63 protein-coding genes and 5 tRNA genes (1 of these 68 running past the window's edge) are annotated in these 57,188 nt (G+C 43.4%); 7 read left to right on the forward strand and 61 right to left on the reverse strand.

The genetic code is table 11. The features are described 5' to 3' along the window. Positions 1–2 precede the first annotated feature (2 nt). The 5 genes from NT111_01245 (at position 3) to NT111_01265 (ending at position 3,986) form a co-directional block, all read left to right on the forward strand. A tRNA-Trp gene (locus NT111_01245) sits at positions 3–79 on the forward strand. Positions 80–285: 206 nt separating this feature from the next. After that, positions 286–696 carry a DUF2721 domain-containing protein gene (locus tag NT111_01250; GenBank protein ID MCX6804629.1) on the forward strand — a complete coding sequence of 137 codons (411 nt, stop codon included), beginning with the start codon at positions 286–288 and terminating at the stop codon, positions 694–696. Positions 697–772: 76 nt separating this feature from the next. Next, positions 773–1,513, forward strand: coding sequence for a sulfite exporter TauE/SafE family protein (locus NT111_01255; GenBank protein ID MCX6804630.1), 741 nt, complete (start codon positions 773–775; stop codon positions 1,511–1,513). Continuing rightward, the gene (locus NT111_01260) at positions 1,510–2,166 is read left to right on the forward strand and encodes an HAD family phosphatase (GenBank protein MCX6804631.1); all 657 of its coding nucleotides are present in this window, start codon (positions 1,510–1,512) and stop codon (positions 2,164–2,166) included. The genes NT111_01255 and NT111_01260 overlap by 4 nt, the downstream gene beginning before the upstream one ends. 137 nt (positions 2,167–2,303) lie before the next feature. Then, positions 2,304–3,986, forward strand: a complete 1,683-nt coding sequence (locus NT111_01265; GenBank protein ID MCX6804632.1) for an ATP-binding protein — start codon at positions 2,304–2,306, stop codon at positions 3,984–3,986. A 63-nt stretch (positions 3,987–4,049) separates the two neighbouring features. On the opposite strand, the gene NT111_01270 is transcribed toward NT111_01265, so the two are convergent. Beyond that, on the reverse strand, positions 4,050–4,760 hold the full coding sequence (locus NT111_01270; GenBank protein MCX6804633.1) for a hypothetical protein: 711 nt from the start codon (positions 4,758–4,760) through the stop codon (positions 4,050–4,052). Between the two features lie 62 nt (positions 4,761–4,822). On the opposite strand from NT111_01270, the gene NT111_01275 reads away from it, so the two are divergent. Continuing rightward, positions 4,823–5,665: a carotenoid biosynthesis protein gene (locus tag NT111_01275; protein MCX6804634.1), complete on the forward strand. Its 843-nt coding sequence runs from the start codon at positions 4,823–4,825 to the stop codon at positions 5,663–5,665. Between the two features lie 6 nt (positions 5,666–5,671). Here the strand turns inward: NT111_01275 and NT111_01280 are convergent, their stop codons facing one another. The 56 genes from NT111_01280 to tyrS all read right to left on the reverse strand — a co-directional run bounded on the left by NT111_01280 (position 5,672) and on the right by tyrS (position 48,065). Beyond that, positions 5,672–5,872 carry a PspC domain-containing protein gene (locus NT111_01280; GenBank protein ID MCX6804635.1) on the reverse strand — a complete coding sequence of 67 codons (201 nt, stop codon included), beginning with the start codon at positions 5,870–5,872 and terminating at the stop codon, positions 5,672–5,674. 6 nt (positions 5,873–5,878) lie between these two features. Continuing rightward, positions 5,879–5,954 (reverse strand) — tRNA-Thr (locus tag NT111_01285). 1 nt (position 5,955) lies between these two features. Beyond that, positions 5,956–6,041: transfer RNA gene (locus NT111_01290), tRNA-Tyr, on the reverse strand. Between the two features lie 9 nt (positions 6,042–6,050). Then, a tRNA-Thr gene (locus tag NT111_01295) sits at positions 6,051–6,125 on the reverse strand. Positions 6,126–6,173: 48 nt separating this feature from the next. Beyond that, on the reverse strand, positions 6,174–6,863 hold the full coding sequence (locus NT111_01300; GenBank protein ID MCX6804636.1) for a tetratricopeptide repeat protein: 690 nt from the start codon (positions 6,861–6,863) through the stop codon (positions 6,174–6,176). Beyond that, a complete protein-coding gene (locus NT111_01305; protein ID MCX6804637.1) occupies positions 6,860–7,675 on the reverse strand; it encodes an AAA family ATPase in 816 nt (271 codons plus the stop codon). Before NT111_01305 ends, NT111_01300 begins: the two co-directional genes overlap by 4 nt. Positions 7,676–7,683: 8 nt before the next feature. Further along, positions 7,684–8,376 (reverse strand): RNA pseudouridine synthase, encoded by a 693-nt coding sequence (locus NT111_01310; protein ID MCX6804638.1) that lies wholly within the window; start codon positions 8,374–8,376, stop codon positions 7,684–7,686. A 7-nt stretch (positions 8,377–8,383) separates the two neighbouring features. After that, positions 8,384–9,361: an NAD-binding protein gene (locus tag NT111_01315; protein MCX6804639.1), complete on the reverse strand. Its 978-nt coding sequence runs from the start codon at positions 9,359–9,361 to the stop codon at positions 8,384–8,386. Positions 9,362–9,462: 101 nt separating this feature from the next. After that, positions 9,463–9,879 (reverse strand): 30S ribosomal protein S9, encoded by a 417-nt coding sequence (gene rpsI, locus NT111_01320; protein ID MCX6804640.1) that lies wholly within the window; start codon positions 9,877–9,879, stop codon positions 9,463–9,465. 1 nt (position 9,880) lies between these two features. Next, positions 9,881–10,315 carry a 50S ribosomal protein L13 gene (gene rplM / locus NT111_01325; protein MCX6804641.1) on the reverse strand — a complete coding sequence of 145 codons (435 nt, stop codon included), beginning with the start codon at positions 10,313–10,315 and terminating at the stop codon, positions 9,881–9,883. Further along, a complete protein-coding gene (gene rplQ, locus NT111_01330; protein ID MCX6804642.1) occupies positions 10,312–10,830 on the reverse strand; it encodes a 50S ribosomal protein L17 in 519 nt (172 codons plus the stop codon). The genes rplM and rplQ overlap by 4 nt, the downstream gene beginning before the upstream one ends. Before the next feature lie 20 nt (positions 10,831–10,850). Next, positions 10,851–11,795 carry a DNA-directed RNA polymerase subunit alpha gene (locus NT111_01335; GenBank protein MCX6804643.1) on the reverse strand — a complete coding sequence of 315 codons (945 nt, stop codon included), beginning with the start codon at positions 11,793–11,795 and terminating at the stop codon, positions 10,851–10,853. Between the two features lie 12 nt (positions 11,796–11,807). Beyond that, on the reverse strand, positions 11,808–12,422 hold the full coding sequence (rpsD, locus tag NT111_01340) for a 30S ribosomal protein S4 (GenBank protein ID MCX6804644.1): 615 nt from the start codon (positions 12,420–12,422) through the stop codon (positions 11,808–11,810). A 1-nt stretch (position 12,423) separates the two neighbouring features. After that, entirely contained in the window at positions 12,424–12,816 is a 393-nt protein-coding gene (gene rpsK / locus NT111_01345) for a 30S ribosomal protein S11 (GenBank protein MCX6804645.1), read from the reverse strand. Positions 12,817–12,829: 13 nt separating this feature from the next. Next, positions 12,830–13,216: a 30S ribosomal protein S13 gene (gene rpsM / locus NT111_01350; GenBank protein ID MCX6804646.1), complete on the reverse strand. Its 387-nt coding sequence runs from the start codon at positions 13,214–13,216 to the stop codon at positions 12,830–12,832. A gap of 2 nt (positions 13,217–13,218) precedes the next feature. Further along, a complete protein-coding gene (gene rpmJ, locus NT111_01355) occupies positions 13,219–13,332 on the reverse strand; it encodes a 50S ribosomal protein L36 (GenBank protein ID MCX6804647.1) in 114 nt (37 codons plus the stop codon). Between the two features lie 9 nt (positions 13,333–13,341). Beyond that, complete coding sequence (gene infA / locus NT111_01360) at positions 13,342–13,563, reverse strand: translation initiation factor IF-1 (GenBank protein ID MCX6804648.1); 222 nt, start codon at positions 13,561–13,563, stop codon at positions 13,342–13,344. Positions 13,564–13,666: 103 nt separating this feature from the next. Next, entirely contained in the window at positions 13,667–14,983 is a 1,317-nt protein-coding gene (secY, locus tag NT111_01365; GenBank protein MCX6804649.1) for a preprotein translocase subunit SecY, read from the reverse strand. Between the two features lie 17 nt (positions 14,984–15,000). Further along, positions 15,001–15,480 (reverse strand): 50S ribosomal protein L15, encoded by a 480-nt coding sequence (gene rplO, locus NT111_01370; GenBank protein MCX6804650.1) that lies wholly within the window; start codon positions 15,478–15,480, stop codon positions 15,001–15,003. After that, positions 15,480–15,974, reverse strand: coding sequence for a 30S ribosomal protein S5 (gene rpsE, locus NT111_01375; GenBank protein MCX6804651.1), 495 nt, complete (start codon positions 15,972–15,974; stop codon positions 15,480–15,482). The genes rplO and rpsE overlap by 1 nt, the downstream gene beginning before the upstream one ends. Beyond that, positions 15,975–16,310 carry a 50S ribosomal protein L18 gene (gene rplR / locus NT111_01380; GenBank protein ID MCX6804652.1) on the reverse strand — a complete coding sequence of 112 codons (336 nt, stop codon included), beginning with the start codon at positions 16,308–16,310 and terminating at the stop codon, positions 15,975–15,977. Continuing rightward, positions 16,307–16,855, reverse strand: a complete 549-nt coding sequence (rplF, locus tag NT111_01385) for a 50S ribosomal protein L6 (GenBank protein ID MCX6804653.1) — start codon at positions 16,853–16,855, stop codon at positions 16,307–16,309. Before rplF ends, rplR begins: the two co-directional genes overlap by 4 nt. 1 nt (position 16,856) lies before the next feature. After that, positions 16,857–17,243 carry a 30S ribosomal protein S8 gene (gene rpsH / locus NT111_01390; GenBank protein ID MCX6804654.1) on the reverse strand — a complete coding sequence of 129 codons (387 nt, stop codon included), beginning with the start codon at positions 17,241–17,243 and terminating at the stop codon, positions 16,857–16,859. Between the two features lie 11 nt (positions 17,244–17,254). Then, positions 17,255–17,524, reverse strand: a complete 270-nt coding sequence (gene rpsN, locus NT111_01395; protein ID MCX6804655.1) for a 30S ribosomal protein S14 — start codon at positions 17,522–17,524, stop codon at positions 17,255–17,257. After that, positions 17,524–18,072: a 50S ribosomal protein L5 gene (rplE, locus tag NT111_01400; GenBank protein ID MCX6804656.1), complete on the reverse strand. Its 549-nt coding sequence runs from the start codon at positions 18,070–18,072 to the stop codon at positions 17,524–17,526. Before rplE ends, rpsN begins: the two co-directional genes overlap by 1 nt. Before the next feature lie 2 nt (positions 18,073–18,074). Further along, positions 18,075–18,434, reverse strand: a complete 360-nt coding sequence (rplX, locus tag NT111_01405) for a 50S ribosomal protein L24 (protein ID MCX6804657.1) — start codon at positions 18,432–18,434, stop codon at positions 18,075–18,077. Then, positions 18,434–18,802 carry a 50S ribosomal protein L14 gene (rplN, locus tag NT111_01410; GenBank protein ID MCX6804658.1) on the reverse strand — a complete coding sequence of 123 codons (369 nt, stop codon included), beginning with the start codon at positions 18,800–18,802 and terminating at the stop codon, positions 18,434–18,436. Before rplN ends, rplX begins: the two co-directional genes overlap by 1 nt. Next, positions 18,799–19,062, reverse strand: coding sequence for a 30S ribosomal protein S17 (gene rpsQ / locus NT111_01415; GenBank protein ID MCX6804659.1), 264 nt, complete (start codon positions 19,060–19,062; stop codon positions 18,799–18,801). The genes rplN and rpsQ overlap by 4 nt, the downstream gene beginning before the upstream one ends. Further along, positions 19,059–19,268 carry a 50S ribosomal protein L29 gene (gene rpmC, locus NT111_01420; GenBank protein ID MCX6804660.1) on the reverse strand — a complete coding sequence of 70 codons (210 nt, stop codon included), beginning with the start codon at positions 19,266–19,268 and terminating at the stop codon, positions 19,059–19,061. The genes rpsQ and rpmC overlap by 4 nt, the downstream gene beginning before the upstream one ends. Then, positions 19,258–19,689: a 50S ribosomal protein L16 gene (gene rplP / locus NT111_01425; protein ID MCX6804661.1), complete on the reverse strand. Its 432-nt coding sequence runs from the start codon at positions 19,687–19,689 to the stop codon at positions 19,258–19,260. Before rplP ends, rpmC begins: the two co-directional genes overlap by 11 nt. Positions 19,690–19,700: 11 nt before the next feature. Further along, positions 19,701–20,318, reverse strand: coding sequence for a 30S ribosomal protein S3 (gene rpsC, locus NT111_01430; protein MCX6804662.1), 618 nt, complete (start codon positions 20,316–20,318; stop codon positions 19,701–19,703). Beyond that, positions 20,318–20,749: a 50S ribosomal protein L22 gene (gene rplV, locus NT111_01435; GenBank protein ID MCX6804663.1), complete on the reverse strand. Its 432-nt coding sequence runs from the start codon at positions 20,747–20,749 to the stop codon at positions 20,318–20,320. Before rplV ends, rpsC begins: the two co-directional genes overlap by 1 nt. A 9-nt stretch (positions 20,750–20,758) precedes the next feature. After that, positions 20,759–21,040 carry a 30S ribosomal protein S19 gene (gene rpsS / locus NT111_01440; GenBank protein ID MCX6804664.1) on the reverse strand — a complete coding sequence of 94 codons (282 nt, stop codon included), beginning with the start codon at positions 21,038–21,040 and terminating at the stop codon, positions 20,759–20,761. Continuing rightward, positions 21,041–21,871 (reverse strand): 50S ribosomal protein L2, encoded by an 831-nt coding sequence (gene rplB, locus NT111_01445; protein ID MCX6804665.1) that lies wholly within the window; start codon positions 21,869–21,871, stop codon positions 21,041–21,043. It abuts the gene before it with no gap. Next, positions 21,871–22,164 carry a 50S ribosomal protein L23 gene (rplW, locus tag NT111_01450; protein ID MCX6804666.1) on the reverse strand — a complete coding sequence of 98 codons (294 nt, stop codon included), beginning with the start codon at positions 22,162–22,164 and terminating at the stop codon, positions 21,871–21,873. The genes rplB and rplW overlap by 1 nt, the downstream gene beginning before the upstream one ends. Beyond that, on the reverse strand, positions 22,161–22,868 hold the full coding sequence (gene rplD / locus NT111_01455; GenBank protein MCX6804667.1) for a 50S ribosomal protein L4: 708 nt from the start codon (positions 22,866–22,868) through the stop codon (positions 22,161–22,163). Before rplD ends, rplW begins: the two co-directional genes overlap by 4 nt. After that, on the reverse strand, positions 22,868–23,509 hold the full coding sequence (gene rplC / locus NT111_01460) for a 50S ribosomal protein L3 (GenBank protein MCX6804668.1): 642 nt from the start codon (positions 23,507–23,509) through the stop codon (positions 22,868–22,870). Before rplC ends, rplD begins: the two co-directional genes overlap by 1 nt. Before the next feature lie 232 nt (positions 23,510–23,741). Beyond that, positions 23,742–24,059 carry a hypothetical protein gene (locus tag NT111_01465; GenBank protein MCX6804669.1) on the reverse strand — a complete coding sequence of 106 codons (318 nt, stop codon included), beginning with the start codon at positions 24,057–24,059 and terminating at the stop codon, positions 23,742–23,744. Positions 24,060–24,158: 99 nt separating this feature from the next. Continuing rightward, positions 24,159–25,802 carry an ATP-binding cassette domain-containing protein gene (locus NT111_01470; protein MCX6804670.1) on the reverse strand — a complete coding sequence of 548 codons (1,644 nt, stop codon included), beginning with the start codon at positions 25,800–25,802 and terminating at the stop codon, positions 24,159–24,161. 77 nt (positions 25,803–25,879) lie between these two features. After that, on the reverse strand, positions 25,880–26,200 hold the full coding sequence (gene rpsJ, locus NT111_01475) for a 30S ribosomal protein S10 (protein ID MCX6804671.1): 321 nt from the start codon (positions 26,198–26,200) through the stop codon (positions 25,880–25,882). A gap of 36 nt (positions 26,201–26,236) precedes the next feature. Then, a complete protein-coding gene (gene tuf / locus NT111_01480; GenBank protein MCX6804672.1) occupies positions 26,237–27,421 on the reverse strand; it encodes an elongation factor Tu in 1,185 nt (394 codons plus the stop codon). A 152-nt stretch (positions 27,422–27,573) separates the two neighbouring features. Further along, positions 27,574–29,691: an elongation factor G gene (gene fusA, locus NT111_01485; GenBank protein MCX6804673.1), complete on the reverse strand. Its 2,118-nt coding sequence runs from the start codon at positions 29,689–29,691 to the stop codon at positions 27,574–27,576. A gap of 465 nt (positions 29,692–30,156) precedes the next feature. Then, positions 30,157–30,633 (reverse strand): 30S ribosomal protein S7, encoded by a 477-nt coding sequence (gene rpsG / locus NT111_01490; GenBank protein MCX6804674.1) that lies wholly within the window; start codon positions 30,631–30,633, stop codon positions 30,157–30,159. Between the two features lie 3 nt (positions 30,634–30,636). Then, positions 30,637–31,062, reverse strand: coding sequence for a 30S ribosomal protein S12 (gene rpsL / locus NT111_01495; protein ID MCX6804675.1), 426 nt, complete (start codon positions 31,060–31,062; stop codon positions 30,637–30,639). A 41-nt stretch (positions 31,063–31,103) separates the two neighbouring features. Further along, on the reverse strand, positions 31,104–34,916 hold the full coding sequence (gene rpoC / locus NT111_01500) for a DNA-directed RNA polymerase subunit beta' (GenBank protein MCX6804676.1): 3,813 nt from the start codon (positions 34,914–34,916) through the stop codon (positions 31,104–31,106). A 4-nt stretch (positions 34,917–34,920) separates the two neighbouring features. Beyond that, complete coding sequence (locus tag NT111_01505) at positions 34,921–38,424, reverse strand: DNA-directed RNA polymerase subunit beta (protein MCX6804677.1); 3,504 nt, start codon at positions 38,422–38,424, stop codon at positions 34,921–34,923. Between the two features lie 190 nt (positions 38,425–38,614). Beyond that, on the reverse strand, positions 38,615–39,205 hold the full coding sequence (clpP, locus tag NT111_01510) for an ATP-dependent Clp endopeptidase proteolytic subunit ClpP (GenBank protein MCX6804678.1): 591 nt from the start codon (positions 39,203–39,205) through the stop codon (positions 38,615–38,617). Positions 39,206–39,224: 19 nt separating this feature from the next. Next, on the reverse strand, positions 39,225–40,502 hold the full coding sequence (gene tig, locus NT111_01515; GenBank protein MCX6804679.1) for a trigger factor: 1,278 nt from the start codon (positions 40,500–40,502) through the stop codon (positions 39,225–39,227). 112 nt (positions 40,503–40,614) lie between these two features. After that, on the reverse strand, positions 40,615–41,007 hold the full coding sequence (locus NT111_01520) for a cupin domain-containing protein (GenBank protein MCX6804680.1): 393 nt from the start codon (positions 41,005–41,007) through the stop codon (positions 40,615–40,617). A 178-nt stretch (positions 41,008–41,185) separates the two neighbouring features. Next, a complete protein-coding gene (locus tag NT111_01525; GenBank protein ID MCX6804681.1) occupies positions 41,186–42,079 on the reverse strand; it encodes a DMT family transporter in 894 nt (297 codons plus the stop codon). Between the two features lie 174 nt (positions 42,080–42,253). Further along, complete coding sequence (locus NT111_01530) at positions 42,254–43,096, reverse strand: aldo/keto reductase (GenBank protein MCX6804682.1); 843 nt, start codon at positions 43,094–43,096, stop codon at positions 42,254–42,256. A gap of 254 nt (positions 43,097–43,350) precedes the next feature. Further along, positions 43,351–43,437: transfer RNA gene (locus NT111_01535), tRNA-Leu, on the reverse strand. Beyond that, positions 43,438–43,971 carry an RsmD family RNA methyltransferase gene (locus NT111_01540; GenBank protein MCX6804683.1) on the reverse strand — a complete coding sequence of 178 codons (534 nt, stop codon included), beginning with the start codon at positions 43,969–43,971 and terminating at the stop codon, positions 43,438–43,440. After that, positions 43,952–44,701 carry a zinc dependent phospholipase C family protein gene (locus NT111_01545; protein MCX6804684.1) on the reverse strand — a complete coding sequence of 250 codons (750 nt, stop codon included), beginning with the start codon at positions 44,699–44,701 and terminating at the stop codon, positions 43,952–43,954. Before NT111_01545 ends, NT111_01540 begins: the two co-directional genes overlap by 20 nt. Positions 44,702–44,818: 117 nt before the next feature. Next, positions 44,819–46,852 carry an ATP-dependent DNA helicase RecG gene (gene recG, locus NT111_01550; GenBank protein ID MCX6804685.1) on the reverse strand — a complete coding sequence of 678 codons (2,034 nt, stop codon included), beginning with the start codon at positions 46,850–46,852 and terminating at the stop codon, positions 44,819–44,821. Positions 46,853–46,886: 34 nt separating this feature from the next. Continuing rightward, positions 46,887–48,065, reverse strand: coding sequence for a tyrosine--tRNA ligase (gene tyrS, locus NT111_01555; protein ID MCX6804686.1), 1,179 nt, complete (start codon positions 48,063–48,065; stop codon positions 46,887–46,889). A gap of 194 nt (positions 48,066–48,259) precedes the next feature. On the opposite strand from tyrS, the gene NT111_01560 reads away from it, so the two are divergent. After that, positions 48,260–51,118, forward strand: coding sequence for a transglycosylase domain-containing protein (locus tag NT111_01560; protein ID MCX6804687.1), 2,859 nt, complete (start codon positions 48,260–48,262; stop codon positions 51,116–51,118). Positions 51,119–51,149: 31 nt separating this feature from the next. Here NT111_01560 and NT111_01565 read toward each other — a convergent pair whose 3' ends face one another. The 4 genes in view from NT111_01565 to nusA are tightly spaced (at most 48 nt apart) and all read right to left on the reverse strand, a layout consistent with a single transcriptional unit that may run on beyond the window. Further along, complete coding sequence (locus NT111_01565) at positions 51,150–52,154, reverse strand: PIN domain nuclease (protein ID MCX6804688.1); 1,005 nt, start codon at positions 52,152–52,154, stop codon at positions 51,150–51,152. Between the two features lie 13 nt (positions 52,155–52,167). After that, positions 52,168–53,496: a DNA repair protein RadA gene (gene radA / locus NT111_01570; GenBank protein MCX6804689.1), complete on the reverse strand. Its 1,329-nt coding sequence runs from the start codon at positions 53,494–53,496 to the stop codon at positions 52,168–52,170. Positions 53,497–53,544: 48 nt separating this feature from the next. Next, a complete protein-coding gene (locus NT111_01575) occupies positions 53,545–56,013 on the reverse strand; it encodes an ATP-dependent Clp protease ATP-binding subunit (protein ID MCX6804690.1) in 2,469 nt (822 codons plus the stop codon). A gap of 41 nt (positions 56,014–56,054) precedes the next feature. Continuing rightward, positions 56,055–57,188: the 3' portion of a transcription termination factor NusA gene (gene nusA / locus NT111_01580; GenBank protein MCX6804691.1), read on the reverse strand. The gene runs 60 nt beyond the window's last position; the window shows 1,134 of its 1,194 coding nt (coding positions 61–1,194); the start codon falls outside the window, past its right edge — the gene reads right to left on this strand; it ends in the stop codon at positions 56,055–56,057.

The raw sequence follows: 57,188 nt of genomic DNA on the forward strand, positions 1-57,188 counted from the left end.
ATAGGGGTGTAGCTCAGATGGCTAGAGCGTCGGTCTCCAAAACCGAAGGCCGCGGGTTCGATTCCTGCCACCCCTGCCAAGAAAAGTAGCAAAATATATTTGGTTAATTTTCTTGGCTTTGGATAGCTAGGGTCGATACACAGGTTTCGGCGTAGCGAAGTTTGGCCGCAGAAATGTATTTCGAGCTCAAACAAGCGTAGAAGGCGTAGCCGCTTTCCTGCCACCCCTGCAAAAGAACTTATGCTTAAAGAAGACTTCAAGATAAATTTTTGATATAATCCAAGAATGGAAATCAATCTTACAGTTCCGGCTCTACTTTTTCCTGCTTTAGCCATACTTATGCTCGGTTATGTAAATAGGTATGTGTCACTTGCAGGAGTTATACGAAGCTTTAAAAAAGATTACGATTCTAAATACATTCATACTAATCTTTTAGAACAACTAAAGATTTTAAAAAAACGAATTGAACTTTTGAAATATGTGCTACTGTCAGCTATGATCGCACTTATTCTCGCCTGTTTATCAATGTTTTTTATTTTTATAAACATGCAAGATGCCGGCAAGATTGTTCTTGGTTTATCGCTACTAGTAATGATAATGAGTATACTAATATCAATATCTGAAACTTCTCTATCGAATAAATCTTTGATTATAGAGATAGATGATATAGTTATGAAAGAAAAGAACAAAAGTTAGTAGTTTTAATCTGAGCCACTAAGCTCTGCCAATGCACTAATATTTAAAATACCAAGTAACCTAAGCAAGGATTAATATGACATATTTCTGGATTTACCCACTTCTATTCCTCAGCTCAATGGTTAACATTATCGTGCCGATAAGCGGTTCTGCGGTAGTAACTCCACTTTTGTCAGTTCCTTTTGGTGCAAAAGAAGCGATTGCACTAGCTTCGTTTTTATTCGTAATAACCGGACTTTTTAGAATCTTCCTTTTCCGGAAACATTTAAAAATTAACCACATTAAAAATATACTGCCCTTATCTATTATTGGTGCAGCAATTGGAGCACTTACATTTGTTAGGCTTGATAATCTTGCAATAACTTTGTTGATCATTGGGTTTTTATTAATCTTCTTAGTACGCAAAATACACAATATAAATAGGAAAGGGCCTTTGCCGGCTCCAAAAAAGATTACAGGGCATGCTGTAGGTTTTATTTCTGGTTTAGTTCAGGGTGCGGGCGTAACAGGTGGTGTTGACCTGCGTAATGGCTTTTTACTCTCGCACAACTTAACTCTGCAAGAATTGAATGGTACGACCGCAGTAGTTGGCACTACCAACTTTACAGTCGCAACACTTCTTCGACTTTATACCCATCAAATTAGCTTCCCTGACCTTACAAAAGTACTGTGGATTTTGCCACTCATGTTTGTCGCCATGTTGATTGGCAGAAAACTTACTTTTCATATTGGAGTTAAGCAACAAAATTATTTGGCTGTATTTATACTTGTCTTCGCAATTTTTATGATGCTAATTAGCTTGTTTAGGATTATATGAAAACTGCAGTTATTTTTGATATGGATGGTGTGCTTATTGATTCTGTTGGGATGAATTGGCAGTCATACAATGCTGTACTTAAAGCAGATTACAATGTTGTAGTTGAACCTAATGATATCCATAAATATGTAGGCCGCACTCTTAAAGATCAGCTGGCAATGTTAAATGCGGACTATAAAATCAATATTGATGGAGATTCTTTTACAGCAAAAACTAATGAAATAAAAAAAGAATTGCTTAAATCATTACAACCTATGCCAGGTGTAAAAGTACTCTTAGACGATTTAAGAAAGAATAATGTTCCTATGGCTGTCGGCACAAGTGCACCGCTTGAAGTAACAGAGGATAAACTAAGAACCACTGGACTACTGGAATATTTTGATGTAATAGTAACCTCAGACCATGTAAGCAAGCACAAGCCAGAGCCAGATGTCTATTTGGAGTGCGCCAAGCAGCTAGGTATTGAGCCTAAGTATTGCGTCGTTATCGAAGATGCGCCTGCAGGTATTGAATCTGCCCACGCAGCAAATATGAAGTGTCTGGCAATCATAACGCCTTATGTTGATCTGGAGCAGTTGCGCATTGCAGACCTGACAGTGGAGTCGCTGGAAACAGTAAATTCAGAAAATTTAGCTGCCTTAGTTAGATCTTAGTTACGCTATATGATTTAAGGCAATCTATCCTCTGCCACTAGGCCTTACCAGTATGCGCCTGACAAATACTAATTCATATATGTCATGCCGCGGCCTGTGCTGATACGCCAAAGATAAATTAATGTATAATAATGCTTATGAATGAAAAAACCTCCCAGCAGACCGGCCTAATTAGTGAAGATAGAATACTACAGGCAAAAATAACCTCACCTCTTGTTATAATTGCTAGTCTTCTTATGCTAGTAAGCTACTATTACGGCTTCGCTTACTCGAAAAGTCCCCTGCTGGTAATATCGACTTCAATTGTACTAATTATTTTTGCACTGACAAACTACATTCCCCAATTAAAATTCTCCAAAAACCATCTACCATACCTCATAATCTACCATCTTGCACTTGCGTTTGTGATGATTTTTATTATGCCAACAGTTGGATACTTTTTAGTACTGTGGGTACTACTTGGCTATCTTTCCTATTACTATTACCAGCTCAAAGGCCTCATTGTCAGCTTGCTATTTCTAGCGATTACCCTTGCTCTTGGAATGTTCATCCAGGGCAATGTTAATTTGCAAAACATAGTTATTTATATGCAGTGGCTTGTCCTCATAGGCGGCGTATCTCTAATTCTGAGCCGAATAATACTTGGGACCAAAGAAGTACGCAATGATTTGGCTCAAAAAACCACTCGTGCAGAATATGGGCACCAGAGGCTATTGGCACTAATAAATAGCATGACAGAAGCTGTGCTGTCGGTTGATCATAAGGGCGAAATTAACACCTATAACTCTGCTGCACTTGAATTACTCGACACCAACTCAGATATCACTGGTAGGAATATTTCTGATATTTTGAAGCTGAGTGACCCAGACCACGCCGATATAGACATACTTGATGTCGCCAACACCGTAAAATACATTCTTAAAAAATCAGATCTTTATTTAGAGCTTGGCTCGAAAAACAGAATTGCCCTAGAGATAAGCATCAGTAGAAGTTCTCAAAATACTCATGGCTCTGATAAAAATGGCTACATTTTTATAATTCGTGACATAACCCGGCAAAAAAAGATTGATGAAGAAAAAGATGATTTTATTTCAGTCGTGAGTCACGAGCTAAGAACTCCATTAGCAGTGGCCGAAGCCAACACGGCCATGGCCCAGCTAGCTGCTAAAAAGCCAACTCTTAAACCACAGCAAATATTAGAATCCCTGGATAAAGCTCATCGCCAAATTATGTTTCTATCAGAAATGGTAAATGATCTATCGACCCTATCTAAGGCCGATAGAAAAGATGAAGAAATGGCTATTGAGACATTTAGTATTGCAGATGTATTATCTGAACTAGAGCTAGCCTACAAGCCTTTGGCAGAAAAAAAGAAGCTAGGCTACACTACTAAAGTCGAAGACGGGCTGCCGAATATAACAACCTCAAGACTATATATTAAAGAAATACTCCAAAACCTCATCAGTAACGCCATAAAATACACTGAGACTGGATCAATAAATATTGCAGTCAAAAAAAATACTGATAAAAAAATAAGTATTGCCGTAAAAGACACAGGTCTTGGCATTTCTCTTGCCGACCAAGAAAATGTATTTGATAAGTTCTGGCGCTCAGAAGATGTCTTGACCCGTAGTACAGGAGGAACTGGTTTAGGGCTCTATATTGCGAGCCGTCTTGCAAAAAGAATAAATTCCCAGATAGAGCTCACCAGCAAAACAGGTTCTGGCTCAACATTCCAGTTAATTCTTGCTCCAGTGGCCAGCCAGGAAGTTGATACCTCTACTGTAGTAACTAACGAAGTAGACAACCTACTGTCGTAATTACGAAACTTTAATACCATAAATAACAGCCCTACCCTACTATTTAGCTGCTGTAATTACCTTCTAGGTTTTTTTACTAAAGGCCAAAGGGGCCAATATAATAAATAGGCTCGCCACTACCAAGCTAAAGGCTATAAACATCGCTCTAGGAATCGCCACGGTGGGCTGAGCTAGAAACGGCTGAACTACATAGATACCACCAACCAAAAAAAGTACTGCCGAAATAGATGCCAACCGTACTTTCTGACTATTACTTTTAACGCTACCAATTCTACTTAAAAATGCTATGGCTACTAGTATAAAGCTTAGGTACTGTAGTGCGGTGGCTGCCTGGTAGCCAAAGCTAAATTGATAGATAAGGCTCCAAGACCCAGTAGTAGACTGAGCCAGAGTCACTGGGTAGGCTAGGTTTTCGGTGATAGAAAAGTATGTACCAAGGCCGATAAACAGCAGGTCTATGGCAATCACGACAAAGCCTAGAGCCTTATTTTTTGGCAAGATCAGCCTTACGACTGCAAGCCACATAAAAAACAAAGCAACGAATTGTAAGATATCTGCCAATATAGTCGAGTAAGTCAGCAGCGTAGAATTATCAGAGATTAGGGGTGGGAATCCGTAGGCTATAAAGCAGAGGCTAAAAAAAACTCCTACCATACCAAAGTACAGATCAAGGGTGCTTTTATTTTTTTTATATAAATATATACCCCTCACCGCAATAAATAACATAAGCGGTAGGCCTAGGTACCAGTGAATGCCGTTGGTAGGAATATGCATTTGATATTATTATACCAATATTTTTGTGTATTCACTATTACCGCTTGTGCTATATTGGTAATATGAACAAAAATAAGCAAGCTAAATCATCAATTAATCAAAAAGATAAATACAGTACTCTTAGGTGGTTGATACTCGGCTTAGTTTTAGTCGCTGAATTTATAACCATCAAGAATGGCCTAATAGCATTGGTAGTCTATATTTTGCCCACTATTTTTATTTTTATGCACGGTAGTAGATTTCTAGGTCGAAAAAATATTATTATATTCTTTGTAACGATATTTATAATTAGTTACATAACTGAATATCTTGGCGTAAGTACCGGTAAGATATTCGGTGACTACTACTATAATTTACTTAACAATGGCCCTTTGGTGGGTGGAGTTCCGCCTCTTTTAATGCTTACATATTTTGCTATTACCTACTCTACCTATTGGGTGATTCGTATATTGCTCGGTGACTTTGGGGTGATTAAGGGCGTTAGAATTATATGGCTCAGTCTGCTTGGTGGCCTAATAGCCACACTGACAGACCTTGCGGCAGACCCAGTTAATTCAACTGTAAACCAAGTATATATATGGACAAGAGGCGGCATATTTTTTGGCGTCCCCTACCTTAATTTTCTAGGCTGGCTGGCAGAAATAAGTATATTTTTTGTAATAATATCTTGTATCTTTGCCTACCTAACTAAATCTCCAAAGCTAAAACGCAGCCCCAGCAAGAACTTTCAGCTTCAAGCAGTTACGCTGTTTGCTTTGCCTGCCATACCAATTATACTAAGACCCCTATGGGGCGAACAACCTGCCGATATTCGAGCTGCCATGTCGCTAATAGCACTCTTTGGGCTAGGTAGTATCATACTTGTTACAACAGCAAAAATTTACTGGGGTACAAAAAAAGCCTAATGAGGCTTATTTGTCGGGGATAATAACTGAAGCAATAATAAAGTAGATTATAAATCCGGGGATAATACCCGACATCACGATAACAATAAGTACGATTATCCTAAGTAAAGACTTGTCTAGGCTGAAATACTCGGCTATACCGCCTACTAAACCGAGTAGTTTTTTATCTTTTGATAATTTTAGATGTTTGTTTTGGGGTTTTTTCATAATTACTGGAGCCGACGGTGGGACTCGAACCCGCAACCTGCTGTTTACAAAACAGCTGCTCTGCCAATTGAGCTACGTCGGCATGGTGCCGGGTGAGGGATTCGAACCCCCGAAGGCATAAGCCAGCTGATTTACAGTCAGCCCCCGTTGACCGCTTGGGTAACCCGGCATATTTATATGGAGCCACCCGCGGGATTTGAACCCGCGACCCCTTCCTTACCATGGAAGTGCTCTACCCCTGAGCTAGGGTGGCTTATTTTTACTCTTTTACAGATATAAAAACAGATTATAGTCTAACAGCTTACTGGAGTTTCTTCAAGGCTGGGTTAGTACTTATTGCTTGTTTTGCCCTAATGTTATTTGGCTCCAGGCTTAATATGCCCTTAAACATCTGGTCGGCGAGCTTAGGCTTATTTTCATGAATATAACCCTCGGCGAGTAATAGCATGATAGGTATACTATCGGCCTCTATCTCTAATGCCCGCTCTAGTGTTTTAATCTGCTTATCATATACCCCTAGCACCCTATAGGTCCTAGCCAGTGCTACTAGCCTGGCCGGGGTCTCTTCCATGGATATCGATTTTTCTAGAGCTCGCGCTGAACGCTTGAAGCGTCTGCTCTTGAAAAGCATCATCGAGAGATTATAGTAGCTAGCTGAGTTAGGATAATTATCGGCAACTATTTGGAAGCACTCGATAGCATCTTCGACCTGGCCAAAGTGCGAATATATAAAGCCTAGTCGGCTGTAAGCTAGACTGTTTTTATGATCTACCTTTAAAACCTTCAGATAGGCCTTCTCAGCTGCTAAAAAGTTTTTTTCTGCATAGAACCTACCGGCTATCTCTAGCAAGCTCTCGAGCCTCGTATCGTGGCTAACTGGGAGTATAGCAAGACTATCCACCGCAGAATCTATTAGGCGAATACGGTACTTACTTAATAGCAAGAAAGTGAGTATAAATAGTAATATGAAAATTAATACTTCAAAAATCATTCAAACTCCATTGCCAAAGATTCTATAATAAACTTTGGGTTGCCATTATTGTACAGATGAGACTGTGCAAAAATCAAGCTATTAGATTGTTTTAGCCAAGCTGGGGATGGGCTGGATCTGTATAATTTGAGCGCAATAGCAGAAACCAGCGACCGCAAATCGGCCTTACCTTCTAGGCTAGCCGCTATAATTAGCCGGCCAACGGTATCAGTACTAATAAATTTATCGGCAATCTCGCTAATACTAGCTATAGACTTGTAGCCATCTTGACTAGCCGCTATTAGCTTGGCCGGGAACGGGCCAATAGCTTCAGCGGCCCAGATTGGTACCTCTAATGAGCTAAGAAGTGGTTCTATCTCTTTTGCGATCGGTGGGTAAAAAGATATTTTCTGTAGCCTAGAGAGAATTGTGCTAGGCAGGGCATCGGCCGAATCAGAGACAAAAATTATCAGGGTGGCAGCGGGTGGCTCTTCTACTAATAGAAGTAGCGAATTAGCAGCTTCTGGAGATAATAGCTCGGCATGATCTATGATCAATACTCGGTAATTAACATGCTCAGGCTTTGATTTATTTATAAAGTCACTAGCTGGCCTTACTTGATCGATAGATATTTTCTTATCATCAATCGGGGAGATCGTCATTATCCAACGAGCTAAGTCGCCTTGCGAGACATCTGGCCCTATTTTTTTTACAGCAAAATACTTTGCTGAAGATGTCTTGCCAAGGCCAGCAGGGCCGAGAAATAGGTAGCCATGCTTGGTGTCTAGCTCAGCCATGTCTAACTGTCTTGCTGTAGACTTGTTGAGTACCATGGCTGGCATTACAGGCCCTCGAGAAAGTTACTGAGATCACTGGGCATATCTGCAATAAAAGATGTCTTGGTGTCTTGGCCTGGGATAATTAGGCTGAGTTTCTGAGCATGCAAAAATTGCCTGGTTAGGCCAGCGGGCATGGACTTGCCTCCATAGAGCTTATCCCCTACCACAGAATGTCCCAAATGTGCTAGTTGGACTCTAATTTGATGGGTTCTGCCGGTGTGAATATCAAACTCCACATAGCTATACAGTGGGTACTCGCTAACTACTCGGTATTCAGAAATTGACATCTTACCTGTCGGATGTACGGCCATTATATTTGGCGATTTAGTAGATCTGCGGATTGGTAATTCTATTCTTGCACGAGGATGCTTGAGATGCCCCCATACTAAGCACATATACTGCTTGTCTACTTTTCGATTAGCAAATTGAGATTGTAAAAATTCTAGCGTATCAGCATCCTTGGCCATAATTACTACGCCGGAGGTATCCTTATCTAACCTATGAACTATACCTCCCCTGAGTTCATCATTGTTAGCCAGCTTAGCCGAAAATATCTTCTGAACAGAATTGCTCTGATCTAAAGCGTTCTTGGGGTGCATAGTTAAGCCAGCCGGTTTATTGATGACTATAACTTTGTCATCTTCGTATATAATCTCTATATCCCCTATACGGGGAGAGTTGTTTTTATTCTGCATGTAGCTATTATACGATCTTTTTCAGAGAATGTAGCTGATTTTGGGTTCCCATTACGACCAATTTATCACCTGGGTAGAGAACCTCTCTTCCAGTAGGGTGAACTTGGCTAGAACCATTGGCACCGTTGAGCGCTAGTACACTAATCCCCTCGGCGTGCTTTATGATATTTTCAAGCCGGTGCCCATTTGCTCCCGAGCTAGGCGGGATTGTTATCTCCTGGACCTGTAGGTCAGCGCTTTTATTGGTAGAGAGGATGTCTAGGATATCTACCACATGAGGCCTCATTAGCATTGTAGCCATGTGGAAACCGCCAATTTGGTTGGGCATTGCGACTCTATCTGCGCCAGCTCTGACTATTCTGGCGACATTTTCCCCACGATTAGCCCTAGCCACTATATATAAGCCGGGGTTGATCTGCCGAGCTGTTAATGAAACAAATAGGTTGCTGGAGTCATCGCCAAGCGAGGCCACTACCCCAATAGCCCGATCTATCTTGGCCTTATACAGATCCTTTTCTTTAGTGGGGTCGCCAACGAAGGCAGTATAGCCAAGGGCTATGGCCTCTTTAACTCGATCTTCATTTTTATCAATTGCTACAAAAGTTTGCTTTTCATTGGCCAGCTCTCTAGCTACCTGGCTACCCACTCTTCCTAGCCCACATACAATATAGTGATCTTTAATATTCATTAGTTTTGCCTTTACTTTACGGCGCTTTAATCCATCGCCTAGTCCTATAATATACTCGCCAAATAGCTTAAGCAAATATGCTAGTAACACCAAGCTGGCAAGAACCAATAATAAAACCGTTATTCTGGATGGCCATGAGTACATATCGAAGTTGTCATGATGAGTTAGGCTTACATATACTGATCTGTAAATAGCCTCTTGAAGGGTTATACGCTCGAAATATGACAGGCCCAAAGAGGCTAGAATTATAAATAATAAAACTACTAGCACTAATACTACTATTTGTTTGCGCCTCATATTACCATTATAAGACTTATGCTTTAATAAGTCATCGGCTTATTGAAGTAATTATTGCCTAAAGAAAAACACCCGCTATTCTTTGGCGGGTGTTTACGGTACTACCTCTTACTAAATTGAGGTGCTTTACGAGCTTTACGCAGACCAGGCTTCTTTCGTTCCTTCTTGCGTGGATCTCTCGTCAGAAAACCACTTTTCTTGAGGCTAGTTCTGAAATCCTCACTAATCTCGATAAGTGCGCGAGCAACCCCGAGTCGTATAGCATCGGATTGGCCTCTTAAGCCCCCTCCGACGACCTTAACCTCAATATCGTGGTCCTTATCTTTCGATACCAGCACAAGCGGTGCGATTATGTTATGGATGAAGGTCTCGTTGTCGGAAAAATACTGCTGTGCTGTTTTACCATTAATAGTAACTAAGCCCTTGCCCTTAAATACCTTAACAACTGCTACGGCCTGCTTTCGCCTACCAATAGCTCGGTAATAATGCTTTTTAGTTGTACTAGTTTGTTCTGCCATGTTAGGCCTCCAACTTAATTAATTCGGGTTTCTGTGCTTCGTGATTATGGTCGCCAGACTTATACACCTTAAGATTTTTTAGCATCTGGGTACGAAGCTTGTTTTTAGGGAGCATTCCGGCTACTGAGTGCTCTATCACTCTGCTTGGGTGCTTTTCTAGCATTTCTTTAAGGCTAGTTTCGGTTAGCCCACCAGGAAAGCCGCTATGGCGATAGTAGAACTTGTCTGTGAGCTTATTCCCCGTGACCTTGATCTTGGCGCAATTAGTAATAATAACTATATCGCCTGTGATGATATTCGGGCTGTAGCTTGGCTTCAATTTGCCCATAAGCATTTCTGCCACCTTAGTGCTCAAACGACCCAGAGTAAGCCCTGTGGCATCGATTTGGTACCACTTTTGGTCTACATCGGCTGGTTTGGCTGAAAATGTTTTCATTTGCTAGCTCCTTTTACTGCTGCTGGCTTAGCGCTAGGCTTAGCGCTAGGCTTAGGCTTAGGCTTAGGCTTAGGCTTAGTGTTACTCTTGGTTGTGACTGAACTGCTAGGTTTTTTCGGCTTTTCTAATACCTCTACTAATTTAGGGCTATAATCTTCATCTAGGATAAGCTCTATTACGGCCATGCTGGCGCCATCGCCTAGGCGCCTTCCTACCTTTACAACTCTAGTATAGCCACTGTTTCTACCCTGGAACCCTTTAACTAAGTCAGTGTTGAGCTTCTCGCCTGCAACTGGGTTTATAGTGGTTCTAAGGATCTGGCGATAGTTGTGCAAGTCTTGCTTTTTGGCTTTTGTAACCAACTTATCAAAAAGTCTGGCTAGCTCTTTAGCTTTAATTTCGGTGGTCTCTAGCTTTTCGTATAATATTAGAGAGTCGATTAAGCCGCGCATTAACGCTCGCCGTGGGGCGGCTGCTCTTGAGTGCTTCTTTCCGATGTAACTATGTCGATGCATTATATTCCTTTAATTGCCCTTTACTCGCCTACTGGCTCTTGGCCAACGCCAAGTTCATTTAGTTTCTCTATCACTTCTTCCTGTGCTTTTACTCCAAAGCCTTTAAGGTCCTTAAGATCTGATGGAGTGAACTCCATCAGATCCTTGATCGTCTTGATATCGTTATTGAGGAGTGCATTAGCAGTTCGTGGGCTGAAATTAACTTCATCTATTCCAATTTGAGCCATATCGGCTTCAGCACGCTCTACAGCCGTCATTATTCCGCCGCTTCCAACTGAGACTACATCATGACCTGCAAGGACTTGGAAGTGGCCAACAAGGACCTCTGCAGCTTGCATAACTGCTTCCTTGGGGGTAATAGTGCCGTCAGTTTCGACTTCAAGGATTAATTTGTCTAGATTAGTCATCTGACCTACTCGAGTATTTTCAACATTATAGCGCACCCGCCTGATAGGAGTATATATTGCGTCAATCGCGATCATCCCGACTGGGAGTTTTTCGGCATTTCTGCTCTCCACGGTAACATAGCCTCGTCCTTGTTCTACCTTAAGTTCCATTTCTAGCTTGGCCTTGGCGTTATCTAGATGAGCGATGACTAGATCTGGATTAGTCACTTCGACATCATTATTGACCTTGATATCGCCAGCCTTGACGATCCCACCAGACTTTTTGAGGGTAAGCATAACTGGCTCTTCATTAGGATTTTTAAATCTGACCTGCTTTAAGTTTAGGATTATCTCAATCATGTCCTCACGAACGCCCGAAATAGTGGAGAATTCATGGCTAGCGCCTTCGATTTTGACTGCTGTAACAGCGCTCCCGGCTAGGCTCGAGAGTAATACTCGGCGTATTGAGTTGCCTAGAGTCATGCCATAGCCTGGGTAGAGCGGTTCTAATGCAAACTCGGCTGAATTTAGGGCTGTTTTGTCTTCTTTAAGTTCTGGTAGGTTGATATCGTATAACATAGCTCTCCTTATTTATCGTGAATAATATTCGATTATTAATTGCTCTTGGATCTCTTGGTCTTGTTCCTCTCGCAGCGGCATCCCTATGACTTTGGCGCTGAACTTCTTCGGTTCGAAGCTGAGCCAGCTAGGCAAAGTCTGGTTAGGATCAATACTGTCTTTGAGGGCAACAAAATAAGTGGTCTTGAGGCTGGCATCACGGATTGTGATCTCATCGGAGGGTGAAACCATTATGGAAGGAATGTCTACTCGCTTGCCATTTAACAAAACATGGCCATGGCTAACAATTTGGCGGGCGGCAGGCCTAGATGGGGCAACCCCGAGTCTGTAAATGACATTGTCCAGGCGTCTTTCTAGTAATTGAAGTAGGTTTTCACCTGTAACCCCTGGCATCTTCTCGGCCTTGCCGATATAGCGCCTAAACTGCTTCTCTAAGATTCCGTAGAATCGCTTAACTTTTTGTTTCTCCCTGAGCTGTAGTGAATAATCGCTTGGCTTGGGTCTTCTGGATTGACCATGCTGGCCAGGACCATAGTTACGCCGTGTAAGGGCCTTGACTGCCTTGGGATGAGTATGGGCGCCTTCTCGTCGAGCTATTTTAACAGCTGGGGTTAGATTTCGTGCCATACTATACTCTCCTGGCCTTTCGGGGTCTACAGCCATTATGCGGGATACCAGTATCGTCCTTTATAGACGATACGCTTATTCCAGAACCCTGCAGAGCTCGTATAGCTGACTCTCGGCCACTGCCAATTCCCTTAATAATTACATCAACACTACTCATGCCAAAATCCTTACATGCTCCCACGGCTTTCTCGGCGGCTATCTGGGCTGCATAAGGAGTACTTTTACGAGAGCCCTTGAAGCCAGCAGAACCAGATGAACCCCAGCTAACAACTGCACCTTTTTCATCAGAGATGGTTATTATGGTGTTATTAAAGCTAGAGTGGATATGCACCACACCCTTAGGTATGTTGCGCTTCTGCTTCTTTTTTCTAGTTTTAGTTACTGGTTTGCTCATTATTTACATCCCTTTAAGTTTTAGCTGCTGATTTTTTTCTACCGCTTCCGACAGTTACTTTTCTACCTCGCTTGGTTCGGGCATTAGTTTTAGTGCGCTGTCCTCTAGAGGGCAGGCCGGCGCTATGCCTGAGGCCTCGATAGGCTTTGATTTCCTTGAGTCTTTTGATATTTCCGGTAACCACGCGTGATAGGTCGGCTTCTACTGTGAGGTTCTTATCGATATACTCGCGTATTTTGGTCTGGTCGGCCTCAGTCATATCTTTTACTCTGACATTGGGATCGATATTAAGATCAGCCAGCATCTTCTGGCTAGTCTTAAGTCCTATTCCGTAGACATATGTCAAAGCCACTTCTAATCTCTTTTCCGATGGTATATTTGTACCTGCTATACGCGCCATGGCTAACCTTGCCTCTGCTTATGCTTAGGGTTCTCACAAATTACTCGTACTACTCCTTTGCGAACGACGACTTTGCATTTGGCACATATTTTCTTAACTCCGGCTCTAACTTTCAAGACATTCTCCTATTTATGACGAAAAGTAATTCGCCCTTTTGATAAATCATATGGTGTCATTTCGATAGTCACCTTATCACCTGGCAAAATCTTAATGTAATGCATGCGCATTTTGCCAGAAATATGTGCCAAAATTACATGCCCATTTTCAAGTTCTACTTTGAAATGAGCATTAGGGAGCGCCTCGATGACGCTACCCTCAACTTCGATTACTTCCTTTGTGTTTGCCATAGATTAAAGTTACAAGATGTAATTATAGAGGAGATCAGCCCATCTGTAAAGCCTTTTATAGGATAAGTTAGAAATTGCAGTGTACCCTTAACTTTAATTAAGTCTAATACTTATCATAACTTGCCATCAAGGCCAGAGACTTGGCCTGCTTGACGGTTTCTATGATGACAGCCACGATGATGAGAAGGCTTGTACCGCCTATTGTAATGGCATCTGAGGTCTTAAATAGGCTCTGCATGATAAATGGCAGTATCGCCACAAACCCAAGGCCCAGAGAGCCCGTAAAGGTGATGCGCGTTATGATTGTCTTAAGGTACTTAGATGTTTCCTCGCCGGGCCTTACGCCTGGTATAAAGCCACCCTGCTTCTGAAGATTCTCGGCAATTTCATCGGGCTTAAATATTATAGCTGTATAGAAATAGGTAAAGGCTACGACCAAGACAAAGTATGTGGCAGAGTACACAAAGCTACTGGGGGAGAATATCTTTGTAATATTCTGGGCGAGGGAAGCTAACCATTGAGAGCTTGCATTGGTAAATAGCTGGCCTACAAATGTCGGGATTGATAAAAATGCTAAAGCGAATATGATTGGTATCACGCCAGCCGTAATAACTCTTAGCGGAAGATGAGTATCGACTCCTCGGTAGGCTTGGGCATTAGACATTCTTCGGGCGTAGGAGATTGGTATATTGCGCTGGCCTTCATTGAGATAGACTATAAACACCACGGTGGCGATAGCCACTAAGCCAATCATCACTGTACTAAATATTTTTCCTGGATCTGTCTGCACCAGCGCTGTCTGAGTAGCTAGGGTTGCCGGCAAACCAGAAACGATACCAAAGAGTATTATCATAGATATTCCGTTACCAATACCGCGCTCAGTTATTATTTCTCCGAGCCACATCAGTATCATTGAGCCTGCCACTATTGTAGATACCATCAGCACCCACTGGGATGCAGTTGGATTACCGATGAGGTCTATACCTGTGGATTGGGTTGATAAATTACGAACTAAAAATATCATTGCCACACCTTGAACGATGGCTAATGGTAAGGTCAGTAGCCTAGTGTAATGATTGATTTTATTACGCCCAGCCTCCCCCTCCTTAGAAAGTGCTTCTAGCTTGGGAACAACCTGAGTTAGCAATTGAATAATTATTGAGGCATTAATATAAGGCCCTAAGCCCATAAGGAGAATAGAGAACCTAGATAGAGCCCCACCGGAAAATAGGTTGACAAACCCTAGTAGTGAATTAGACTGGAATATTCGAGTCAGAAAGGATTGCAACTTAACGCTGTCGGGCACTGGTACGGGTAACTGGGAGAGCAAACTATAAACAACCATAATAGCAAGGACAACAAGCACGCGATTACGCAAAGCCGGGTTCTTGTAAAGCTGTCTTAAAGTTTCTTTATTCATCAACCCCCTCCTTTTAACTATTTATTGAACTCTTTTTTCCTTTTGGTAATCATTTTGGGTTTAGCGGTTAGTATTACCTTGCCGCCTGCTGACTCGATAGCACTAATGGCTGAAGCTGAGGCCTTCTCAACACTTATCGTTGTGGCTATCTTAATTGTACCATTGCCTAATAGCTTTACGGGCGAGTTAACTCTCCTAATTAGCCCGGCTGACCTAAGTATGTTTGCATCAACTACCTTTTTACCAAGATTCTGGATGTCCGATAAGTTAACCACCTGAAACTCTATTCTGTTTAAGGGCGTAAAGCCTCGCGCTTTAGGTAGCCTCTGAGCTAATTTAGTCTGCCCGCCTTCAAAGCCTGGCTTGAATTTACTACCAGCTCTGGCGTTTTGGCCTTTTGTGCCACGGCCCGCTGTCTTGCCTTGCCCGCCGCTAATGCCTCGGCCTAATCGCTTGATAGATTTATCTTTGGTGGTTTTAAGTTCGTGAACTTTCATTATTTAGACTCCTTAGCTAGTCGCACCTTTGCTTTTAGCTGAGATAAGGCCTCGACTGTTGCATACGAATTATTGATCTTATTAGTGGAGCCTAGGGACTTTGTGAGTACATCCTTTATGCCTGCTGCTTCTAGTACGGCCCTTACTGCGCCTCCTGCAATTACTCCAGTTCCTGGGTGGGCTGGCTTTAATAGTACCACTGCGCCGCCAAATGTAACCTGAACTTCATGCGGAATAGTTGCTCCGTCTAGTTCAAAATCGATCATGTCTTTCTTGGCTCTAGCCACGGCCTTCATAATTGATGTTGGGGCGTCAGTACCTTTACCTACACCAACCCCGACACGGCCTTTGTTATTACCAACTACTGCAGTGGCTCTAAACCTAAAGCGGCGTCCGCCTTTTACTACTCTAGTAACTCTATCCAGGGCGATAATTCGCTCATCAAATTCAGGTACTTCTTGCTTGCCCATTCGGTTATTAAAATTATTATTCATCTAGAACTCCAATCCTTCTTTTCTTGCAGACTCGGCAAATGTCTTAACTCTGCCATGGTATATTTTACCGCCGCGGTCAAACACCACCGACTTTATTTTTGACTTGATACCAAGAATTGCTATCTGCTGGCCTAGCCATTCAGCCTTCTGATTCATACTCTTAGATGCTATGTCTTTATTAGATTCTGTAGATAGTGACGCCAGTGTCTTAGATGAGACATCATCGATCAGCTGAGCCCTCATGTGTTTTAGCGACACAGCCAAACAAAGCCTAGGGCGTTCTGCTGTACCGGATATCTTAGCCCGAACTCTGCGAGTTGCTTTAATATTTTTCATTCTGAACCTCCCTTAGCGGCAGTCTTTCCGGCTTTTCGCCTAACATGCTCGTTAATATACCTTATGCCTTTGCCCTTATAGGGCTCGGGCTTTTTGAATATTCTAATATTTGCTGCTGCTGCACCAACCTGTTGTTTGTCGTAACCAGCAACTGTTATTATATTTTGGTTTACAGTAACTGTAACGCCTTCTGGTGCAGTAAATATCACCGGATGCGAGAACCCAAGGCTCATTTCGAGATCTTTTCCATTCATCTTGGCTCTATAGCCTACTCCATTGATTTCTAGCTCCTTCGTGAAGCCCTCGGATACTCCAATTATCATATTGGCAATTAGAGTTCGCTGCAGTCCGAATTGCTTTTGAGTATCGGCGTTAATCTCTTTTTGAGTAACGATGATTTTATCGTCCTTGATTTCCACGGCCAGACCTTTGAGTATCTTGGTGGATAGTTCTCCCTTCGGGCCCTTAATGCTAACTAACTTAGCATCGACACTAACATCTACTCCGCTAACCATATCTATGGGCTGCTTACCTATTCTACTCATCTTAGTAGACCTTACAGATTAATTCGCCGCCAATGCCTTTTTTGCGGGCATCTCTACCAGTCATTATACCCACTGGTGTAGAAACAATTACTATTCCTCGGCCAGTTCTGACTACCGGGATCTCTGAGGCTTTTGCATAAATGCGTCTACCTGGTTTGCTAACTCGAACGAGGCTCTCGGGCTGGGTTGGGCCATTTAGCTCGATACTTAGTTGCTTGAAGCCCCCTTGGCTTATAACTGAAACTTTACCGATGTAGCCATTGCCCTTAAGTATGCCTGCAATTGCTGCTTTGAGTTTAGAATGAGGAATAATTACCTCTTGTTTATTGGACATGATTCCATTTCGTATTCTGGTAAGCATGTCTGCGATTGGGTCTGTTGTCATCATAATATAATCTCCTACCAACTCGACTTAGTTATACCTGGAATTTGCCCCTTAGAGGCATACTCTCGGAAGGTTAATCTGCTCAGCCCAAATTTGCGAATATACCCTCGCGATCGGCCAGTAATTTCACAGCGATTGCGCTGACGGATAGGGTTAGAGTTTCGTGGTAACTTAGCCAACCCGTCTAGGTCTCCATCCGCCCGTAGTTGAGCGCGCTTATCAGCAAATTTAATTGCTAGTTTCTCTCTTTTTAATTCTCTCTGGATCAGTGCTTTTCGGGCCATTATTTCGCTCCTTTCTCGAACGGCATGCCAAACTTTTCAAGCAATGCTCTACTTGCCTTAACATTATTTCCGCTAATTACTATTGTTATCTGAAGGCCGTGTATGGACGAGGCATCCTCATAGGCTATCTCTGGGAACACAGTCTGATCATTGATACCGATACTATAGTTACCGCTACTATCAAAGGCCTTGGCACTAACACCGTGGAAGTCCCTGGTGCGCGGTAAAACTACAGCAATAAGTCTATCTAGGAAGCTATACATCCGCTCTCCCCTTAGGGTAACCTTGGCGCCAATTAGCATCCCCTCTCTTAGCTTAAAACTGGCAATACTGTGTTGGGCCTTAGTAATTAAAGGCTTTTGGCCAGTTATCTTGGCTAAAGTAGCGACCACCATATCTAATTGCTTAGAATCAGCGACTGCCTTACCGACGCCACTATTAATTACAATTTTCTGTAATTTAGGGATCTCATGGACATTCGCTATTTTTAGATCGCTCATGAGCTCAGTTATTACTGTTTTATTGTATTTGGTCTGTAATCTATTCATGATTATTCCTTCTTACCTTTAGCTGTAGAGCTCTTAGAGTCCTTACTTGCCTTCGGGTTACTAAATTTAGAGACCTTAAATATTCTCTGCTTTTTGCCATTTTCAGTCATCTTATAGCCAACTCTAGCTGGTTTGCCTGAAGCCGGATCTAGCACCATCACCTTGGATACATCGATTGGCTTAGTGACCTCAACAATTCCGCCCTTAGGGTTACTTTGGCTCGGCTTAACATGTCTCTTAGATATATTAACCCCCTGAACCACTACTTGCTTAGTGGCCGGTTTAGCCAAGACGACTTCTCCGGTCTTGCCCTTATCACGACCAGCTATCACTATGACTTTATCTTTTCGAATTATTTTCATTATAGTACCTCCGGAGCTAATGAAACTATTTTCATATAACCCTTTTCCCGCAGCTCACGGGTAACCGGGCCAAATATTCGGGTGCCCCTGGGTTGGTCATTAGTATCAATAATTACTGCTGCATTTTCGTCAAATTTAACATTACTACCATCTTTTCTACTAACTTGCCTTTTGGTTCTCACCACCACTGCCCTTATAACTTCTTTCTTCTTAACGGTACCGTTTGGGGTAGCTACCTTAACACTAGCTACTATGACATCGCCAACTCTAGCATAGCGTCTTTTACTTCCACCCAAAACCTTGATACACATTATTTCTTTTGCACCAGTATTATCGGCCACTTTTAGCCTTGTTTCTGACTGTATCATTGGGAAATCTCCGTCTTTACAATGGCTTTCTGAATAACTCTAGAAAGTGCAAAATGCTTGTTCTTGCTAATTGGTCGGGTCTCAATAATTTCCACAGTGTCTCCGAGTAGTGCCTTGCTAGTCTCATCATGAGCCTGGAATCGAGTAGTTACGAGATACGACTTCTTGTACAAAGGGTGAGCCTTGCGGCGCTCTACTGCCACAACAATTGTTTTGTCCATTTTGGTTGATACAACCTTGCCCTGTAGTGTTCGACTCATGATTTATCTCCTTGTGAGGCCTTTTCTTGTTCGCCTATTATTGTTAGTATTCTCGCTATTGTTCGTTTTAGTGTGACTATCTGCTTAACATTTTTTACTTCCTTGGTTCTGTAATCTACATTAAGTTGTACTAGCTTAGATCTGGACTCTACTAGGTCCTTCAGTAACTCTTTATTAGATTTATTTCTTAGTTCTTTAGCTTTCATCTGATTCTCCTGCATGGGCTTTTACCATAAATTTAGTCTTAATAGGCAGTTTGTAGGCAGCGAGTCGCATAGCTTCCTTGGCGACTTCTTCGGTAACTCCGTCCATTTCGAACAAAATTTTACCCGCCTGGACCTTGGCCACATAGTGGTCAAGTGCTCCTTTACCAGATCCCATCCTAACTTCAGCAGGCTTCTTAGTGACCGGTGTATGGGGGAAAATTCTGATCCATATTTTACCGCCGCGCTTAATGTGCCTGGTCATGGCACGACGCGCAGATTCTATTTGCCTTGAAGTTATTCGCTCGTTAGCAAGAGCTTTTAAGCCAAAGCTGCCAAAGCTAATTTCGGTGCCTCGGCTAGCAACGCCTTTATTACGCCCTTTCTGGGCCTTTCGATATTTAGTTTTGCGTGGCATTAACATCTTACTACTCCTTAACCTTTATAAATCCATACTTTTACACCAATCACACCAAAAGTCGTCTTGGCTTCGGCGGCAGCGTAATCAATATCGGCCTTAATTGTATGAAGTGGGATGCTACCGACTGCGGATGTCTCTCGACGAGCCATTTCGGCACCATTTAGCCTCCCTGAAACACTAACCTTTGCACCTAAAGCACCAGACCTAACAGAAGCTTCGGTGGTACTCTTGATGATCCTTCTAAAAGGTAGCCTGCGCTCAAGCTGAGAAGCCACATTTTCAGCGACCAACTGAGCATTGAGTTCGGGATTTTTCACTTCCTCAATGTTAATCTTAAAAGAGCCATCAATAAGCTTGGCGAGGTCCTTTTTGAGGGCATCAATACCAGCTCCGCTTCGGCCTATAACTACTCCTGGCTTAGCAGTGTGAACAGTTATCGTGAGCTCATTATTGGATCTTTCAATTTCCACCTTGGCCACCGAGGCCCTAAAGCCTAGCTTCAAAGAAATAAGCTTTCGGATCCTGATGTCCTGGGCGACTAAAGTTGCGAAATTACGATTATCGAACCACTTAGACTGCCAGTTCTTAGTATATATTAACCTGAACCCTACTGGATTTATCTTTTGTCCCATTACCTTAATCCTCGCTTCTTGTTAGTAATTTTCGTGGTAACTTTAGGCTTTCCTGATTTCTGCTCAGTCTTTTCAGATGGCTTAGCGTCTGACCCTGCCTCGCCGCTGTCCAGGATGATCCTAAGATGAGCCATTTGGTGCTCTATTTTGCCATAAGCACCTTTCGCTCTTGGTCTGCCTCGCTTTAGCTTAGGGCCCTGGTCAACTCTTATTTCAGATATAACCAAGGTAGATGCGCTAAGACTGTAATTGTTCTCAGCACTAGCGATAGCGCTCTTTATGCCGGCTGCAATCATACGAGCCGACTTTTGTGGCATATTAAGCAAGAGCTCCTGTGCCCCTGTGGCACTTTGGCCTCTTACCATATCAGCGCCCAGACGAAGCTTTTGAGCTGATATCCTTAGATACTTAATGTTTGCTGCTACTTTCATGATTACTCCTTAAGACTTCCCTTCGGCTTTAGCTAGTTTACCGCCATGACCACGGAATTTTCGGGTAGGGGAAAACTCTCCTAGCTTATGGCCAACCATGTTTTCCGTAACTAGCACTGGGACATGTATCTTGCCGTTATGCACGGCGATAGTTTTGCCGACCATCTCTGGACTAATAGCACTAGACCTAGACCAAGTCTTGATAATAGTCTTGTCATTTACTTCCAGTACCATGACCTTACGAAGTAATTTAGGGTCGATAAAAGGACCTTTTTTGCTTGAACGACTCATCTATTTCCTTCCTTTCCCGCGACCACGAATAATCATGGCGCTAGTTGATTTACGGCGTCTAGTCTTAAGCCCCATAGCAACTTTACCCCATGGGGTTCTCGGAATTCGACCTGGGCCACTTAAGCCCTCTCCACCACCCATTGGATGATCTGATGGGTTCATAGCCTTACCGCGAACAGAAGGCCTCCAACCCATTCGGCGCTTTCTTCCGGCACTACCAATAGTAATGTTCTGATGATCAGCATTACCAATCTGGCCAACTGTCGCCATACAATTAGTGTGGATTAGTCGGACCTCTCCTGAAGGCAACTTGATTTGAGCCCAATCACCTTCACGAGCCGCCAACTGAGCGCGAGCACCAGCGCTTCTGGCTAGCTGTCCACCTCGGCCAGGCTGCATCTCAATATTGCATATTACCGAACCAATTGGGATGTCTTTGAGCTTGAGGCGATTACCGGACTTTATTTCGGCATCTGGGCCAGAAGCAATTGAGCTTCCAACAACCATATTTGCAGTAGCCAATACATAGGCCTTACTACCATTGTCGAGTCTCACTAAGGCTATATTAGCTGATCTGTTAGGATCATACTCGAGGGCGATAATAACTGCCTTCTGAGCAGAGGCGAATACAAAATCCACCAATCTGTAAGCACGCTTAGCTCCACCGCCGCGGTGGCGAGTGGTTATTTTGCCTTGATTATTGCGGCCGGCTTTCTTTATCATAGGCACAGTTAGGGACTTTTCGGGCTTCTTCTTGGTTAGCTCCGAAAAGTCAGCAACGCTCATATTCCTACGGGCTGCTGTATTTGGCTTGAGTGTTCTAACTCCCATTACTTCTTTTCCTCTCCTGCGACATCAAATACTGAAATCTTCTGACCTTTTTTAATAGTTACATATGCTCTCTTGTTATCTTTGCGTCTACCCACAACCCCTTTAAATTTCTTTACTTTACCTTTTATTATTGCAATTCTCACCTGAATAACATCAACCTTAAATTGCTCCTTTACGGCCTTTGCAACAAGAGGCTTGTTGGCAGAAGGGCTAACATCGAACATATAAGTGCTAGTAGCTGCTAACTGCATACTCTTTTCGCTAATTACTGGCTTAAGTGTAATAAGTGTCATTTTGTATCTCCTGAGGTTTTGACCTTGGCTGCAGGCTTAGCTGCTGTGCTTAAGGAAGGCTTTGCCTTACGGCTCGATGCCTTAGTAGAGCCCAGCCATAATTCTAGCTCTTTTAGGCCATCGGAATCAATCAGTATGGCGTCTGCATCGAGTACTGCGGCAACATTCAATTGCTTTACAGATATAAGTTTTATGCCTGGGATATTGCGGGCCGAAGATATAAACTTGCTATCGAGCTTGGCGGCAGCAATGAGTATTGAGCCTTCTGCTCCAACCTTATCTATCATTTCTACTACTTTACTAGTTTTGTAATCGCTAACCCAAAATGACTCAATCACTTTGATATTCTCAACTTTCAGGCTTAAGGCTTGCTTAAGGCTAGATCGAATCATGCTCTTAGGCATATTCTTGGAATAGTTTTCGTTACCTGTGGGGCCAAAGGCAACGCCACCATGTCTCCATATCGGATTTCGGCTAGACCCAAATCTAGCCCTTCCTGTACCCTTTTGCTTCCAGGGTTTGCGACCTCCACCAGAAACCTCGCCACGAGATAGGACCTTGGCGTTATTGGTTCGGATATTAGCGTAGAATCGGTTGTATGCAATCTTAAGCTGATCTGGGTTTGCTTCCACTCCAAAAATGGCCACAGGAAGGTCCACTTCAGTCTTTTTTACGCCTACCTTGCTGTAGCTAATTGCCTTCATTATTTGATACCCCTAATCATAACAAGACCTCGTCTAGGCCCAGGCACACTGCCTACGATTGCTATCAGGTTCTTTTCTGCATTTATAATTGCTATCTTTTGATTCTTGATGGTTACCTTTTCATGGCCCATTTGACCGGCCATTTTGGTGCCCTTAAAAACATGCTGAGGATACCCCGAGCCTATAGACCCAGGGGCGCGGTAGTTATGACTACCGTGAGTCTTCGGTCCGCGGTGAAAATTATGCCGCTTGATGGTGCCGGCGAAACCCTTTCCCTTGGAGATACCCGAAACCACTACCTTGTCGCCTACCTCGAAGATACCGACTGTCAGCGTATCACCCACCTTAAGTTGACTAGGGGCCTGCTCTACTTCACTTACAACACCATCGGGCTGCTCGGTTCGAAATTCTTTTATGGTAGTAGGCCTTGAGCCAGAAGCCTTTACCTGGCCAGCTTGGGTCTTAGATAACTTTTCAGATTCCCCAAAGCCAATTTGAACCGCATTATAGCCATCTGATTCGATAGATTTTAGTCTGGTTATGACACAAGGGCCAGCTTCAAGAACAGTTACGCCACTGCGTACACCGTTTGCATCAAATATTTGCGTCATTCCAACTTTTTTAGCGAGTAATGCTTTCATAATTCCTTGGCTATTAAATAATAAAACCTGAGTAAACAGGCTGGTTTCCTTAGGCTTTTTAGCCGTCAAGACCTTGTCGCTTCTCAGTACTCTTAACTACTAGAACTGTTTGATAGTTAAAACTCAGGTGTCATTGTATCAGATAGGGGCCAGGTATGTCAACTATAAAAGGCACCTCCCAAAAAGGTACCTTTTACGATTCTACTAACTAGAATAGGCTGCCCGAAATTATCTACTTGATGAGCTTGATTCCGCCGATTAGTGGCAGTGGCTTCATTTCGTTATTGACGACATTTATAATACCCATAATCGCCAGTACCAGTATTAGTAAACCTACAGCCGGTGCAGCCACCCATCCCAGAAAAGGAATTACCCATAAAATATTGGTTAGTACCATCGCAATGAATAAAACCAAACCTTGGTTGGCGTGGTATTTTACAAATTTACTGTTTCCGCCCGCGAATAGAGGAATCACTACAAGGATTCCTACATAAGCTAAGACGCCCATTATTTTGTCATTTTCATTACTTGTTTTTTTATCTTCTGGCATAATTACCTCCGTTATAAAATTGTTTTATTTATTATTTTTTTAGAATATTACTAAGCTAATTGTAACCCCGCACGGGCGGCTTGGCAAGCTACAATAAATCTATATATTGATGATACTTCCGCCGAGCTTGTCGCGGAAATAATTGTCGTGGCTTACATAGAGTATTGCCCCGCTATAAGCGAGTAGAGCGCTCTCTAGCTCCTCAATACTCGGCAGGTCAAGATGATTGGTAGGCTCATCTAGTATCAGCATGTTTGGCTCTGGGGCAAGCATTTTAATAATCTGAAATCGGGCCTTTTGTCCTCCAGATAATTGCTTGAGTTTGAGATTAAGATCAGCTCGAGGATCAAATAGATACTGCGCGGCGATTTGCATTATTTTTTCCTGATTAACAGGGATACTATTTTCTATATAAACCGACTCTATGGCTTCCGAGAGAGTAGAGTCTAATAGTTTATTATCTATCTCCTGTTCATAATAACCTATTCTGAGAGCTTTTTCCGGCTCGATAGATCCTTTGAATATTTTTAGCTTAGAGGGCTTACCGTTAGTGATATCAAGAATAAGTTTGATAAGACTGGATTTACCGGCTCCATTTCTACCTCTTATTTCAGCCCTATCACCGCTATTTAAGCCAAACGAAACTGCCTCAAACAGAGGCTTGCTATAGCCTACACTTAAGTCGTGTACTGATAGAAGGTTCATAAAGCCTGAATCCGAACTATCCGTAGTGATAGATATATTCTTGGTCTTGTACTTGTCATAACGATCTGTGACTTTTTTTGACATCCCTTCTACGGACTGCTGATCAATCCAGAATGACGGCTTGACCATAACCTTTTGCAGTTCGTCTATTTGGCGCTGAAAGCGTCGAGCCATAGGAATAAAGGGGTTAGGAGTTTTACTGGAGCCTGCTTTCTTACGATTTGCCTCTTGGAGCTGCTTTTTTAGGTTCTCCATAGTGCTGAGCTGTACTTCATAATTGTTCATACCCGCCACTGTAGCTAAACTATTCTGCTTAAGGTATGCATCATAGTTGCCAATAAAAACTACTGCCTGGTTGTCTTTAATCTCGACTATGGTATCAACGGTAGCTAGTACATCTCTATCGTGGCTGACCAGCACTACGGCACCTTTGGCAGAACCTAGCCAGGTTATAAATTCAGCTTTTGCAATGTAATCCATGTGGTTAGTTGGTTCGTCTATAAGGGCCAAATCGACCTTACTCTCAGCGATCTTCACTAGCTCTACAAATCGTTTTTGGCCACCTGACAAATTTTTAATAGAGGCTCTGGCCATAGTCTCATCTACTTGATATCTAGAAAGAGCCTGTAGCACCCTATCTTCTCCTCTGTAGTAATCTAGCTGCATGAAACGATCAAGAGCGTCGCTATATTGATCAAGCTGGTCGTTACTTGGTTCAGTAATATCAGGATAAGCATCCATAATCCTTTTACAGCGAAGGTAATCTGGGAGTTCACTTAATATGTAATCAACTACTGAAACATCTTCGAGGTGAGAGTGCTCTTGCCTGCTAGTGGCGATAATCAGCCCTTTTTTTCTCCAGACAGTGCCTACGAACTCCTCGTCCTCACCATTTATTAGCCCTAGAAGGGTTGTTTTACCTACCCCATTTCTGCCTATAATGGCTATTTTCTGGTCAGCCTGCAATGTAAGGCTAAGGTTCTTAAGAAGTAGCTTGGAGCCGGCTGTTTTTTCCTCGATATCTATATTTATAATCATGGTTTATCCATTATCCCGATGGCATTAAATCAAAAAACCCCTTTGTTAAGAGGTTTTTTGATTATTACTCCGCCAGTTTACATCTTTATTTCGATATTAACACCATTGGGTAAGCTGAGGTTAGTTAAGCTATCAATAGTTTTTGCATTATGGTCATAAATTTCTATTAATCGCTTGTGGGTTCTCATTTCGAATTGTTCGCGAGCATCCTTAAAGACATGTGGGCTTGAAAGTACAGTGTACTTATCCTTTTTAGTCGGGAGTGGAATCGGGCCAGCTACGCTAGCGCCAGTACGAATTGCGCTATCGATAATTTGCTTTGCAGACTGGTCGATAATCTTATTATCATAGGCTTTTAATTTAATCCTAATTCGTTGCTTTTCTGGTTTTTCTGTCATGTCTTATAAGGTACTTTCTGCTCTCTTTGGGGGAGATTACTTATTGATCTTAGTTACTACACCAGCGCCTACTGTCTTACCGCCTTCACGAATAGCAAACCTTAGGCCATCGTTCATGGCTATCGGGGCAAGCAATTTTACTTTTACGCTGATATTATCCCCGGGCATTACCATTTCGGTACCTTCTGGGAGCTCTACCTCGCCTGTTACATCCGTAGTTCGGAAGTAAAACTGTGGCTTATAGCCCTTGAAAAATGGGGTGTGGCGTCCGCCTTCGTCTTTCTTTAGCACATATATTTCGGCATCAAATTCGGTGTGAGGAGTAACAGAACCCGGCTTTGCAAGTACTTGCCCACGCTCAATGTCATCGCGCTCAACGCCTCTTAGCAAGATACCAACATTGTCTCCAGCTTGGCCTTCATCGAGCATCTTTTTAAACATCTCTACTCCTGTCACGACAGTTTTGGTGGTATCTTTTATACCTACTATCTCAACTTCTTCATTGATGTTTACTCTTCCCTGCTCGATGCGACCGGTGGCAACTGTGCCTCGCCCTTTAATCGAGAATACATCTTCGATAGGCATCAAAAATGGCTTGTCTAGTTCTCTTACTGGCTCAGGGATATAGTCGTCCATAGCCTTGACTAACTCCATTATGGCATCCTCGTTAGCTGAATCACCTTCTAGAGCCTTAAGTGCCGAACCCTTAATTATTGGGGCATCTTTGTCGTATTCATACTTTTCTAGAAGCTCACGAATTTCCAGCTCCACTAGTTCGGCTAATTCTGGGTCAGCCATATCCATTTTATTCATAAATACTAGTATTTTTGGTACGCCTACCTGTCGGGCTAATAGTACATGCTCTCTTGTTTGAGGCATTGGGCCGTCTGCAGCAGAAACCACTAGAATAGCTCCGTCGATCTGAGCAGCTCCCGTGATCATATTCTTGATATAATCAGCATGTCCAGGCATGTCTACATGGGCATAGTGACGCTTTTCGGTCTCATACTCTTCATGGGAAGTTGCAATCGTAATGCCTCGCTCCCGCTCTTCTGGAGCATTGTCGATTGTTGCATAATCGACTGGCTGATTAACATCACTGGGCAGCTTTTTCGATAGTACTGTGGTTATTGCTGCTGTTAGGGTAGTCTTTCCATGATCCACGTGGCCCATAGTGCCGACATTTACATGTGGTTTGTCTCTGTTATATTTCTCTGCCATTGATACTCCTCGTTAATATATTAATTGCTTGATTGTTTGGTTTTTTGACAATAAGAAAATTGCCATATTGTTTGACCCCTTTATTATAGGGAGAAAAAGCCTTTTTGTAAAGAGTTAATTTATAGTTTTAGTAAGGCTTATATTTGGCCAGACTAGCTGCGGCTCTCGCCAGCTTCCCTGGAAGCGGTGTATTTGCCCTTTAGCTCTTCGGCTACATGGTTAGGAACCTCAGCGTAATGATCGAACTCCATTGCATAAGAGGCTCGACCCTGGGTCATGCTTCTTAAGCTAGTAGCATACCCAAACATCTCCGCTAGCGGCACAAAAGACCTGATAACCTTTGCCCCACTACGATCTTCCATAGTATCAACTCGGCCACGCTTCGAATTAATATCCCCTATAACATCCCCCATGAATTCATCCGGGGTAGTAACTTCAACACGCATAGTTGGCTCCATGATTACTGGGTCGGCCTTCTTAACTCCTTCTTGAAGGGCCATAGATGCAGCTATTTTGAAGGCTATTTCTGATGAATCTACATCATGGTAACTCCCATCGTATAGCTTGCAGTGCAAATCAACTACAGGGTACCCGGCAATAACTCCATTACGCATTGCTTCCTTAACACCAGCCTCTACAGGGGCAATATACTCTCGAGGCACAGCCCCGCCGACAATAGCATTCTCAAATTCAAATGTCTGAGATTTATCGCTATCCTCGGTGTGTACTAGTGGGCTTAGCTCGAGGTAGACATGGCCGTATTGGCCTCTACCGCCAGATTGACGGATAAATTTATGCTCTATCTGAGTTGTGCCTTTAATAGTCTCCCTAAAAGCAACCTGGGGTCGTCCAACATTTGCCTCTACCTTAAATTCGCGCTTCATTCTATCCACCAATACCTCTAAGTGCAGTTCGCCCATTCCGGCTATAATAGTCTGCCCAGAATCTTCATCGGTACTGACTCTAAAGGTAGGATCTTCTTCGGCGAGACGGCTCAGCGCTATGCCCATCTTCTCCTGGTCGGCTTTAGTTTTAGGTTCGATAGCAATATTAATTACTGGGGCTGGGAAATCAATTGATTCAAGAAGTACTTGGGCCGACTCATCGCAAAGTGTGTTACCAGTTACGGTGTTCTTAAGGCCAACTGCAGCGGCTATATCCCCTGCGTGAACCTCCGAGACCTCTTCTCTATTATTGGCGTGCATACGGACAATTCGCCCGATACGCTCTTTTTCGCCTGTACTAACATTATAAATGTAGCTACCTGATTTGAGTACTCCAGTATAAACTCTAAAGAAACAAAGCTTCCCGACAAATGGATCAGTCGCTATTTTAAATGCCAAGCCAGCAAAAGGAGCCTCATCGCTCACTTCCAGGAGTCTTTCCTCACCAGTTTTATTATCTACTGCAAGAGGCGCAGTGACATCTAGGGGGCTGGGGAGATAATCTACAATTAAATCAAGCAGCTTTTCGACGATTACACCGCGTCCATCGCCACCAGCCACCAAGAAAAAGTCTCCCCTAAGGACAGACTTTCGAATTACTTGTTTGATCTCTACTTCGGTAAGCTCGGTGCCGTCAAGATATTTCTCCATAATTGTATCATCAGCCTCTACGGCTGCTTCAATAAGGTGGCGTCTATAATTTCTGGCTTTCTCCATCATGTCGTCAGGTATCTCAACTTCTTTGAGTTCCTTATCGGTATAATCTGAGTATTGGTAGGCCTTCATCTCGATAACATCTACGATTCCATTGATTTCCTGCTCAAAGCCAATAGGCAAATGAACCGGATATGCGTGCTTGCTAAGTCGCTCGTGAATAGACTCTAAGCTCTTGTAAAAATCGCCGCCAGTTTGGTTAATCTTATTTATAAAGCAAATCCTAGGGACTCCATATTTATCAGCCTGCCGCCATACGGTTTCGGACTGAGGTTCGACGCCCATTTTGCCATCAAACATCACACAAGCTCCATCAAGAACCCTGAGTGATCTTTCGACCTCTACTGTGAAGTCGATGTGTCCAGGGGTGTCGATGATATTAATTCGTTTGTCCTTCCAGAAGCAAGTTGTGGCCGCCGAAGTAATAGTTATGCCGCGCTCACGCTCTTGTTCCATCCAGTCCATAGTAGCCTCACCTTGGTGAACTTCACCAATCTTGTGGACAACTCCAGTCCGGTATAGTATTCCTTCGGTTACGGTTGTCTTGCCTGCATCAATGTGGGCGATAGTCCCGACATTTCGGGTATTTTCTAATGTAAATTCTCGAGCCATGGGAATAAAATTATCCTTTCTTTACCCTAATTAAATAATGCCGAATATTCGGCATAATCGGATATTATCTTAACCTATATAGCCGACATTAACAAGGATATTATGGTGTAACAATTTGCCAACAACATTTTAGGGCACAAAAAATATCTAAGGGTATTCCGCCACAAGCTTGCCAGCAAAGCAACTGGCATATAGAGTGTATAGTAACAGTTTTAGATATATTACAAAAAGTGAGTCAGGAGGGTAACTCATTTTTTGCCAAGGTGGCAGAAGTCGAATATTCTGGTTGATACAGACGACGCTCTGGCTCAAATACAGAGCCTCAATCTTTCGTACATGGCAAATACCTCGGCAAGCAATGTAAATTTGCCCAATTAATAATAAATACCCCGGGCAGAGTTATAAAGCGGGGTATCTATTATCCTATTTTGGTCAGAGCGCTTGAGCTGGAACTAAAAGACTTAGCTAGTACCTTGCGAAGTGAGCAAAGGCTTTGTTTGCTTCAGCCATCTGGTGAGTATCTTGCTTCTTCTTAACTGCATCACCTTCGTTGTTATAGGCCGCGACTAGTTCTGTGGCTAGTTTCTTATCAAAACTACTTCCTTTTTTCTTTCGGGCTGAATCTAGCATCCAGACCATTGCATAATGAACTTTGCGATCTCCCTTAACTTCGATAGGGACTTGATAGTTTGCTCCACCAATACGCTTAGATTTAACCTGCACTTGGGGGCTGACATTTTTGATTGCACCTTCGAACACTTCTAAGGGGTCTTTTTTGGTCTTTGCAGCTGCCTGGCTGATAGCTCCATAGACAAGATTCTCGGCTAACCTCTTTTTACCATCTAGCATGACCTTATTGATCATCTTGGTAACTAGAACGCTATTATACACGCGGTCTGCTGGTAGTATTCTCTTGAGTGATTTTGTGACTTTTCTTGGCATAACTTAATCCTTCTTGCTTCCGCTGGCCTTTTTAGTGCCATATTTACTTCGGCCTTGCTTGCGATCGCTGACACCACCTGTGTCTAAATGTCCTCGAACTATATGATAGCGAACACCACCAAGATCCTTAACCCGTCCTCCCCTAACCAAAACTACGGAATGCTCCTGAAGATTGTGACCTTCACCTGGTATGTAGGCAGTGACTTCCATTCCGTTAGTGAGCCTTACTCGAGCAACCTTACGCAGGGCGGAGTTTGGCTTACGAGGTGTTTGAGTATAAACCTTAACACAGACGCCCCGCTTGAAGGGTGAGTTATTCAATGCTGACTGATTTTTAAGAGCGTTAAAGGTCCGGCCCAAGGCTGGAGATTTAGTCTTGGTTGTTTTGCGCGAACGCGGTTTTCTAATGAGTTGATTGATTGTAGGCATAATTTGTAACTTCAATACTTTAACAGATAAGAATTACCTGGTCAAGCATTGCCCCCTTCCTTGCCCCTAAAGCCTGTTCCTACCGGGATTAACCGCCCGATAATAACATTCTCTTTTAGACCTCTTAAGTTATCGGACTTACCTCGCATCGCAGCTCCAATAAGAACCCTAGTGGTTTCTTGGAATGAAGCGGCAGATAGCCAACTATCAGCCCCAGTCGAAATTTTAGTAATTGGCATTAGAAGTAGCTCATAAGTTGCAGGCTTCTTGCCCTTCTTGGACACCTTAAGGTTCTCTACCTTTAGGGATGTCTGGGAAACAACATCACCTGAAATGAAGCTTGTAGCATTTGGCTCCTCGATCATTACTCTGCTAAACATCTGGCGAATTATAACTTCGATATGCTTAGCAGCGATTGTCTGGCCCTGGCTAAGATAGATAGCCTGAACTTCATCGATGATGTATCGCTGGACTGCTTCTTCGCCACGCAATTTAAGCATATCCTGAAGGTTTATCGGTCCTTCTGTTAACCTCTGCCCAACTTCTACGCGGCCGCCATTCTTGACTTCTAGGGCGACATATTCACCAACAGTGTGCTCTCGAAGCCCAGCACCTAGATGCGTTAAAAGTATCTTGTCGTTATCGATCTTTACCTCGCCACTGCCGCCAGCCTTAATAGTACGCTTTCCGTCCTTACTCTCCGCAAGTACTTGGCTTCGCTCCACCATATCACCAGCTTTGACCTTGACAATCATTTCACCAAATTTATACTCAGTTACTTTTTGGTCGTCGGGTATGATTATGATGTTTTGCTTGTTGCCAGCTTTTCTAATTTGTATTGTTCCCTCGACATCTGCCAGTATAGCCTGCCCTTTGGGGCTTCTTACTTCAAATATCTCTTCAACTCTAGGTAGACCCTGAGTGATGTCTTCGGTGGCGATACCTCCTGCGTGCATAGTTCGCATAGTAAGCTGGGTGCCGGGCTCTCCGATACTTTGAGCAGCTATAATACCAACTGCCTCGCCGTGCCTTATAGGCTTTCCAGAGCCTAAATCTAGGCCGTAGCACTGAGCACAGACACCCCACAAGCTCTTGCACTTAAGAACTGATCTGATCTTAACAGTATCGATCCCAAGATCGTTAATCTTTTTGGCTACATCCGGCAGGATTAGATCGCCCTTTTTAATTAGTGTTTTGCCTGTTGCTGGGTCGACAATCTTTTCATGGATATTTCTTCCCGCTAACCATGCTCCAATGCCCTCTTCACCAGCTGCTTCAGCCTCAGCCCTGGTGATTAGATAGCCTTCCTTATCTCCACAATCATCTTCAGATATTACAATATCTTGGCTTACATCTACTAGGCGTCGGGTTAGGTAGCCAGATTCAGCAGTCCTAAGGGCTGTGTCGGTAAGGCCCTTGCGAGCTCCATGAGTGCTAATAAAGTACTCAAGCACAGACAAACCATCTTTGTAGTTAGATCTAATTGGCAGCTCGATAGTTCGTCCAGACGGGTTGAGCATCAAACCAAGCATTCCGGCCATTTGATTAACCTGCGCCATTGTTGTGCGTGCCCCAGATTCCATGTCTAGCGTAAGGGTGGATTCACTGCTTGTAAGAGTATCTACTAAGGATTTCTCTACCGCGACTCCTACTTCCTTCCAGGCAATGATTGTTTTCTGATAGCGCTCTTCATCTGTAATTAGACCTTGGTTGTACTGGCTAGCGTAACCAACTACCTTGGCCTCTCCTTCGCTGATAATACCAGCTCGGTCCTCTGGTACGACAAGATCATCCATCCCGATAGAAATTCCTGATAATGTGGCGTACTTAAAGCCTAGATCCTTCACATCGTCAGATAAATCTGCCGTGGCGTTTACTCCGAAGACATCAAATACCTCGGCCATTACTTTTTTAAGCTTAGATTTGGTCATTGGGTCGTTCTGGTAGCTCATACCCTCAGGGAGTACCTCATTAAATAGCAGCCTACCAGCCGTAGTATCAATGATTTGATACTCATCCTTATTTATTTCATGCGCTATCCTTACTTTAATATTAGCTCGTAAATCTACGATACCCTCTTGATGTGCTAGGACGGCTGCGTCGGAGTTTTCAAAAATCTTGCCTTCGCCCTTAGAACCAGCCTTAGAAGAAGTCATAAAGTAACAGCCCAGCACGATGTCTTTGCTTGGATTGACTACTGGCTCACCAGAAGATGGCTTGAGTAGATTATGGCGCGAGAGCATGATATCTCGTGCTTCAGCCTGGGCTGCATCACCTAGAGGAACATGAACTGCCATTTGATCTCCATCGAAATCAGCATTAAAGGCCGCACACACCATTGGGTGGAGCTGGATAGCCTTACCTTCGATTAAAGTTGGCTTAAAAGCCTGGATGCCTAATCTGTGAAGAGTGGGTGCTCGATTAAGAAGCACATACTTACCGGCGATTACATCGTCGAGTGTGTCCCATACTTCAGTGCGTGCTCTTTCAATCATTCTCGATGCGCTCTTAACATTATGTGCATAGCCTCGATCGATTAACTGGCCTATCACAAAAGGCTTGAATAGTTCTAGGGCCATCATCTTGGGGATACCGCATTGATCTAGCTTTAAGTGGGGCCCGATTACAATTACGGATCGGCCAGAATAGTCCACTCGTTTGCCAAGAAGGTTTTGACGGAATCTTCCCTGTTTTCCCTTAAGTAAATCAGTTAGGCTTTTGAGTTTTTTGCGACTGCCGGCTGCCGATACTGCTCTATCTCGCCTAGCATTGTTGTCTATTAGGGCATCGACTGCCTCCTGAAGCATACGCTTCTCATTGCGGCAAATTACTTCTGGAGCTTGTAGCCTATAGAGCTTCTTGAGTCGATTATTTCGATTTATGACTCTTCGATAAAGATCATTAAGATCTGATGCGGCAAATCGGCCACCATCAAGCTGTACCATAGGTCTAAGGTCTGGGGGGATAACTGGCAGCTGACTTGTTATCAGCCACTCTGGCCGAAGTTGAGCCTGCATCATGCCTTCGACTAGCTTAAGTCGTTTTAGGGCTTTTTTCTTCTTTTGACCAATTGTGTTTTCAGATTCGTCTTTGAGGCTCTTTGTGAGTTTCTTTAGATCTACTTCAGCCAGTAACTGCTGAACTGCCTCTGCACCAATACCAGCCTTAAAGACATGCCCAAATTTTTGATTTAATTCTCTGTAACGGCCTTCTGGCAATAGTTCGCTCTTGGCTAGATTGGTAAGGTCAGATTTAGCGGTGGTATAAGAGTTGTCTAGCTCGGCAAGCTCATTGATAACTTCGTCGCTGAGAACTTCCTTATCGGGGTTCTTTATCTCATATTTCGTTAAAATAGCCTTGCGTCTACTCTTGAAATCTACATCCAGCTCCTTAAGGGACTCAGACTTGGCCTTTTCATCCACATCGGTTACTACAAAGTTAGCGAAATAAACAACCCTCTCTAGGTCTCTAACCCCAATATTTAGAATTAAGCTAATCGGGCTTGGAGTCCCCCTCAAGAACCAAATATGCGTGACGGGTACGGCTAAAGTGATATGCCCCATGCGCTCTCGTCTCACAATACTTCTTGTTACCAATACACCGCACTTGTCGCAGGCAATGCCTTTGTAGCGAATGCCTTTGTACTTACCGCAGTAACATTGCCAGTCTTTTGTTGGTCCAAAAATCTTTTCGCAGAATAAGCCATCTTTCTCTGGTTTTTGAGTCCTGTAGTTAATGGTTTCTGGCTTAGTTACTTCTCCGTGAGACCAATCTAGGATTGTCTCTGGCGATGCAACTGAAAGTCGGATTCCATCAAAATCCAAAATCATTTGTTCGTTTGCGCTAATATTCATTGGTCTAGCCTTCCTTCTCGGTTAATTTGGTATCATTATCAGCTAGGGCTTCAAAATCATCCTCGGATCCATCAGAGGCGAGGTTCACTATCGCTTCGCCCTCGGCGGCTTTATCGCCCTCCATGAGTACGGTTGAGCCAAGCTCATCAGCTTCAATTTCAAGGCCTTTCTCTAGTAGCTCTTCGGCTGGCATAACCTGTGATGTCTTGGGTTTCTCTAGTTCAACATCTAATCCCAAGCTCTGCAGCTCCTTAACTAACACATTGAATGATTCAGGTATTCTTGGCCCCTTTATCTCATCATTCTTAATTATTGATTCATAGGCTTTACTTCTGCCAATTACATCATCAGATTTTATAGTAAGTATTTCCTGGAGTGTATTGGCTGCGCCGTATGCTTCAAGAGCCCAAACTTCCATCTCTCCGAATCTCTGTCCACCCATTTGAGCTTTACCGCCAAGTGGTTGCTGGGTAACCATAGCGTATGGCCCAGTTGATCTTGCATGGATCTTATCATCAACCATATGCTGAAGTTTCAGCATATACTTATAGCCAATTGTAGTGGTTTCTGCGAATGGCTCACCGGTATAGCCATGGAATAGCTGAGCTTTGCCATCTTCAGGTAGGCCTGCCTTCTTAAGCTCTGCTTTGATTTGGTCTACCTTAACTCCGTCAAACACAGGGGAGGCAACTCGGTAGCCTAGTGCCTGAGCCGCCCATCCTAGGTGAGTTTCTAGTATCTGGCCAATATTCATACGAGCACCTACACCTAGTGGGTTTAGAATAATGTCTACTGGTGTGCCATCGTCTAGATAGGGCATGTCTTCAATAGGTAATATCTTACTAATTACGCCCTTATTACCGTGCCGTCCAGCCATCTTATCGCCAACTGATATTTTTCTAAGCTGTGCAACAGCTACATATATTTGGCTAATTACACCAGCTGGGAGGTCATCCCCGGCCTCTCTACTAAGTATCTTCACCTCGACTACTTTTCCTGCAGTACCATTTGGCAACCTCAAGCTAGTGTCCTTTACATCTCTAGCTTTTTCGCCAAATATGGCCCTAAGAAGCCGCTCTTCACTGGATAAATCGGTCTCCCCCTTAGGTGTTATCTTACCTACTAGGATATCGCCGGCCTCTACTTCAGCTCCTATTCGTACCACACCTTCATCGTCAAGGTCCTTAAGGCTGTCTTCAGATACATTTGGGATATCCCTAGTTATAACTTCGGCACCTAGCTTCGTGTCTCGGACATCTACTTGGTGGGTTTCAATATGTATTGAAGTATACCTATCATCTTGAACGAGTCTTTGGGAGACTATAATGGCATCTTCGTAGTTTAAGCCTTCAAATGGCATAAATGCCACCAATACATTCTGCCCTAGAGCTAACTCACCTTCTTTAGTACTCATTCCATCTGCTAGGATATCGTCTCTCTTGACCATCTGGCCTGAGGAAACCACAGTGCGCTGATGCATTGACGACCCTTGGTTAGATCGAACGAAATTGATCAGCTTGTAAGATTTCCTGCCTGCTTTCTTGTACTTGACGACTATTTCTTTGGCATCAGCTGAAAGTACTTCGCCATCTTCTTGGGCTAAAATTACTTGCCCAGAGTCCTCTGCAACCCTTCCCTCTACACCAGTTCCGACAATCGGGGCTTCTGGCTTAATAAGAGCTACTGCTTGGCGCTGCATGTTCGCACCCATTAGAGTTCTTTTGGCATTATCGTGCTCGAGGAATGGGATTAAGGCAGCTGATACCCCAACTACTTGGTTAGAGCTGATATCCATGTAATCGACATTATTGGCATCTTCTTCATCGGCCTCACCACCAACACCCCTTACTGGTACGCGGGGCTGGACAAAGTAGCCCTTATCGTCGGTTGGCGTCTGCGCCTGGGCTATCACAGCCTTCTCTTCATCAGTAGCATCAAGGTATACGATTTCAGATGTAGCGCGTGCTTTTATTCTGACGGCACTTGTGCCGGATTTTTCTATTGCCTTAGCCAGAGTAGCAGTTATTTTATCGCCTGCCTTAACAATCACCTTGCCACCCTCAGAAATAGTCCTGGAGGAAAATTCTCCTACTGAATCCTTAACGGCAACTTCATTTATAACTTTGAAGTATGGAGTCTCGATGAATCCATACTCGTTTACTTGGGCGTATGTGGCCAAAGTGCTTACCAGCCCAATATTTGGCCCTTCTGGGGTTTCGATAGGACAAATTCGTCCGTAGTGAGTTCTGTGTACATCACGAACTTCGAATCCAGCACGCTCACGACTCAATCCACCAGGGCCCATTGCGTTTAGTCGTCGCTTGTGGACGATCTCGGCTAATGGGTTGATCTGATCCATGAACTGACTCAATTGGTGACTAGCAAAGAACTCTTTAACGCTAGCCACAATCGGGCGCACATTGATTAACTGTCCAGGGATAATAGTCTCTGGATCGGCAATACTCATTCGATCTTTTACTATTCTCTCCATTCGCAGCAGGCCGACTCGGAAACGACCCTGAATTAGTTCCCCTACCATCTTTAGTCGGCGATTCCCTAGGTGGTCGATATCTTCTGAAGGCATATTACTATTGCTAAGCTTGATTATCTCGGTGATAATCCCGATAAGGTCTTCTTTTCTAAGTACTCTTCCGTCAGGGTTATTCTTAACATTAACGCCGAATCTTTTATTGAGCTTGTAGCGCCCTACTTTGCTAAGATCGTAGCGCTTAAAATCAAAAAACATACTATCCAGTAAAGCCTTGGAATTTTCAACTGTTGCTAGATCGCCAGGCCTAATCCTACGATATACCTCCATAAGTGCCTCTGCTGTAGTGCTAGTTGGGTCCTTGGAAAGTGTCTCTTCGATCAGCTTTACTTCCCCGCTATCAGCATCCTTAAATATCTCCTTAATCTCGGTATCTGTGCCAAACCCAAATGCTCTAAGAAGTGTAGTAACTGGAAGCTTACGCTTTCGGTCTATCTTGACACTCATAACACCATTTTGAGCAGTTTCTATTTCTAGCCATGCGCCACGATATGGGATAATTTTGGCCGAAAAATAATCAGCAGTGCCATCGCGCGTGAAGAATACACCTGGGCTGCGTAGCAACTGGCTCACGACAACTCGCTCTACGCCATTGATGATGAAGGTGCCACGAGCAGTCATAATTGGGTAGTCGCCTAAGAAAATCTCTTGGATTTTTACTTCACCTGTTTCCTTGATTATCAATTCTATAGTTGCTTTAAGTGATGCCTCATAGCTGAGGTTCTTCTCTTTAGCGAGCTCTTCGGTAACTTTGGCTTGGTCGAACTTATAACTTTTAAAGTTTAGCTCATACTTTTTGCCAGTAAAGTCCTCTATTGGCGAGATTTCTTCAAACAGTTCTTTAAGGCCTTCTTCAAAGAACCAATTGTAGGAATCCAGCTGAATCTTTATAAGATCAGGTAGTTTTAGTGGTGTGGTCTGACTGTTAAGGTAAATTCTAGCACTGGCTGACTTTGCCATATATTGTAGTGTCTCCTCTTGCATTACTTAATTTGTTAATAAGATGAAGAAGAGGTTTTTCTAAACAGATAAAAAACCGATATATTCCGAATCCCACCGAAATTTACCCGTTATAAAAGTTTAAGCGTCCTCTATAAAGATAAATACTAGACTAATATTGGATGCTAGTCAATAGTTTTAAGGTGTTAAATTACTTCTTTTCGACGACCTTATCGACTATGCCGTAGCTTTTGGCTTCGTTGGCATCCATCCAGAAATCACGATCGCTGTCGTTGGTTATTTTAGACACTTTCTGGCCTGTTTTTTCAGATAGAATTATATTTAGCTTTTCGCGGATTTTAATGATCTCTTTGGCTGTTATTTCGATATCCGAAGCAGTACCCTGGAAACCACCCGAGGGCTGATGGATCATTATTCTAGAGTTGGGCAGCGAAAACCTCTTGCCTTTTTGCCCGCAAGCCATCAGAAATGCCCCCATACTTGCGGCCATACCAACACAAATTGTACTAACATCCGGATTTATCAATTCCATGGTATCAAATATTGCCATTCCAGCAGTAACACTCCCTCCGGGCGAATTAATATACAATTTGATATCTGCATGCTTATCCTCGCTCTCAAGAAACAAAAGCTGAGCGATGACTAAGTTAGCTACAGTGTCATCTACCTCTGTTCCCAGGAATATTATCCTCTCTTTTAGCAAGCGAGAATATATATCATAGGCGCGCTCGCCCATACTGGTCTTCTCTATGACTGTGGGGATTAGTATCTGTCCGTTCATATAGCTATTTTAGCACGAATTAGCTACTTGCGAACTCTACGAGCTTAGCAATCGCCTTTTGGGTAAGTAGGTGATTGCGCAAATCATCCTGAAAATGACCGTGAGTGAGTTCTTCTTGAATTTTAGGGTCGCTTTTGTACTGTTCGGTCATTTTTGAAAGCTCTTGTTCTAGTTCAATCTGGCTAACCTTGATGCCATAGGTACCTATAACATCTCTCAATAAAAGCGCTGCCGTGACTCGCTTAGTGGCTTCGTCTGTAACCTCTTTTTTAAGATCATCCTCGGTTCGCTTTTGCATTTCAGCGTATTTTTTACGATTTAATCCAGAATTATGGAGGTTTTTATCCATCTCGCTCTCTAGTTGCTCTGCTTGCTGGGCAATTAGTTGCTCTGGAGCCTCAAATTTAGCCTTGGTCAGAAGTGCGTCGAGGATAGCGTTTTCATAATCTTTATCTGCCTGTTCCTGATATTGCTCTTGCAGAACTTTTTCGATGTCTAGCCTAAGAGCTTTAACATCAGTCTTGTTGCCCACTAGCTTGGCAAATTCGTCATCTAGCTTTGGCAGCTCAACAGACTGAATGCTGTTAATTTTGATACTAAACTCTACCTTAGCCCCCTTCAAATCCTCAGAATGATAGTCTTTCGGGAAGGTTATCTCGAAAGTCTTCTCTTCATCCTCTTTTAATCCTATTAGGTTTTCTTCAAAGCCTGGTATAAAAGTGCCTTGGCCCAAAATCAGAGTGTGGTTTTTGGCAGCTGCACCTTCGACTGGCTTACCCTTTCTTACCCCTTCAAAGTCAAATTTAACTTCATCTCCATTTTGAGCTGGTTTACCAGTGGCAACTCTTTTAGCCATCTGCTGGCGCAGGTTTTCAATGGCCTCATCGACTTTTGCTTTATCAACTTTGAGTGCTGGCTTTTTAACTCTTAGCTTGGAGTAGTCATATTCAATTTTAGGCATTATAGGAAATTCAGCAGAGAACTCAAGTTCGCTATAAGGAACGAACTTCTTCAGATCAATACTTGGAGATCCAAGGCTCTCTATCTTTTTCTCACGCATTTGATTCTTGTAGGCGTTATCTATTACTTCTTCAAGCACTTCGGCTTGGACTCGTGCTTCACCGAGTTCACGAATTACGATGTTATCGGGTGCATGGCCAGGCCTAAAACCGTCGACCTTAAGGTCTTTTTTGAGGCGCTTTAATACTACCTGCTTATAAGGGTCAATGAATTGCCCATCGACCGTAATGGTCAATGTCATTGTGCTGCCGGACTTTTTATGTGTAGATTTGATCATAACGCTGACAAGTATATCAGATTGAAATAATATTTTCTAGTACCAAAATAGTATGGTTTTTTACTGATGTAGGTTTGGTTTACTCTACCGCAGAAGACTAGAAAGGGTAATACTAATCTACCCTGATGTGGTCTTCTTTTGTCCATCCCGGTACAGAATATAGTTCTACTAGCGATTTTCCATCACTGGTTGCCCAATGAGTTTTTCCTGGTGTAACCACAAACTTATCACCTTGTTTTAGTTGTATTGCTTCATCTTCTACATGAAGCACCATGCTTCCTGTTATTACAGTGTATCGCTGGGTCATTTTTAAATGTTTATGAGGCTTGCTTTTAATAATTATTTCTATGGCAGTATCGTATTCGGGATGCTCGCTAACAGGCTCTACTTCACATACAAAATGCAAACCTCGACCATCCAAGTCGTAACTGTCTTTTGTGGGATATTTTTCTTGGAGTAGAGCCAGGATACGCTTTGTACGTTCATTAATAGTTTCATTATTCATACTTACATCATATCAGACAAATAAAAAATGACCCCAGTAATGAGGTCATAATTCATAGGCTTGGTAGTCCAAGCACATTTGAATTGGAATGTACTGCTTGTGGAGCTGTCTCGGTGGCTGCACTTCAATAGGTGCGGGCTAGTAATTACTTAGACATGCGGGTTATTACAGAAAATTACTATAATGTGCCTTTTTTTGAGTTGTAATCTCTAATGTATGGAATCGCTGATGCAATAATTATTGCTGATGCACCCAGCATTATTGTTGTGCTAAGTTTTTCGTTAAAGAGTATAATTCCAAAAACTAGTCCGAATACTATTTCTAACAATCCCAAAATGCCTGCCGCGCCAGCATCAATAAGTTTCATCCCACTAACAAGTGACCATGAAGCAATTACTGATGCTATCGCAAATAATACTAGATAAACCCACTCAATATGGAGTCCTATCTTCGGTATAGACTCTTTTAGTAAAAATGCCATGATGAAATTCGCAAAAATAGATGTAATCCATAAAATCAACGTAGACTGCGTAGCATTATATTTCTGTTTTTTAGCACAAATCATTGTAAGAGCCACAGAAACACCACTAATAATCGCAAAACCTAGTGCTAATCTGTTAAATCCTGTTGATTTTGGAGAAAAGATTAACATTAATCCTAAAAATCCTAATAAAGCTGCTATTGCTTTATCTTTTGTAAAACGTTCATTTGAAAATAACCAACCAAAGAAGAATAGGCCAATAACCATACAGGCATAGCTCACCGTAAGACTGATTCCGACACCTGCTTGTTGGATAGCGTAATAGAGAGGTCCCCATGTGAATAATGATCCTATAAACATTCCTGTTATTGATTTCCAGTTTTGATTAATCTTTAATGGTTCAAGACGATTTCTAAAAATAGCTATAGGTAGCAAAGTTAGAACAACCAATATACTACGAAGTGCAGACGCCGTATAACCATCAAAAAAGCTACCCATAAGTTTTGTCCATATCCCATAGCTGGCATAAAAAACTGAGGAAAGTACTACTAAGCTTGCACCCACGGGTGCTTTAGATTTGTTTTTCACCATAAATACATCATATCAGACAAATAAAAAATGACCCCAGTAATGAGGTCATAATTCATAGGCTTGGTAGCCCAAGTACATTCGAATTGGAAGCTTAAACTGCCAGAGCTTTCTAGGTGTACGCAGCTTAGCAGGAATGTATCAAGTTTGGTCTAATCTACCGCACGAGACTAGAGCCTACATGTCTAGAAAGTGCGTGAATGCTCCCTGCTTGGTCATGTGTACTTGCTTCAATTCTTTAAGTGCCGATGGCTCCAGGGTTACTTCCAAAGCATCCTTAATCTGTTGCCAGTGTTCCGCGGTACTTGCTCGTGTAGTGAAAGAAATACCTTCGTAGCTATTTAGGTAGGCAATTAAAACTTGGTGGGGAGTTAGCTTTGTAGCCATGGCAATCTCTTGGAGCAGCCTGTAGCTGTCTTGCTCTTCCTTGATATTTACAAGCGGTCGATATGCTTGAATTGGTACTTTGTGCTTTAAGCAAAAATCATAGACACCAGTAGTCAGGATATCGCTATCATTTATGGAGAAGCTGAGCTGATTTAGTGCAATTGGAATATCAGAATTATCGATGGCTATTTGCAGGGATTTGACTCCAAAGTTACTTACGCCCACCTGCTTAATCAAGCCATCTTTATATAGTTGATTGCTTGCTTTAAAAAAGTCAGCTAGTTCAAAATCAGGATTCGGTGCGTGGCAGACAAAGTAATCAAGGTATTCAACGCCAAGTCGCCCGAGGCTATCGTGGCAGCCTTCAATAACCTCGTCATACGATAGCTTGAGTCTGTTCTGCTTGGTTAGTATTTGAATACTCTCTCTTGGTAAGTCTGCTATAGCTTGGCCAACGAGTTCTTCGCACTTTCCACCTGCATAGTTTTGGGCCGTATCAATAAGCGAAACACCTGACTCTATAGCTGTTTTGATGACCCTTATGTCGCCTGCATCGTCGTTGTTTGGGTCAGGGTCTTTCGTTCCACCCATTAGCCAAGTCCCGAGTGCAAGTTTAGGAAGTTGTGATTGCATGTCCTGAGTATACCAAACACCAACCAGAACTTAAAACCAATAACACCTTAGAACTTAAGTAAAAAACCCCTGCTATCTCTAACAGAGGCTGCTTATGGTAGCGGGAAGAGAGTAGCGGGCTAGCAATCTTCTAACTGTGTTGCTCGACCAAAATCTAAGCAAGCTTAATTCTGGTGCTGCGCTCCTCGTTCAACGAACCTTAGGTTTCTCATCCATACCAAAGTAAAAACCCTGATTTCTCAGGGTTTTTACTTTGGTACCGGGAAGAGGACTCGAACCTCCACGGGTGTTACCCCACCAGTTCCTAAGACTGGCGTGTCTACCAATTCCACCATCCCGGCTTACTGTTTTTGTAAATATGTTATTTTGGTGTCACCATACAGCTTTTGAGCCAATTGGAAGTACTCATTAGGTATGTCGTATTTTACTTTGCTTGATGTACTTATCACCAAAATGCCGCCTAATTGTACCAGATTTGATATGCCTTTGACCAGAGCAATATCAAACTCTATGTATGGTGGGTCAAAAAAGACTACATCGTATACCTCTTTGCAATTCGAAGCGAAACTTCTTACTGATTTTTTGACTATAATCGTACGGGATTCTACTCCAAGAGACTTAGCATTGCGATGGAGTACTTTGAAAACTCGCAAGGAATGGTCTACGAAGGTTGCTTCGCTGGCCCCTAAGCTTAAAGCCTCAAAACCTAGGGTGCCGCCACCAGCAAATAAATCTAAGACTTTGCAGTCTGTCACCTCGATAGAGTTAAATATCGCCGATCTAACTTTCCCAGTCACTGCCCTTGTCACTCCTTGAGGCGGTAACTCGATAGATCTGCTCTGAAACTCCCCAGAGCTAATCTTTGCTTGTATCATTCGCCTCTAAATAGGCTGCTAGCCAGGCTGCAGCGATAAGCTGTGGGATACGAACTACCAATGTAGCCTTGATAGTCTTTGCCAGCTTGGCACTCCAACCCTTTTGCAGGTACTGATCATATATATTGTGCTTTGAGATCGATAAACTCTCATGAAGTACGACCGACTTAATGCCTTCTTTTTTAATACTTCTTAGGAGGGCTTGGTCGAAACTAACTTTAATGGGGGTAAAGAATATGGCGCTACTGATACCCGCCTCAAATGCCACATGGCTACTTAGTAGGCCCTTATGCCCATACACCTTCCAGCGTCGACGATATTTCTTCCCCTCATACTCTTCTAGTATAAATTTATGGCTGAGGTGGTGCGCTGGCGTCAAGCTGTCGGTCAGATAATGAGCCATAAACCCAGCCTCAAAAGAAGCCTTTGCCATATCCCCCTTCTTTAAAGCATCAACCAAATTACGATAGTTAATCTCTATCCAATCCGGCAGGTGCCCTATTTTGTTAACAGGGTCCCAGAGATGGTCTGTTTTGTACTTGCCTTTAAATTTAAGGCCATCAGGACCACCAGAACCTTCAAATTTAAGCAGTAACGATCTTGGAGGAAATTTATCGGGATCCAGCTTGCCCTTAATAAGGCTATAAGCAGTACGATCGAACTTCTGATGCGTGCCGATAGAATTAAGCATCTTGCCTCTAGTGAGATGACTAAAAAAACCTGAGTTCATTTGATAAGACTTCCTTCCAGGACAATAGTCATGATGACTGGTAAGTTATTTTGTAGCATATATTTACGAGTGTCCCTTGTTTAGCAATTCTTTTGGAGAATTAGGCCCTAAGCTCAACTAGTCGAGTGAGGTTATGCTCTTTAATCTATTAATCTTCTCGCCAAGTTGGGGGTATTTTAACAGATTATGCTTACTTATAAAAGCCTGGGCCGAAGACTTGACCTCCGAAACCAGATCTAGGTCGAATATGTCAGCCATCCTGAGGTCCAGAAGTCCATGCTGGGCAGTACCATATATTTCTCCTGGACCTCGAGACTCTAGATCTATCTGGGCTAACCTGAACCCATCGCTAGTTTTTTCTAGCGCTTTTAGGCGCTTAATGGCATTAGGGCTCTCGGAAGATGTAAATAGATAGCAATGAGACTGCTGCTGACCCCGGCCTACTCGCCCCCTGAGTTGATGAAGAGCTGCCAGACCAAATCTTTCTGCCCCTTCTATTAGCATTATAGTTGCGTTGGGCACATCGACACCAACCTCAATAACAGATGTGGCTACCAACATGTCTAGCTTGCCGGCTTTGAATTGATCCATAATAGCTACCTTTTCGCCTGACTTCAGCTTGCCGTGCACCAAGCCGATTCGTCGGTGCCTGAATACAGTATTCTGAAGCGTCCGGAACTCACCTTCGACGCTCTTTACCCCTAGTTTATCCGAGTCACTTACTAGCGGGCAAACAACATAAACTTGTTGGCCCTGGCCGATTAACGAATCGATATGCGCATAGACATGCACTCTGTCGATCTCCTTGACCAACTTTGTAGTTATTGGTTTTCTACCAGGAGGCAGCTGATCTATTATTGATACATCAAGATCGCCATAGACAACTAGTGCCAAGCTTCTGGGAATCGGTGTTGCTGTCATTGTTAGAACATGGGGCATATATTCCGCCTTAGCTTTAAGAGTGGTGCGCTGATTTACCCCGAAGCGATGTTGCTCATCTACTACAACCAGGCCCAAGTTCTTATACTCTACATCCTTACCGATCAATGAATGCGTTCCAATAACGCAGTCGACTTCACCTGAACTAATCTTGCTTAGTACCTCATTGCGCTGTGATTTATTCATGTCTGATATTAATAAACCAACCTTTACCCCCAGCCTGGAAAGGAGTTTTTCAGCGCTCTGGAAGTGCTGACGGGCCAATATCTCTGTAGGGACCATTATCGCAGCCTGGTAGCCAGCCTTAATAGTCATAACTGAGGCCATCAGGGCAACTAAAGTTTTGCCACTTCCGACATCACCTTCGAGCAGTCTATTCATGGGTTTTTGGAGGCTGATATCTTTTAGGATAGTATGTGCCGACTTCTTTTGGGCATTGGTCAATTCGAAGTCTAAAAGTCCGACGAACTGCCTAGCGACCTCAGTACTATAATTTATCTTAACCGCCGGTGATGTCTTGATATTATTTTTAATAATTAATCCAGTTAGGACCAATTCAAAAATTTCCTCAAAGCTGATTCGTCTTTTGGCAATCTTTAATGCCTGCTCGTTAGGCGCTAAATGTAGTAACCGTATAGCCTCAGATATGGGTATAAGCTGGTGCTGGCTAATAATTGGGGCTGGCAATACATCCTTCAGCTCACTTGCTGATTCAAGACACTGAAGCATTAGCTTTCTTATTATTCCTGAATTAAGCTGTTTAGTCTCTGGATAAATAGGGACGATGTCTTCTCGGCCTGCGTTGATGGGGCCAGCCTCGAAGGTTGGGGACTGAAGACTAATGTAGCCGTTCTTGTACTCATAGTTCCCTCTAAACCTATGGACACTATTAGGCTTGAGGGCCTGGCCAATATAGGGCTGGTTAAACCAAATCGCCTTAACTGTCCCAGTATCGTCGCTTAATATAGCTTCCGTAATCGATAATCTGCTATGGCGCTGACTGCGCCTCATTGCGACCTTTTCAACACTAGCCTCAAAGCTGACCAGCCCTGGCCTGATGTTTTTAATCTTATCCACAGCCTGATAAGAATCCCACTTCCTAGGGTAGTAGTTCAGTAGATCCTTCACAGTATTTAAGCCGGCCGCCCGAAGGGCAGCTTCCAGTACTGGCCCAACCCCCTTGAGCCTTGTTAGCGAACTATCTAATGTCATAGATTATATTCTAGCATGAAGAAAAAACGATAAACTACTTCTTTATCTTGATATTAGCATACCTGCGTTTACCGAACTGCACCGTGCAGTCAGACTTGATGGTTATCTCCAAATCCTTAACCTGAAGGCTATCGAGCTTAATACCCCCCTGCATAATTACTCGCCGAGCTTCCGACTTACTGACCTTGAAAGCCTTAGCGATAACATCCAGGATGGGTGCCTCTGAGGTAGAGTATGTTGGTATAGCCTGGGGCTTATCCCCATCCCTGAACTGCGAGTTCCAGCTCTTTTCGGCACTCAAGGCTGAATTTCTGCCATTGTATCTTGCGACAATCTCACGGGCCAGACTGGCTTTAGTGTCTCTAGGGTTAGCCCCTAACGACATGTCCTTCTCGATTTGGGTAATTATATCCATGGGGAGATCAGTTGCCATCTTGAAATACACCGGGATAAGTTCATCGCGGATTGACATTACTTTGCCATACATATCTAGTGGATCATCATCTATATATATGCAATTACCCCACGAGGTGCTCATTTTGCGCCCGTCCATACCTTCTAGGATATGAAATGTCATGACGCTTTGCGGATCTAGCCCATATGCTTTTTGGACTGTCCGCCCAGCTAGCATATTAAAAAGCTGGTCGGTGCCCCCAACTTCTAGATCAGTGCGCATTTCCACGCTATCGTAGCCCTGGAGCAGGGCATACAAAGTTTCGTGCAGACCAACAGGCTTATTAGACTTGATGCGTTTTGCGAAATTCTCACGCTCGGTCATCTGCTGGATGGTAAACAAGCTAGTAAGCTTGAAAAACTCCTCTAAGTGCATCTTATTGAACCAATCCCCATTCTGGAACACTTCAACCTTGTCCATATCAAGTATCTTAGACAACTGGGCGTGGTATGATTTGAAGTTGTTCGTCACCTCCTCATTGGTGAGCATCTTTCGCTCAGATTCCTTATCGGAAGTATCGCCAATTTGGGCTGTAAAAGTACCTGCCACAAAAGTTATTATATGGCCTAATTCCTGGAATTGTCTGAGCTTCCAAAGTGGAACGGCGCGACCAATATGAATACGGCTGCCAGTAGGGTCTATGCCTAGCTTAATTCTTAGTTTAGTTTTTGATTTAAGTTTTTTTTCGAGCTCACTGCGTACGATCAGGTCTTCAACATTTCGAGTTAGTAAATCGTTTATTATGTCTTTAGATTTCATATTATTCCTTGAATATTAATTAATAAAAAATAATTTGCGGGCTCTAAGCGGTAGAGCCATTTGAATAATATGAGTGTAGGTTACTAAATAGTATGGTTTGCATATCTGTCACATTATACCAATAATAGCGTTTTAATGTAATGATGATTAAGACCAATTATTATTTAACTCGTGGTATAATTTAAGTTAAGTTTATGGCTAAAAAACGCGCTAGTAAAATACCCCCTAACACACCTAGAAGGATCGTAAAACACTCCAAGAAGAGTCGATCTGTAAAGCCCGGTGCAAGCAAACTTGCCTTGGCCAAGCCTAAAGGCTGGGCCAAATTTCACTATAAAAACATTTTTCGTACAATAACCAGTAAAAAAGCCCTTAAGATTTATGGCGTGACCCTAGCCTTAATAATATTGGCTATAGCCGGGCTTTTTTTGTGGTTTGCTAAAGACCTGCCAAGCCCTAATAAAATTAACTCCCGAGTCAGTGCCCAAACTACCAAAATATACGATCGCACTGGCGAGAATCTACTCATTGAAGTTTATGGTGACAAAAACCGCAGTATAGTAGAGTTCGACCAAATGCCAAAGTGTATCAAGGATGCCACTGTAGCTCTAGAAGACAAAGACTTTTACAAGCAGGGCGCATTTAGCCCAAAGGGAGTTGTTAGGGCCTTTTCTGGAGTAGTCTTTAAGGATCCCTCTAAGGGGGGTGGTTCTACCATCACCCAGCAATATGTTAAAAATGCCCTGCTAACAAATGAGCGGACTTTTGAGCGTAAAATCAAAGAATTGATTTTATCTATCCAGATGGAGCAGCTGTACAAAAAAGACGATATTCTAAAACTTTATCTTAATGAGATACCTTATGGCTCAACTGCATATGGTGTACAGGCCGCTTCTAAGCAATACTTTGGCATCGATGCCAAGGATTTAAGCCTTTCCCAATGTGCCACCCTTGCAAGCCTACCTCAGGCCCCGACATACTATTCGCCCTATGGCCAAAATAAAGCCCAGTTGTTAATTAAAAAAGACCGCGTGCTTGACCTTATGGTAGAGCAAGGCTATATCAAGTCCGATGAAGCCAATACAGCCAAAGAAGTAGATATACTCGCTCAGCTTAAACCTTACAACCCCTACGCCAATGTTAAGGCTCCTCAATTTATACAGTATGCACGAGAGAAGCTAGAGGAAAAATATGGCATCAAGAGAGTAAATGAAGGTGGATTAAAGGTAATATCTACCATCGACCTAGAAAAACAAACTGTTGCCGAGGATGTATTAAAGAAAAATATAGGTTCGGTCAGAAGCTTCGGTGGGAGCAATTCGGCGCTTGTATCGGCTGATCCTAGAACTGGCCAAGTGCTATCCATGGTCGGAAGCTACGATACTAATGATCCAGACTTTGGCAGTTTCAATGTAGCCACAGCACTAAGGCAGCCTGGGTCGTCTATTAAGCCGCTGGTGTATGCTAACATGTTCAAAAAGAATTGGGGTGCAGGCAGCACGATGTATGATGTTAAAACTAATTTCGGTGGGAGCCCTGCCTATGAGCCTAAGAATTACACCAACCGCTTCTACGGAGTGCAATCGGCCAGGGTTGCCCTTGCCAGCTCCCTGAATATCCCCGCCGTAAAAGCCCTCTATATTGGCGGTATCCCGGAGTTCATATCAACCGCAAAGGACCTGGGTATTACAACCTATAACCGCTCAGCGGAAGAATACGGACTTAGTATGGCTCTTGGAGCAGGAGAAGTTCGCATGGTCGATATGGTAAACGCTTTCTCGGCCTTCCCAACTAACGGCGAACACCGCGAGCCGGTGTACTGGACTAAGATTACCGATGGCTCAGGCAAGGTTTTAGAAGACAATACTAAAGAAGATAGCAATAAGCCCAAGCAAGCAATCGACCCGCAAATTGCATATGAGATTAGCAGTATAATGTCCGATAACGCAGCCCGTTGCGTGCTGGGTGTGTTCGGTTGCAATAATCCCCTTACCCTCCCTGGAAAAACTGTTGCTGCAAAAACTGGTACATCGGAAGACTACCGAGACGCCTGGACAGTAGGCTTTACTAAACGAGTGGCCACGGTTGTATGGGCCGGGAATAATGATAATAGCCCAATGTCCCAGTCGGCTAGTATAGTCTCTGCTCCTATCTGGAACCAGTATATGAAGGAAGTTACGAAAAATGACCCAGATGAACAATTTGATAAACCAGCTGGGATCAAACAAGAAACCATTGACGCCAACACTGGCAAATCGCTCATCCAGGGTTCTAAGCCACGAACTGACATATTCCCGAATTGGTATAAAATCGAACAGGCCAAAGACTCGCAAAAGGCCACTATAGATATAGTTTCTGGTAAACTAGCTACCGATTGCACGCCTGCGGCTGCTAAAAAAGATATCATTGGCTCGCTTATCACAGCAGAGATCTCTCCGAGCGACCCTTCCTATTCGCGATGGAACCCACCAGTCCAAGCCCTGGCCAGGACCCTAGGATACTCGCAGGGCGGTAGTATCCCATCCGATAAGGATGATGTGCACTCCTGTGATGACCCTGTGCCAATAGCCGCATTATCCGTAAGCCCAAATAGTGGCAGTACTTTTACAGTTACTGCCAATACAACAGCGGGCAAATTCCCAGTCAGTAGAGTGATATTCTACATGGACGGTAATCAGATAGACTCCAAATCTGGTGGCGGCCCCGGGTTTGCTACTACCATAACCCCATCTTCTGGAAGCCACACTTTTAGTGCCGTGGTAACTGACGAGGGGCTATACTCTGGCACTAGCAATACCGTTACCGTCAGCGCTACAGGAGCTGGTGGTGCCAATCTTAGTTGCTCGGCTAGTAACTGCATATTTACTCTGACAGCAAGCGACCCACCTAACTCCCAGCTCTATGTTGGCGGTGTAGCCTTTGGTAGTCCGAAGCCGGGTTCTCCAGTAAACTGGAATATCTCCCCTAGCTTATGGAATGGGGTATCTGGATCTAGCTCCAATGTAAAACTAGTTTATACAAATAGTGCTGGCACCAAGACAATCTACCCATAGATAAAACTATGCCCAGATGAACTGGAAATAGTTATTTAGCTTTTTTATGCCTTGTGCGATCTACCTGGGGGTGACTAGCTCTGGGTGAGTAGTGCCTTGGACTAGCTGAGCCAGACTTTGCTGTTGGCGTTGCAAATATCATTTTGCCGGCCACCGTCTGGAATATCCTGGTGACTTCACACTCTACATCCTTACCTATCAGCTTATCTCCCTTATCGACAACTATCATAGTACCATCTGGTAAATAACCAACTCCTTGGTTCTTTTCCTTACCACCCTGAACAACATTAACCTTCATAATTTCACCTGGCAGAACCACGGCTCTTATTGAATTAGCCAATTCATTGATATTTAGTATTTTAACACCCTCGATAGTAGCAACCCTATTTAAGTTATAATCTGTAGTTAAGATATTTGCGTCGTATTTTTTAGCTAGATATACCAGCTTATGGTCAACTTCCTTAACATCTTCGGGGTTGTCCTCGATAATTTCAAGGTGAAGATTATCGTTTAGCCTCATTTCATTGAGTATCTCTAAGCCACGCCTACCTCGTCCTCTGCGAAGCGGGTCCTCGCTATCGGCGATGTTTTGGAGCTCAGCCAATACGAATCGGGGAACAATAAGTGCGCCGGGTATAAAGCCAGTGGCAACAATATCTCCTATACGACCATCTATTATGGCTGAGGTATCAACCAGTATGCGTCGTTGATTTTTATCTAGCTTTAGAGGCTTGAGCTTATCATCCTTAGTTTTCTTATCGCCTTTTTTTGGTAGTAATGCGTCTAAAAATTCATGCTTAGAATAAAATAAAACTGCCATGAATATTGCCAAAAGAATTGTTACTACTGTTGGCAGATACTGCCCATAGGGATCAGAGAGAGCCGATATGGGGGTGGCTAGCAGGGATCCTATGAGGCTCCCAAATAGTGCACCAATCCCTACTAGTATTAGCTTTTGTGCGCTTAATTGAGCCAAGCGATAGGCGGCTAGAGCCGCTATTAGTGATAATGATAATATTAATTCTACTATAAGCATTTTTTTATATTCCTTACTTTAATGATTTTATTGCATCGGCAATTGTTCTAACCCCGATGCAGCCAGTTCCGCTGACGCTAGCTGGGACAATAGCCTTACCAAAACCTAACTTCTTGGCTTCCTTAAGCCTAATACTGGGCATATTTACAGATCTGATCTCACCACTAAGTCCAACTTCACCGAATACCACTGACTCCGAATTGATTACTTTTCCGCTCGACGCGGATGCTATGGCCAAAATAATTGCTAGATCAATAGCTGGCTCAGATAGCCTGATACCACCAACGATATTAACATAAACATCCTGACTACTCAAGTTGACCCTGCCTCTTTTTTGCATCACAGCGCATAGTAAGCCAAGCCGATTAATATCGAACCCATCTGCTACTCTCTTGGGGTACCCAAACACGCTCGGGCTTACAAGGGCTTGGACCTCCACTAATATTGGCCGGCTGCCCTCCATGCCAACATATATTACGCTACCTGGCAGCTCCTGCCTTTCTTGCAATAGTGCCTTGGATGGGTTACTGACTGCGGTTAGACCCCCCTCAGTCATCTCTAGCATGCCAATCTCATTTGTAGCACCAAATCTATTTTTTACACCCCTAAGTAACTTTAGAAGGCCATATCTTTCACCTTCAAGGTATAGGACTACATCGACTAAATGCTCCATAAGCCTTGGGCCAGCTACATTACCTTCTTTGGTAACATGGCCAATTATTATAAAGGAAGTATTCGTGCTTTTTGCGGCCCTAACCAGGCTATTGGTATTGTTTGTTATTTGGCTTGTCGTTCCGGCTGCCCCACTAAGTTCCTGGCTAGCCATCGTTTGGATTGAATCAACTACTATTAGTTGGTACTTACTAGATTCGGCATGAGACAGAACATCCTGGATATCGGTCGTTGCCAAGAAATCGAAGTCTGTATGTAGCCCCTTGAGCCTGCTTCCTCTTAGCTTTACTTGCGATGCAGATTCCTCGCCGCTAATATAGAGAACCTTGTAGGACTTAGCTATCTCGGCAGCAATCTGTAATACTAGGGTAGACTTACCTATGCCCGGGTCGCCTGCCAATAACACTAAGCTACCAGGCACAATACCACCCCCTAATACGGAATCTATCTCGATGTTACCTGTGCTAATTCGGCTTTTACCAGAAGATGAAATTTCATCGAATTGTTCTGGCTGGTGAGCCTGACTGACAGATGACCTAGATTTTAATCCACCAAGCGAAACGGACTCAACTAGACTGTCCCAGGCGCCGCACTGCATACATTTGCCACCCCACTTACTAGTTATAGCGCCGCAGCTTTGGCAGGAGAATTGTTTTGTTGATTTGGCCATAGTTAAAGTATACACCCCTTTTAATATACGAACAATCTACGAACAGACTTAGGAGGCTCTTACCTTAAGCTCTACCAGCCCATCTTTCGCCGATACTTCTACGATATCACCGGGCTTGATCATGCCATCGACAATTTCCGTAGCGAGCTTGTCCTCTATTAGCCTTTGGACTGCTCGTTTCATAGGCCTTGCGCCATTTTCCATGTCGTAACCCTGCTCTAAGAGCAATTTCTTAACACCAGGCTTGAACTTTAACTTTACTTCTTTAGCATCGAGCCTATTAGCTAAGTCCTTTAACTGTAAATCGGCTATTTTCTCGATGTCGATTCTCGATAGCGCTTTAAACACGACAACATGATCCACCCTATTTAGGAATTCTGGCCTAAACTGTTTTTTAAGTTGCTTCGTGATCTTTGCTGTCATTTGCCGATGTATCTGCTTTAGGTGCCTCTCTTCTTTGGGTGTATCTGTAGCGAAGCCGATTTCAGCTTCCTGGGCTAATACTTTCGCACCGACATTACTTGTCATTATTATTATGGTATTCGTAAAATCAACTTTTTTACCTTTAGCATCTGTGAGCACACCATCCTCTAGGACCTGCAAGAGTATATTGAATATATCTGGGTGGGCTTTCTCTATTTCGTCAAACAAGACAAGGCTATATGGCCTGCGTCTTACTTTTTCTGTTAGCTGGCCAGCGTCCTCATACCCAACATAACCTGCGGGAGCCCCTACCAGACGAGACATATTATGCTTCTCCATGAACTCACTCATGTCTACCTTTATCATGGCGTCTTTGTCGTCAAATAGCTCTTGAGACAATACCCTTGCGAGTTCTGTCTTCCCGACTCCAGTTGGCCCAAGGAACATAAAAGACCCAATTGGCTTAGATGGGTCGCTAATGCCAGTTCGATTGCGGCGAATAGCCTTTGCAATTAAATCTACAGCCTCGTCTTGGCCGATGACCTTAGATTTAATTGATTCATCTAGGTTTTTTAGGGTGTCGGTCTCGAACTTGACTAGCTTGGCAATCGGTATCCCGGTTGACTGAGCAACAACCTTGGCGATGTCATTAGCTCCGACCTGAACTTTAGCTATTTTATTATTCTTAGATTCCGCCTCATTGAGTTTTTGCTCTATAACACTAGCCTCTGATTTGAGCCTAGCGGCCTGTTCGAAGTCCTGATTGTAGACGGCATCATCAATCTGTATCAAAACCTTTTCAAGCTGCTTGGATAAATTTTTGCCGCGACCGTCAGTACTAGATCGCGATATTCTTGCCTGGGATGAAGCCTCATCCATTAAGTCAATTGCTTTGTCTGGAAGGAACCTGTCGGCTATATAGCGTTTAGCTAACTTTGCAGCTTCTTCTATGGCTTCATCTGATATTTTTACACGATGGAATTTTTCGTATCTGGGCCTTAAGCCCATCATAACTTCGATGGTTTCCTCAACCGTTGCCTCAGGAACTATGATAGGCTGGAATCTCCTCTCCAGCGCAGTATCCTTTTCTATGTACTTTCGATACTCATCCAAAGTAGTGGCTCCTATTGTCTGGACCTCGCCACGAGATAGCGCAGGCTTTAGTATATTGGCAGCATCTATAGCCCCCTCAGCGCTTCCAGCACCTACTACATTATGAAGTTCATCGATAAATAATATCACATCTTTAGATGCCTTAACTTCATCTATTATCTTCTTAAGTCTTTCTTCGAACTCTCCGCGAAACTTTGTGCCCGCTATAACAGATGCCATATCGAGCATCATTAGCCTTTTACCAATAAGCATCTCGGGAACTTTTTCGTCCACTATTCTCTTGGCTAGGCCTTCGACTATAGCAGTTTTACCAACACCTGGCTCTCCTATTAGAACTGGGTTGTTCTTGCTGCGCCGATTTAGTATTTGAATCATTCGGTCTATCTGAACTCCCCTGCCGATAACTGGGTCTAGGGACCCCTTAGAGGCTTTCTCGGTCAGATCAATACCAAAATGGTCAAGCGCTGGTGTCTTGGTTTGCTTGGAGCCTTTTCTGGCACTACTAGATTGTGGTATCTCAACCTGTGAGGGTTGGGAGTTGAGGTACTCTTCGAGCTCAGCCCGAACGGTACCTGGAGCCACCTGCATATCTTTCAAAATAGTAATAGCTCTAGAATTTTTTTGGCTCAAGATTGCAAAAAGCAAGTGCTCTGTTCCGGCGTATGGCTGGCCATATTGCTGGGCAATGCGCAGAGCAGAAGTTATGGTTTGTTTGGCTGTTTCGGAAAGCTCAATAGCGTTAGCGTGGGTGGATGTCTGGATGCTATGCTTTGGGCTAATTGGAACATTATCTATCCTAACCCCCATATCGGAAAGTAATCTAGCGCCAATGGAGCTTTGGGCTTTTAGCATCCCCAGCAAAAGATGCTCGGTACCTATATAGTTAGAGTCCATATTTATCGCTAAGAGGCCAGCATTCTCCAGGCTCTTTCTTGCGTTTAGAGTGAATCTATCAAAGTGGCTTAAAAAATCTTCTTGCATTGCTCTTGTCCTTTCTTACATCTTACCAAAGTTTTAGGTTTTTAGCTGCCTTTCGGGCTGCCTTGTGGCTTTTCTTCGGAGGTAGAATCTGGCTCTGGAGTTGCCTCAGAATCGCTGATTGCTGAAATCAAAGACTCCTCAATGTCGGCAGTCTTTTTAGGCTTAGGCTGATCTTGGATTTCCTTAGCGGTCTGCTCTATGCCAGAATCATCTGAGCCATCTATATCCACATTCCATCCAGTCAGCTTGGCAGCCAATCTAACATTTTGGCCAGCCTTGCCGATTGCTAGACTCAGCTGATCCTCGGGGACCTTTACTAGGGCTTTTTTATTTTCTGCGTCAATCTTGACACTTATGACCTTAGTTGGCGATAGAGCGTTGGTAATATATTCCGCAGGGTCATCGCTATAGGCTATTATATCTATTTTTTCTTCACCGAGCTCACTCATCACGGACTGGACCCTACTGCCTCGACCACCCACAAATGTGCCTACTGGGTCTACACCATCAGAGTTTGACTTTACGGCTATCTTGGTTCGAGCCCCAGCCTCTCTAGCAATATCCGCGATCTCAACATTGCCATTTTCTATTTCTGGCACCTCCAGCTCAAATAATCTGCGCACCATATCAGGGTGCGTCCTGCTTACAACGATCTGAGGACCACGGCTGGTTTGTTCGGCTCTGACCACGAATACCTTTACCTTTTGCCCTGGATAGTACTTTTCATTTGGGATCTGGTCATTAGGGAACATAACACCGGTTGCTCTGCCTAAATCAATATATACATTCCCATTCTCAAAGCGCTGCACTATAGCATTAATCAGCAAGCCCTCTTTATCGCTAAATTCACTAAATACTACATCGCGCTCGGCCTCTCTGATGCGCTGCACAATAACCTGCTTAGCTGTCTGGGCCGCTACTCTACCAAATTCTTTACTCTCCTCTTTAAGCTCGAGCATATCTTCGACTTTGGCATCTTTTTTAATTTTCTTAGCATCTGCCAAAGATATTTGAACCATTGGGTCTTCGACCTGTTCAGTCACTTCCTTGGTAATATAAATTGTTGCTTCGCCATTATCGTTGTTTAGTTCGGCCCTAACTTCTTGCTCTTTATCACCGAAGTCTTTTTTGTAGGCTGCTACAATAGCGGCCGATATAGCTTCCAGCACCATATC

The sequence above is a fragment of the Patescibacteria group bacterium genome (assembly GCA_026397045.1).
Taxonomy (GTDB): Bacteria; Patescibacteriota; Saccharimonadia; order CAILAD01; family BJGX01; genus JAPLVO01.

Coding starts and splice junctions, on each gene's coding strand:
- NT111_01530 (MCX6804682.1), bottom strand. CDS start 43,096: ATGCAATCACAACTTCCTAAACTTGCACTCGGGACTTGGCTAATGGGT.
- radA (MCX6804689.1), bottom strand. CDS start 53,496: ATGGCCAAATCAACAAAACAATTCTCCTGCCAAAGCTGCGGCGCTATA.
- rpsM (MCX6804646.1), bottom strand. CDS start 13,216: ATGGCGCGTATAGCAGGTACAAATATACCATCGGAAAAGAGATTAGAA.
- rplR (MCX6804652.1), bottom strand. CDS start 16,310: ATGAAAAATATTAAAGCAACTCGCAGAGTTCGGGCTAAGATATCCGGT.
- NT111_01505 (MCX6804677.1), bottom strand. CDS start 38,424: ATGGCAAAGTCAGCCAGTGCTAGAATTTACCTTAACAGTCAGACCACA.
- NT111_01565 (MCX6804688.1), bottom strand. CDS start 52,154: ATGCTTATAGTAGAATTAATATTATCATTATCACTAATAGCGGCTCTA.
- rpsL (MCX6804675.1), bottom strand. CDS start 31,062: ATGCCTACAATCAATCAACTCATTAGAAAACCGCGTTCGCGCAAAACA.
- rpsJ (MCX6804671.1), bottom strand. CDS start 26,200: ATGACAGAAAAACCAGAAAAGCAACGAATTAGGATTAAATTAAAAGCC.
- clpP (MCX6804678.1), bottom strand. CDS start 39,205: ATGAACGGACAGATACTAATCCCCACAGTCATAGAGAAGACCAGTATG.
- NT111_01305 (MCX6804637.1), bottom strand. CDS start 7,675: ATGGTACTCAACAAGTCTACAGCAAGACAGTTAGACATGGCTGAGCTA.
- NT111_01525 (MCX6804681.1), bottom strand. CDS start 42,079: ATGGTGAAAAACAAATCTAAAGCACCCGTGGGTGCAAGCTTAGTAGTA.
- NT111_01470 (MCX6804670.1), bottom strand. CDS start 25,802: ATGATTATAAATATAGATATCGAGGAAAAAACAGCCGGCTCCAAGCTA.
- rpsE (MCX6804651.1), bottom strand. CDS start 15,974: ATGAATAATAATTTTAATAACCGAATGGGCAAGCAAGAAGTACCTGAA.
- rpsN (MCX6804655.1), bottom strand. CDS start 17,524: ATGGCCCGAAAAGCACTGATCCAGAGAGAATTAAAAAGAGAGAAACTA.
- rplE (MCX6804656.1), bottom strand. CDS start 18,072: ATGAATAGATTACAGACCAAATACAATAAAACAGTAATAACTGAGCTC.
- NT111_01310 (MCX6804638.1), bottom strand. CDS start 8,376: ATGCAGAATAAAAACAACTCTCCCCGTATAGGGGATATAGAGATTATA.
- rpsH (MCX6804654.1), bottom strand. CDS start 17,243: ATGATGACAACAGACCCAATCGCAGACATGCTTACCAGAATACGAAAT.
- rpmC (MCX6804660.1), bottom strand. CDS start 19,268: ATGAAAGCTAAAGAACTAAGAAATAAATCTAATAAAGAGTTACTGAAG.
- rplF (MCX6804653.1), bottom strand. CDS start 16,855: ATGAGTAGAATAGGTAAGCAGCCCATAGATATGGTTAGCGGAGTAGAT.
- rplO (MCX6804650.1), bottom strand. CDS start 15,480: ATGAAAGTTCACGAACTTAAAACCACCAAAGATAAATCTATCAAGCGA.
- rpsD (MCX6804644.1), bottom strand. CDS start 12,422: ATGGCACGAAATCTAACCCCAGCTGTTAAAATAGCTCGACGAGAAGGC.
- NT111_01315 (MCX6804639.1), bottom strand. CDS start 9,361: ATGAGGCGCAAACAAATAGTAGTATTAGTGCTAGTAGTTTTATTATTT.
- NT111_01255 (MCX6804630.1), top strand. CDS start 773: ATGACATATTTCTGGATTTACCCACTTCTATTCCTCAGCTCAATGGTT.
- rplD (MCX6804667.1), bottom strand. CDS start 22,868: ATGAAGGCAATTAGCTACAGCAAGGTAGGCGTAAAAAAGACTGAAGTG.
- recG (MCX6804685.1), bottom strand. CDS start 46,852: ATGACATTAGATAGTTCGCTAACAAGGCTCAAGGGGGTTGGGCCAGTA.
- tig (MCX6804679.1), bottom strand. CDS start 40,502: ATGATCAAATCTACACATAAAAAGTCCGGCAGCACAATGACATTGACC.
- rpoC (MCX6804676.1), bottom strand. CDS start 34,916: ATGAATATTAGCGCAAACGAACAAATGATTTTGGATTTTGATGGAATC.
- fusA (MCX6804673.1), bottom strand. CDS start 29,691: ATGGCTCGAGAATTTACATTAGAAAATACCCGAAATGTCGGGACTATC.
- NT111_01545 (MCX6804684.1), bottom strand. CDS start 44,701: ATGAACTCAGGTTTTTTTAGTCATCTCACTAGAGGCAAGATGCTTAAT.
- rpsQ (MCX6804659.1), bottom strand. CDS start 19,062: ATGAGTCGAACACTACAGGGCAAGGTTGTATCAACCAAAATGGACAAA.
- NT111_01560 (MCX6804687.1), top strand. CDS start 48,260: ATGGCTAAAAAACGCGCTAGTAAAATACCCCCTAACACACCTAGAAGG.
- rpsS (MCX6804664.1), bottom strand. CDS start 21,040: ATGAGTCGTTCAAGCAAAAAAGGTCCTTTTATCGACCCTAAATTACTT.
- rpsI (MCX6804640.1), bottom strand. CDS start 9,879: ATGGCAGAACAAACTAGTACAACTAAAAAGCATTATTACCGAGCTATT.
- NT111_01540 (MCX6804683.1), bottom strand. CDS start 43,971: ATGATACAAGCAAAGATTAGCTCTGGGGAGTTTCAGAGCAGATCTATC.
- NT111_01250 (MCX6804629.1), top strand. CDS start 286: ATGGAAATCAATCTTACAGTTCCGGCTCTACTTTTTCCTGCTTTAGCC.
- NT111_01260 (MCX6804631.1), top strand. CDS start 1,510: ATGAAAACTGCAGTTATTTTTGATATGGATGGTGTGCTTATTGATTCT.
- NT111_01275 (MCX6804634.1), top strand. CDS start 4,823: ATGAACAAAAATAAGCAAGCTAAATCATCAATTAATCAAAAAGATAAA.
- rplW (MCX6804666.1), bottom strand. CDS start 22,164: ATGACACTTATTACACTTAAGCCAGTAATTAGCGAAAAGAGTATGCAG.
- tuf (MCX6804672.1), bottom strand. CDS start 27,421: ATGGCAGAGAAATATAACAGAGACAAACCACATGTAAATGTCGGCACT.
- rplP (MCX6804661.1), bottom strand. CDS start 19,689: ATGTTAATGCCACGCAAAACTAAATATCGAAAGGCCCAGAAAGGGCGT.
- NT111_01465 (MCX6804669.1), bottom strand. CDS start 24,059: ATGCCAGAAGATAAAAAAACAAGTAATGAAAATGACAAAATAATGGGC.
- NT111_01265 (MCX6804632.1), top strand. CDS start 2,304: ATGAATGAAAAAACCTCCCAGCAGACCGGCCTAATTAGTGAAGATAGA.
- NT111_01335 (MCX6804643.1), bottom strand. CDS start 11,795: ATGTTATACGATATCAACCTACCAGAACTTAAAGAAGACAAAACAGCC.
- rpsC (MCX6804662.1), bottom strand. CDS start 20,318: ATGGGACAAAAGATAAATCCAGTAGGGTTCAGGTTAATATATACTAAG.
- rplQ (MCX6804642.1), bottom strand. CDS start 10,830: ATGCATCGACATAGTTACATCGGAAAGAAGCACTCAAGAGCAGCCGCC.
- rplC (MCX6804668.1), bottom strand. CDS start 23,509: ATGAAAGCATTACTCGCTAAAAAAGTTGGAATGACGCAAATATTTGAT.
- rplM (MCX6804641.1), bottom strand. CDS start 10,315: ATGAAAACATTTTCAGCCAAACCAGCCGATGTAGACCAAAAGTGGTAC.
- rpsK (MCX6804645.1), bottom strand. CDS start 12,816: ATGAGCAAACCAGTAACTAAAACTAGAAAAAAGAAGCAGAAGCGCAAC.
- rplX (MCX6804657.1), bottom strand. CDS start 18,434: ATGAAAATAATTCGAAAAGATAAAGTCATAGTGATAGCTGGTCGTGAT.
- NT111_01300 (MCX6804636.1), bottom strand. CDS start 6,863: ATGATTTTTGAAGTATTAATTTTCATATTACTATTTATACTCACTTTC.
- NT111_01520 (MCX6804680.1), bottom strand. CDS start 41,007: ATGAATAATGAAACTATTAATGAACGTACAAAGCGTATCCTGGCTCTA.
- rplB (MCX6804665.1), bottom strand. CDS start 21,871: ATGGGAGTTAGAACACTCAAGCCAAATACAGCAGCCCGTAGGAATATG.
- secY (MCX6804649.1), bottom strand. CDS start 14,983: ATGAATAAAGAAACTTTAAGACAGCTTTACAAGAACCCGGCTTTGCGT.
- rpsG (MCX6804674.1), bottom strand. CDS start 30,633: ATGCCAAGAAAAGTCACAAAATCACTCAAGAGAATACTACCAGCAGAC.
- NT111_01280 (MCX6804635.1), bottom strand. CDS start 5,872: ATGAAAAAACCCCAAAACAAACATCTAAAATTATCAAAAGATAAAAAA.
- rplN (MCX6804658.1), bottom strand. CDS start 18,802: ATGATACAGTCAGAAACAAGGCTAAAAGTGGCCGATAATACTGGTGCA.
- tyrS (MCX6804686.1), bottom strand. CDS start 48,065: ATGAAATCTAAAGACATAATAAACGATTTACTAACTCGAAATGTTGAA.
- infA (MCX6804648.1), bottom strand. CDS start 13,563: ATGGCAAACACAAAGGAAGTAATCGAAGTTGAGGGTAGCGTCATCGAG.
- NT111_01270 (MCX6804633.1), bottom strand. CDS start 4,760: ATGCATATTCCTACCAACGGCATTCACTGGTACCTAGGCCTACCGCTT.
- NT111_01575 (MCX6804690.1), bottom strand. CDS start 56,013: ATGCAAGAAGATTTTTTAAGCCACTTTGATAGATTCACTCTAAACGCA.
- rplV (MCX6804663.1), bottom strand. CDS start 20,749: ATGAAAGTAGCAGCAAACATTAAGTATCTAAGGATATCAGCTCAAAAG.